The following is a 56,191-nucleotide window of genomic DNA, read 5'->3' as shown; positions in this document are numbered from 1 at the left end:
GCGACATGTTGCTTCGCCAAATGTTCTTCCGCCCGACGGAGTCGGTAGGTGAGTGTTGACCGCGGCACGTCGAGATGCTCGGCGAGCTTGCCGACGTCAACCTCGCGGGGCGACTCGTAATAGCCGTGTTCGACGGCGGCCTGGAGAGCAGCCTCTTGGGCTGGAGGCAATCCACTCGGTGTTCCGTCGCTTCCCCTAGCTGATGTTGTGTCCGCTGTGCGGAGCATCTCCATCTGGGCGCACTCCCCGACGGCGACTTTGAGAGCGTCGAAGAACGCCGCCACGTCGCCATCGCCGGAGTGGATGAGTCGCCACGTGTAGTGGCGGCCCTCGTGACGAGTCTCGAACAGCACGCCGTCGCCGAGGTGGTCGCGAGCGATGTGGGGGACTGAGGCGCAGGTCGGAGTGCGCTCCCAATCTGAGTAGAGGATGAGCGCGTCGTCCGTGCGGTCGAGGACGCGGGTGGTCTGTGTGGCGCCGCAATCCTCAGTCGCCAGACAGTCGGCGTAGTAGTCGCCGGTGAGAAAGGCGTCCTCGATAGCGTCGAGCGCCTCAGGAGTTCCGGTAGCATGGTCGACCCGCCAGAGACGTTCGGCAGTGGCGTGCAGCGAGAGCGAGCGGACGCGGGCGTCGGAGTGGTCGGCGAGAGCGTCAGCCACCCGGTTACAGCCCGGCTCGTATTCGAGTGCGAAGATGAGTTCGCGCATATCCTGTGTACGGCCTCCTACGACATAACCCATGGTCCGGGGTGATGTCTACTGGCGGGTATCAGATCACGTCGTCCGGGTCGTGGACCTCCTGCATTCGCTGCGCTTCGGCCGCGTATTGTTCCTGGAGGTCTGGGTCATCGACCATGCCAAGATTGTCGAGTTCAGCATCGACTGCTGCCGTCGTATCTCGGACATCGGTAAATGAGGTTAGCGCCCGCTCCTTCCGATAGTACTGTTCGCCATCGGGCGTTGCGTAGGTGAGGATGATCAGGTTCTGTTCGTCATCGGAGTACGTCCGTTCGACAAGCCAAACACGAACGTCATCTTCAGACTGATTTGACATACTTGGACGTCCCCCGATATCCACTAAGGGATTGGTGTTACGACTTGCCGAGACTCGCTGTCTCGAAGGGTGATTCTCCGGTCGGAATGAGCAGCTCCTGTCGGTCTCCGACCCGCTCAGCGAGCTTCCGTTTCAGATACTGTCTCGCCGTTGACGGCGTGAAGACGCCCTTGTCGAGCATGTCGCCAACGACGTCTTTCAGTGCCCGGAACTGTCCCTTCAGATGGCCGTCGCCGACCGGCTTGCCGTCGTACCAACGCACCGTCGCGAGCGCGCCGTTCCCGACGGTCTCTCCCTGTTCGACCGTCTCCGAGTCGTACTGGAGCCCGAACCACAGCGTCCGATAGGCGGTCACCTCGAACGTCGTCGACACCACGTAAAACGCCTCATGGTGGAGGTAGTCGAGATGGTCAGCGATAATCTCCTCGAGCGTGAGCCCGGTGGCGCGAGGCTTCGGCTCGACGACCGTCGACGGTCGGTCTTCGCCGGCGAGGTAGCCGTCGACGGCATCTGCCTCGAGGCCATCGGCTAACTCCGCCAGCAGCTGTTTCGCCCACTTGGAGTCGGTGTCTTCGCCACCGAACGGCGACTCAGCCGAGATTCGGTGCTTGAGCTTGAGATTCGCTGCACCCCAATGAGAGTAGTGGAGCGTGTACTGTCCGTCTGTGCGTTCGTACGCAACGAGTGCGCGGTGGCCCATTGAACAATCTCCTTGCAGGACGACCCACGACTGGATCGCCCCGCACCCCTCCCGGGGGACGAACAACGCTACTCGTCGATCGGGTCGGGGGAACTGAGGTCCGCGTGGAGGACTTCGCCGTCGCGAACGACGTACCGTTTCGCCAGCACGGGAAACCGGCACTTGGTAAATCCGGCTGTCTGGATGTCGAATTCTTCGTTCGGTTCGAGATACTCCGCGAGCGACCGGAGGAACTCGTGAGTGACGATGCCACCGTCGTAGTCAGGAAGACCGTTCTCACGGGCCTCGTACACTTCGAAGCTGTCGTAGCCCCAGATAACGAGTTCGCCGTCGTCGTCCACTTCCCAGTTGAGCGTCCCGAAGCAGTGGTTCTCACAGAGCTCGCGGACTGCCTGTGGATCCGATACGAGCGCGCCGGTCGATGTCGTTGCGGCTTGCAATGTTGCCATGGATTGTTCTCGGGAGCGGTCTCGCGCCCCCGCACCCTTTCAGGGGGCGAGCAACTGCTCACGCTGTGACGGCCACATGACGTTGCGCTGCCGATGCGTCGAGCTGTCAGGATTCTCTGTTGATGTCACCGTCCCTCGTCGTATTCGGTTGGGTGAGAAAATCTACCTGCTCGAGGAGCGTCGTCGCGGTGCTAATTCGCTCTCGATCAGCGGGCTCCAATTGGTCGCTGTCGATACTGGTGAGGCTACTGAGCGCGCGGTGGAGTCGATAGCCGGGGGTGTCTCGTGGATCCATGTGTGCGCCTCCGCCAATTCTCGGCGCCGAAAAACACCGGCGGGCAGTCAGCAGGTGTGGTATCGTCGGGTGGTCGCGAGCTGGCTTCTGTTAACCAACAACTCCGAGCCGACACCAGAATTGTTGGTTAATTTGACGTCGTCTTTACTGATCGGCTTCGGGTTCGGGCCCGTAGCGTGGCGTGCCGCACCGCTGACAGCCCCACATTGGCTGCCCGGTCCACTCGTCATCGGGGACAGCCTCGAATTCGCGGAATCGATGCTTAGTCTCCCGATCACACTCTCGACACTCGAGGTGAGTTCTGTTTGGGCGCTCGCGTCGTGGCTGTTCGGTATCGGTCTTGTCAACGGATTTCTGGAGCGCAATCGCTGGCACCAGCCAGAGGTCGTTGTCTGCGTCCTCACGTAGGCTTGCAAGACGAGCTTCGGTGCGAACCTCGCTCCCGGTTTCGTCGTAGAGGAACGTCGTGTGCTCGCCGTCGTGACAGGACTGCGTCGTCTCTGTCCACGCCGTCCGCTCACGAGCAGCCGCGAGCAGCTGATTACCACATTCAGACGTGACCCGTGTCGCCGAGGGGAGCGAGGGCCACTGATCGACAAGCCGTGGGGCCGGTTCCTCGTCGAGATCATAGATTAGCTTGCAGTCATCGACTACTGGGTCATCGTCTGCCTTCGCGAGGAGGGTGGCCGCAGCAGATCCCTTCCCGACGGCGCCGTAGAACGTCGACGCCTCAACGACTATGTGGATGATATGGAGGAGAGTCTGTTCGGCAGTCGATGTGTCCTGATCGTCGGCTGCTTCGAGATGGTTCGTGAGACAGAACCGGCACTTCGACTGGCCAGCGGGGATCGACGCTCCACAGGAATCGCACTCGGTCTCACCTTCTGTCGGGTCGTCTGGATAGCCCGCGTCGACGCCACCAGAGCGTTGCCGCCGGGGCTCGCCACTACTACTGGCGAGTTGATCGTCGGGAACGTGGGTCGCTTCGCCGAGCGGTCGGAGGGCTTCGTAGTCGGCGTACTGGTCGGTCATAGAGTGATCTGGCCGTATCATGCTTCGTCTTCGGGTTTAAATAATGGCTCTCACATCAATCAGCCTACAGACATACAATCGAAAATCAGCAGTGTGGGCGTTAGACAGCCAGTTCGTCCAGTGTGTCGCGGTGGGTCCGCACGGTGACCACCGAGACGTTCGCAACGTCAGCGACGTCCGACTGGGTGAGCCATTGCCCGTCTTCGCGTCCGGCTTTGTACAGACAGGCTGCAGCGAACCCGGACGGCCGAACCCCGGTGGTTGCCCCAGTCGATTCGGATGCTTCCGCCAACTGCCGAGCCCGCTGCCGGATTTGATCGGAGACGTCGAGCTCCGAGGCCAACCGCGGAACGAACGCACTGGGCGTCACGGGTTGGGCTGGCAGGCCAAGTTCCGTATTCAGCGTCGTGTATGCGTTCGTCACCCGCGATTGCTCGACGCGCGCCGACTCGGTGATGTCGTCGAGCGTTCGTGGTCGCCCGTTACACCGACACGCTCCGTAGACACTCGCGGCGGCCATCGCCTCAATCGACCGGCCCTGCAGGAGTTCCTCGTTCTGAGCGCTGCGGAAGAGCTGGCAGGCCTGGTCACGGATCGTCTCGGATAGTTCGAGCGTACTACTGATCCGGCGGACTTCACTAAGCCCGTGTGCGAGGTTGCGTTCGGCTTTCGACTGAAACCGCCCACGCGTCTGTTCACGGCGCATCCGAGCGAGCCGCCGTCGCTTCTGTCCTGAGAGTTCGTTCCCGTTCGCATCGGTCCCGTGGCCGATCTCCGTCGACAACCCACGATCGTGCCGCGCCGCTGTCAACGGAGCACCCGTGCGCTCCCGTTCGTCTTCGTCGAACCCTCGCCACTCTGGCCCGTGGTCGATCCGCTGCTCGTCGACGACGAGTCCACAGTCCTCGCAGACGGTTTCAACCGCGTTGGTTGTAACTTGCCCGTTACACTCGGGACACTGCGTAGCATTCGAGTCGGTCTGGACGTCTTCGTCGAACGTCGTTTCGTAGATCTCTCTGGTTGCCATGGATACTCACGAGGGGACTCACGCGGATCGCGTCTCTCGGAGTGCCCCTCACCCATCAGGGGCACATACACACCACACGGAACAGCGCTGACACTGGAGGGCTGCGGTGGCGAAAGCCCGGCCGCGAAACGGCGCGTGAGCGCCGTGAGCAGCCCGGACCGTGGAGGTGGTGGGAGGTGGCGGTGACCGCGTACACACCAGCAAAAAAGGGGTGCGCCGACCGGCTATTCCCACCACCGACCGCGCTCAGGGAACATAATGGTGCTCCACCCAGTGACAGCCAGTGAGACGCGCCCCTCGTACCAGTTCCGGGCTACCTTGTGAATACGCACCTGCTCGCCCTCTTCAATCCACGGCGCATCTGATTTCTCCCAGATCGTCACCTTCGTTTTTCCACTGTCGTCTGCGATCAGCCCGACTTGAGCGATGGCCGGCGAGTCCGCATCCCAGAGTACTTCGACTCGACCCTCGATGCTCACCTCTTTGCGATTGACGTCCTCGAGCTTCCCAATGGGGATCACCGTCCCAGGCGCCGTCTGCAACTCCTCGAACACCCCGACGACTGCACTCGTTAGGTCTTTCCCACCGACGACGGCTTCACCCAACCGCCGGCCAATCGCTGCTCGCGACCAGCCATCCAGTTTTTCCGCCAACCGCATCGACTGCTTGTTCACCGCCGCCAACTGCTCCTGCGTGAGCTCTGCACGAGGATCGTCTCGCTCCGGGTCAGCCATCGGATTCACGCTCGCTGCCCGCTTCTGGAACTTCACACGCCGCTCAGCGCTTCGCTTCGCTGCGATGTCTCGCGTCCGCTTCGCACGCCCCTCCTGCTGACTGAGTTCTGCCTGGGCACTGATGTGTTCCAACTCGGCCTCTCGTGCCTTGATGCGCTCTTCCTGTTCGAGGGTCTTCCCGAACAGGTGATCCGGGCCTTCCTCGACGCGCGCGTCTGGGTGGTTGGAATCGACTTTGGCCTGGACTTCCATGTCGACCGTCGCCCGGAACTCCGGGGTCTCGTCGACGACTTCGAAGCCATCCTCGTCGACCTCGCCTTCATCGTGTTTCTCGAAAGCCTGTTCATCGACCGAAACTACATCCGTGGTGACGTTGTTACTAGACATTGGAATCTACCCTGATTCCTGAAGGCGCTCAGCGCCCGACACCGCGATGCTACAACATCGCGGATTTCCTCGACGACAACGACCGACAGACTCGTCTGCGCGCTCTCGCTCGCGCCTTCGCGAGCGCCCCTTGGGGCGCGAGCGAGAGCGCGCCATAGGGAGGCCACTCAACCAGCACCGCGCGCCGACCCGCCCGGAGCGAGCGGCCAGCGGGATATGCCCGCTCGTGTCCGGCCCGATGTGCGGGTCCGTGTCCAGGGCGACTGTCGCCGAGAACGCGCGCCGCGGTGTGGCGCGCGACAGCGCAGGCGGCACCAAGCGCTGGAACGCGAAAGCCCGCAAGGGGCGCAACCGACGGGGATACCCGCTGGCGCCGAGGGCACATGCATTTTAGCCCGGAACGGGCGCGGGCGGTGCGGAGAGCGCCCGCACGCCCGGAATGGTCGGTCGCGAGCGACGCGGAGGGCGGAACGCGGCGAGCGGTGCGGGCCATAACGGACACACCTGTCCACCCAGCCGCGACACTCAGCGACCCAACTACTGCCCTGGCGGACTCAGAAAGGGCGAGGCCGTCTCGGTCACCGGGAAAGCAGGCTCTCCCGAGCTAACGGGCGGCGCGCCGCCCGTGAACGGCCGAGGGCCTTCATCGTGTTGCTCACCCAGCAACCTCAGCTGAGTCAGTCATACTCGTTGCGAGATAGCGAAGTTATTTAAATATCGGTTCGTATCTACGCAACAGATGCTTACCGAAGGCGAGGTTCGCGCGCTCACCGTCCTTCACGGTGAGCAGACAGTCTCCGAATTTGCGACCCAGCTGGACCGCAGTCTCAGCTACACGTCTGAACTTGTCGATCGTCTCGAAGCGACCGGACTCGTCGAGACGCGTCGACAAGGGAAAACAAAGCAGATCCGGCCATCGGACGCGAAAGCACTCGAACTCCTCGCAGACATCACCCAAGAGTATTCGCACATCGACTGGCCTGAACTGTTGTCGGGTGCGACGCTCCGCGTTCTCTACTATCTTGAAACACCGCGGGTCGTAATGGAGCTCGCACGCCGGGCCAACATTCACAGGAGTACCGTCCATCGCGCCCTCGATCCACTTCAGCATCGAGGGATCATCTACGAAACTGACGAGGATGCATATGTGCTGAACGAGGGATTCGAACAACTGAGTACGCTTGCTCGGGAACTCGTTCACCACGACCATCGCCAGACCGTCGAACAACACACCGACACCTACACGATTCTCTGGGAGTCACTCGACGAGTTCCTCGTCCAGACCGCAGATGAGATTACCGCCGAGGACTTCCTTTCGACGGGGCCAGAGCGTTTCCAGACCTACGACCTGCCCCTTCTGGCCCGCGACCGTCGGTACTATTTCCATTCAGAGACGATGAATGATCTCTCGCCGGCGATGCTGTGCTGTCATATGCTCGTAATCGATTCGGGCGCACGTACCCAGTCATACTGTCTGCTCCTGCTCAGCCACGTTGACGTCGACCGTGACGAACTGCGTGACCAGGCCACAAAGTACGGCGTCGACGATCTCGTCGAGGACTTGCTCACGTATCTCGACACGAGTGGCGAGGAGCGGGCATCTCGACTTCCCGAGTGGGAAGAGTTCCAAGAATTGGCTGCGGACTACGGGGTGTCAGCATGAGGGCGCGATTCGACAGTTCGTACATTCGGTCGGAACTCGAGCGCATCGGCGAGCAGCTAGACGACCCACTCACTGTCTTCTTGATCGGCGGTGGGGCAATGGCGTTCCAGGATCTCAAGACCACTACCAAGGATATCGATCTCATCGTCGCATCCGGTGATGACCTCGGGCAGCTCCAAGCAGTACTGCTCGAACTTGGTTACGATATCGTTCGGGAACCGGACGAAGAATACGAAGCGCTCGGTGCTCAGCGAATCCTCGAGAACGATGATGGGTGTCGAATCGACATCTTTCACCAGCAGGTAATCGATAAACTGGTTCTTTCTGACGGGATTCGGAAGCGTAGCGAGCGGTACCTCAACCCCAGCAACTTGGTGGTCGAACTCGTGAGCCCAGAGGACATCTTCCTATTCAAGGCGGTCGCCGGACGGGTGGACGATATCGAAGATATGTTTTCGCTGCTGCAGACTGACCTCGATTTCGACGTCGTCGAAGCAGAACTCGCCGCGCAGATCGACCTCTTGGATCAAGAGCTATTCGTAACATACGTGAACGAGGCGTTGGCCGATCTCACCGAGCAACACAACGTGAGGACACCCCTGCATGAGCCGGTCGCGGAGATTACAGAGCGCGTATACGAGGAACTCGAAGTGCTTCACGCCCTCGACGAACCGAAATCTATGCCTGCCCTCCAGCAGGAACTCGATTACACCACGGTTGAATTACAGGATATCGTGAGTCGTCTCGAGGAGAAAGACGCAGTCAAGGAAACCGCTGATCGCATCGAGCGTCTTTCGACGACGATCTGACGGCGAGGGATACCGGAATCTATGGCGTAATGCCAAGCGGTGCGGCTTATTGGATACTTTCCCTATCCATGGATAGGGAGACTCCCCATTAGTCGCGGTCAAGCGCGACGTCGACTTCGTCAACGAGGTCCTCCATGGAAACGGTGTAAGCGTCGGCAATATGTCTCACTCAACGAGATGCTCATCGAGGTCGTGCGTCCAGTACGTCGCGGGCCCGCCAGGACTACATCGCGCACACAGCTGCAGCGGCCCCTCGAGATGGCCGAGTTCCACACGGAAGCGCGTGAGCGCCGCGAGGGCGTCGACGACGAGCCCACAGCCATCGCAGGCGTAGCGATCGCGCTCGTTGGGGTCCGGCTCCATCTGGATCGCGCAGTCGACGCAGATGGGGTGGGTGACCCGCTCATCTTCCCCCCATGTGTGGGCCTCGCCAGTCTCGGTGCTGGGCGGAGCGTCGCAGAACGCACACCCTGTAAGCGTCTGCTGCATTACTCCGCCTCCGCGTCGGCGTCGCGGCCGGCCGTCCAGCCACGGTGGAAGACGGCCAATTGCGTCGTCGAGTCGAAGGTAGTAACACTCGGCTCGTGAACGAGAACGCGATCCTCGGGAACGGGTGTGACGACGTCCGCGTCGATGAGGTCGTCGACTAGGCTGCGGGCCGTTGCGTCGTCGACGTCCGCGGTCGCGACGCTCGCGGCGTCACGGTCCTGTGCGAGGAGTTCGGTTTCGAGCTGTTCGTGGTCGGCACTCGTGTCGTCGTGAGGATCGGGACCAACCATGGTGAATCACGCCGCGCACGCTCTCGCGCGCTGCACGCCTCCCGGCGCCGATAAACAGCCCAGTCGGAGGGCGTCAGTCCGACCCTGGGTCGCGGTACTCGAAAACGGCAACGTCGCGGAGGGATAGGGCGGTGGGCGTGGGTTGAGGGCATAAATTCTGGCAACGTCATTAACCAACACTTCGACAGAACTGGTCCCGAGTGTTGGTTAAGAGTGTGGCCTATGGAGTCCGGAGTTCCTGAACCGGCTTCACGGTGAACGTGTCCGGCTCGCTGGCTGCTGCTTCTCGTGTGCGTTCCGCTTGTGAGGCTGCCGACCGGGTGAGCTGGGTGACGAGTTCGTCGCGAACGATCTCCCGAGGAACGGTTGTCTCGTGCCAGCCCAGCCGGGCGTCGAAGTGCCGCTTTTGGAACTGCTCGCTGACGTCGTCGACGGCGACGTACTGCGTGCGGTTTGTCCCCCGGACCTGGTGAGTGACGACAACTGCCCCCACGTGCTCGTGCGTCAGCTCGATTAGGGCACACTCCACGAGCGCGACGAGCGACGCGTGATCGCGGTCGTTCGGGATCGCCACCTCGAGGTCTGCCCACGGAGCCTCCCCGTCGGAGTTGGTTGCTGCTTGCTGTACCGTCTGCGTTTGGGTCGTACGTTCCGAAGCCATCGTCTATCGGGGGCACGTGATGTACCCCGCCGCCCCCTGGCGGGGGTGACAGACGTGCCGCTGCGGTCGCAACGCTACTTGGACCGACCGCCGAATAACCGACCCAACAGTGAGGATGACTCTGACTCACTACTGTTCTCACTCGTAGTAGCGGCGTGCTCGCCCTGGCACTCCTCCTCCTGGCCACGGGTGGCAAGTTCGTCAGTGAGTCGCTTGACCTCCGCTTCGAGAGCGTCGATGCGCTCGGTTTTCTCCGTGAGTGTCGCCTCGAGTTCGTCGACGCGGTCGCTCAAGATCTGGTTCTTCTCGGCGAGATATGCGCGACTCCGCTCCGAGTCAGCAGCGCCGACGTCTGGCGACGATGTGGCGGAGATATCATCTGCGGTATCGTCGCCGGCGTCCGGGTCGTAGAACTCCGAAGTAGTCGCAATTGCTCGCTCGATGGTCTTCTCCCCATACGTCGACCCATCAGCGTAGTGGACCTCGTCCCACTTCTCCCGAAGCAATCCTGACTGGCGGAACAGCTGCTCCATTTGGGTCCGGTCACCACCGGTCCAGAACGCCAGCAGACAGCACAGCGCCATGTCGGCCTCGGACTGGCTGTCGTAGCCGGCTGTGTTCCCGTTCCAGAGCCGCTCGAACTTCTCGCCGTTCGATGCATTCCGCGCTTTCTCGAGGAGGTCCTCGTCTTCGAGGTCGACGTCAACGGCGGCTCCACCGGGCGTCGGTGACTCGTCGTCAGTGCTACCACGCTGTTCGGACTCTGCTGCCGTGTCACGCTCTGTCTCCTGAACGTACTCACGGTGAATCGCTCTGAGCGCGTCCTGTCGACGTGCAACGCACGTTGGTGTCCGCTCGACGTGATCGCCAGTGACGGTGAAAAAGCGTGCCGTGTCGTACAGTTCGATGCTCCCGCGACGGTTCCGCCCGTCGGGAAGTTCGCCCCTGATGAGGACGTGATAGCCGGTGCCGGACGGTGACACCTCCGTATAGGAGTCGAGGCGCTCGATGATGTCTAGTGCCGCGTCGTCGACGTCGCCGGTTTCAGGATCGCGGCAGTCGTCCAGATCGACGCCGACGATGGGATCGTCGTCGGTAAACACGAACCCGACACCATCGGCGTGTGCCGTCTCGGTGTACTCGAGTGCTGCCTCAAAATTCGCCCAGGTCTCCGGCTCTGTTGATGACGCAAACCCCCCAGCCCCCGGCGTTACCGGAATCTTCGTCGGCTTGCCGTCTCGCTCCTCTTCGCGCCAGCACACCCATTGGTCCCGTTCGCGTAGCGTCTCCGGGATCGCCTCCGGTTCGTCGATGATATTCTTACTCATGTTCTCACAGTACCTTGCATGGCTTTCACTAATTCTGAGCCAGCACAGAACTCACTCAGTTCTACTCCTCGATCCAATCCCTTGGTCCCAACGGGGACCCCCCGTTCTATCCTAGTTGGTTTTCGCTCGGTGATACCCCTGACCAGCTTCGCCGTCTGGTGGTTTTTCCCCTGACCGCTGATACGGGCGGGAGTACCCTTTCTTAATTTCCCCTGACCAGCAGCGCCGTCCTGCGATTTCGTATGTTCACTTGATGTTAGATACTGTTGCCCCTCCCAGATGCCCTGACCGGCGGTTCCGTCTTGCGTTTTTCTCGGTCCATAACCGAGCATTAACTCTTGATTCTTACCCTCTCGTGCTGTTAGTGGTCGTTTCCCCTGACCGGCAACGCCTTCGGGCGGTTTTTTGATGACCCGTCTCGAATTCAAGTACCTCATAGATTTCTCTTCATTCAATCAACTGTTGCCCTGCTGCCGTGAGCGAAATACCTGTATAGCAGTTCACGCGGGTTCCATTTTGACGAATCCGACTCGTATCATACGTTACGAACTCCCCGAGAGAACGGGAGAACCACGCTTTCGATTGAACTTCTTTGTCGTGTCTGATTGCCCATATCCGATACGCATTATAGAGATCATCCTTCGGGAGTTCCGCGTCCTCTTCTTCGGTAACGTACACGTCAACGAATGACTCGAAATCGTCCGCGTCGTGATCGAGTTCACTCCCGTTAGTTTGGGAGATTTGCTCTGAGGAATCTTCCCTCGGCATATCCTCTCCCGGAGCAGATTCGGCCCGATAGTCAGTCTCCGCCCGGTCACTATTTTCGTCGTCGTTTTTGGAGTCCCCCTCTGATTCATTGTGGGCGGTTGAGTGATCAAATAGGGTTGTGAGAGGTTTCGTTGTCCCGTCCGTGTAGACGACTGATGACTTCTCATCGGCAAGAATCACGATTACGTAGCTGTCGCAGCTGTACTCTGGGGTGGAGAACTCGTCTTCCGGAACGAACGGCTTTTTGATCCGAATCCAGTCGTCCTCGAACGCCGATTTCGTCTCGTAGATGTGTTGCTCACCGTGCTCATAAACGACGTACTCGTCGGCAGCGTGGTCGTAGCTGTAGATGGCCGGAACACGATCTTTCGAGAGTTTTTCAAGCGACTCGAGGCGGATATGTTCCGTCCCGCTGGCATCACGAAGGACGATCTCGGCGCCATCACGCTGCCAGATGTTCTGGGTCCCGTTCTCGTCGTCGGTCGCCGGTCGCACGGCCGTCACTCCACCTTCTTCGGTCGCTCCACCGCTGAACGTGAGATTCGAGTCAGTCGTGTAGAACCGTGTCTCACCATTCTGGAGGGTACGGACGGGTGGCGTGAGAATGCCGTCAACACGCTCGGCCCACTCAGTTTCGTCGTTTCCTGGTCGAACGACAAACAGCGGGATATCACCTGCTGCTTGGGCCTTCCGGAGATTCGTGAGCACTTTCGCGGGATTCTCGGGTGTCGTCGTTTCGACTTCGATGGCGAATCGGTCGGAAACGTCGGGGTGGCTCGCCCTCGCGTCAGGTTTCTCGCTGCCATCCTGTGCGAGGATCGAGACGGTGAAACCGAGTGCAGTGAGTTCTTCTTCGATCTGAAGGAGTGCTGCGTCGTGGGCACTTCCACCAGCGGCCTGCACGCCACCAGTATCGGGTGTCGCGACCTCTTCTCCGGCGTCAGTGAGCCGGATGCGGAGCTCGTCGGCGTCGATATCGACGGTCGTATCGAGGTATCGTGATCGTTCTCGAATATCTGCGAGTGCATCATACGATGGCGGTTCGGCGTCGGTGTCGTCAAAGAGCCGTCTGAGTTCGTCGTCAACTGCTTCAACGGCCACCCAGCCGTTCTCCTCACGGCAGCCCTCTCGAAGCTGGAGACTCCGGACCACCTTCGCAATCGCACCGTCCAAGTCGTCACTCTCGATATCGAGCACCTCGTGTCCGTTGGTCGGTGTGCTCGTTGTTGAAGTGTCTGGCTCAGCCGGCACACCGTGTTCGTCACTGATGTCCTCGTGCATCGAGGAGAGTGTCTCAGTGAACTGCTCCTCTTCACGCTCAGTGAGCGGGGATTCGCTCTCGGGGTGGCCCGGTGGGATCGGGAGTGGTTCGAGACTGAACGGATACGGCCCCGTTTCACCGAACGTCGGGCTTGGCAGGCTGGCGATCCACTCCCCTCGTGGCAACGAACGAATCCGATTGGCGAAATCCGCGGGGTCCATCTCTTCGTGGGCCATCGCTCGCGCCAGTTCCCGGTCGACGTTGATTTTCCCGATGAGTGAACTGCCGATGTTGTTCAGAGCATTCAGGTAGATCTTCCGCCCACCTTCAGCCTCCATCTGTTCGGGGAACTGCATCGACAGACCAACAGAGAGCCGGAATCCCCGGCCTTTCTCGAGGAGATCATTCATGATGTCGGAGACCACGACCGATGCTGCCTCGTCGACGAGCAAGTTCACGACGTAGTCGTCCGAGTGCTGGGGGAGGGCCTGTTTGCGGTCCTTGAGAGCTGCATCGAGATTGGTCAGGATCACACCGGTCATGATCCGGGCGGCGTCGTCGCGGAGGTCGCCGAGGTCGAAGAGGATGACCGTATCCTCGTCGAGGACATCCCGAAAGTCGAACTGGTTCTCGGTATTATTGAAGATCTGCCGCAGGTGCGTATCCTGTGAGATGTAGGCGAGACGGTTTCCGACACCGCCCATCACGTTCGCGAAGGTGTTCGAATCTAACTGGAGCTGCCGTCGAATCGTCCGGGTGACTTCCTCGTCGCTCGACCGTGGGGCGTCGCCGATGTTCTCGTTCGGTGGCCCGGCCTCCCAGAGCTGGTCGACGACGTGTTCGAGCTGTCGGTGGGCGAAGTAGTCCGTCGACGCTCGGTAGAGCCCGTTCTCACGCCCGTATTCCTCGTCGAACAGTGTCTTGATGAGTGTCTTGATGAGAGTTGGGGCCACAGTCGCCCGCTCGTAGCGGTCGGTTCCCATCACGAGCTTCAAAATCTCTTCGTAGTGGTCGGCCTTCCGTTGGACGGCGTCTTCGCGGCGCCGTCCGCTCTCCATCGACGGTTCGAGATCGAAAAACGAGAACCCGGGGAGGACGTCCGGGATCGGGAAGTGGACGACGTTCTCTTGGAGGTCGGTCATTCCGAACCGACGCGCGTGAGCCCGCATATAATTCTGGGCCATGTCGTCGTTCTTCGGGATGATGAGGATCGTCGGCCCCTCGGTGTTGGCGTACAGCGACAGCATATCGTTGATGAGGGCTTTCGACTTCCCAGAGCCGGTTGTTCCGAACCGGCCGTAATGAGTGGGCAGCAGTCCGGGTGGAATGTGTGTCGGCTCGTCTTCGGCCTCGCCGGTGTCGTCGAGGGCATACCCGATTGCCATCCCGTCGCGGAATTCACTCATGAGGTCCTGGTGGGGGCGTGGCAATGGATTCCGACTCTGCTGTTCCGCACGCGTCCCACGTGCCCCCTCGACAGTCAGCTGTTCCGAGGAGGGCACGAGTACGAAATTCGCGAGTTCTCGGCCACTCAGGACGAACTCGGGTCGGGTCGTCCCACGGCCGGTCGTGATCTCACGATCCAAGAGCCGCTGCAGCGCCGCTCGTGCGTTCCGTTCTTTCGTGGCTGCCCGGAAGCCGCTGTCGCGTACCCGTTCGGCCGCAACCTCGTAGTACGGTCCGTCAAGCGGGTCGAATACCGGGACAAGTGATTGCATCCGATCATCGAGATCATCGCGACCGTCGTCCCCGGACGGAATCCCGATCGCTCGGATGTTCGCGGTGAACGACCGCTTCGGATTTTTCGCCTCGATTGCCGCGACACGTTTTGCAACGGCGTCGCTCAGCTGGTTTCTGTCCCGGCTCTCCGACTGATCGTCGAGTTCGAAAAGGGAGCCAATAATCTCCTGAGCGAGTGTGTCTCGGCCGTCGATGACGTCCTCCTTGCGAAGGTCGGCATCGGACTGCCAGCTCTCGCGTCGCTGGAAGACGGCCTGGAACGCTACTGGTGCTGTCGCCTCCATCAGGTGGTCGACAAGCGACGCGAGCGCACCACCTGGCTGATCGACGGCTGGGAGTTCTGCTTCGTCGTCGGCAGTGAATGGCGAGAGTGAGGTCATCCAGTCCTGTTTCCGAGTGGCCGACCCCTGCCACCGCACGCCGAGTGGGGAGACGGTCTTGGTCGCTGGCCGGGCGAGTATCGTCCCCTCTGTTGTCACCGTTGGTTTGGCAAGCGTCGTGAGTGGCTCATCCTCGGGAATCGCATCTGGTGGGGCGAGTTCGAGGGCGGTGTCTCCGATCTCGATGATGTGGTCGGCAGACAGGTCGCCGACCGTCCCTCCTTCCGCGACTGATTGGGCGTCTGCTTGCCTCGCTTGACTGTCTTCGTCAGTCCCACGTTCGTATTGCTCGTCAGGACCGAACTCGTACGTGAGATCGCCCGACTCATAGTGATCGACGAATGTCTCTCGGTCGAATTCCACAGGCTGCACGAGTCGGGATGCGACGTCGACTTTGGTACGCTCGATGTCGAACGTCTCGGGATAGATCGACCGGAGACGTTTCTCAAGCGTATCCAGATGGTCGTCAGCACCGTAGTAGAATTCGACGGGGTCGTCTGCACCCTCGCTGAGCGCGAGGAATTCGAATCGTAGCGGTGTTTTGCTGTGTAGCGGATTGAGTTTGTCAGCTAGCCCTGTCGAGTTCGTTAAGGTCAGTTTGTGGAGACTCTCCAGTGCCTGCGGCAGCCGCTCCGGATTGAGGCGTTCGGAGGTAGGCGTCACGCGGAGGTACTCACGCATCGTCGTCACCTCCCGCTGCGCCACCATCAGTCTCTGCTGGCGTCTGCTCAGGTGGGCGTTGTCCATTGTCGGTCGCTCGGCTTTCAATATCGTCTTGGAACGCCTGCACGTCCGCGTCCACGGCGTTCTCACCAGTCCCGGGGAGTGAGGCTCGCCGTTGCTCGGTTGGCTCGAAGTCGATGACCTGCTTCTCCTTGGGCATCGCTTTGACCTGGATCCCACGCCACTCGCCGTCGACGCCAACCAGTGCTTCGGAGAAGCCGGCGTCCTCGTTGCCGGGGACGGCGTCCTGGACGAACCGCATCTGTGCGTAGTTCAGCCCGAACTCGTCGGCCCACTCCTTGTCCATCCCGTCGAGGCGGTGGAACTGCTTGACGGCACACTGATCGAGGATCGCCTCGCTTTCGGCGTGCTCGAAGAACTCGTCGACGGTCTGGGTGACCAGCCGGATCGAGAGGTCGTGGTGGCGGTGGTGCCGGAACACCGTCTCGAGGAACGCCAGACTTGCGGCGTCCTGCATGATGTAGCGCGCCTCGTCGATGTAGAACACGACCTCCTTCTCCGAGACCTTCGCCCGTTCGTACACCAGCGAGATGAGTAGCTGCATCGTCAGTGCCGTGCTGCTGTCGACGCTGCCCTCCTGCTGGGCCAGATCGAGGTAGATGACCTTCTCGTCCCGGATGTCGAAATCCGATTCTTGGCCGAGGTTGGCGTGGCGACCGTCGTCCTCGAAGGGGCGCAGCTGATCGAGGAGCCACGTCGCGTCCTCTTTGATCTTCCCTGCCTCTTCGTCGGATCGAACGACGAACTCCTCAGGGTCGTCGACCATGTCCTCGAAGACGTCCATCATATCACGGATGGTCGGACTCGGATTGCTGTGCGTCGAGATGTCGTCGGTGATGCCGTTGCGCTGGTAGGCACGTTTGAGGGCGAGTTCGAGCGTAGTGCGCCGGTCTCCCAGTGAGATGCCCCGGAGGGCAAAGAAGTTCGTCAGGAAGCTCATCGCGTCGTCGAGTTTCTCGTTGAACGGGCTCGCGTCCTCGCCCATCGCCCGCTGGACGTGTTCGGGCGTCTCCCGAATCTCCAAGGGGTTCAGCCCGAGCGTCCCGCCGACTGTGATCCGCTTGGCGTCGAGCGCCTCCGAGACACCGGCCCAGTTGTTCAGCGGCTCGAGGATGATGCCGATACGGTCCTTACTCTGCTCGATGGAGCGGATGAAGTTCTGCTTCGAACTGAACGACTTCCCCGACCCCGTGTCGCCCACGGTGAACATCGCGTACCCGTTGTCCCGCGCGAACGGGTCGATGACCACGGGACTCTGGTTATCTTTGTGAATCCCGAACTCGACGCCGCCCTCCTCGAGAATCGTCGCGTTGTGCGGCGAGGACAGCAACGCGCCGACGGCGCCGCCGAGCGCAATCGATGTCCGCCCGAATTCGTTGTCACCAATGGGCGCGGCGGATTGGAGGGCGAGATCCTGCCGACAGATAGCCGTCTTCGGCGTGAGGTTCGCCGGGTCGTCGCGGAGCGCGCTCTTGACCGTCTGGACGGCATCTCTGAGTTCGTCTTTCTCGTCGGCCCGCACGGTGATGAACATCCCTTGGTCGAAGACGTTCGCGCCGTTCTCGACGGCCTTGTACGTCGCTGCGGCCTCGTTGGCGCGCTCTTGGAGATAGGCGCTCCGGATACTCTGTTCGAGGTCAGCATCGACCTGGAGGTCGTCAGCGATGTCCTGCAGTTCGTTCCGGGCCCGCTCCTGATTTTTCGGCGTGATGTGGGCCGTCAAATCGAACTGGACATCGGTCATCTCGAAGAGGTCGCTCAGATACCCGTCGTTGGGATAGTCGGCATAGTTAGCGATGTAGAGTGTCGTCGTCCACTGTTCGCCGACCCGTGCGGCTCGCGTTTCCCACTCGACAGCTCCGGGAGCGGTGACGGTCTTGTGCGACTCGGAGATGTCGTCGAGGAGCTTGCGTTCGGCCTCGCCTTCTTCGAGTGTCTCCTCGTCGAGGACATCGGTAAAGTCCACGTCTGGTTCATCATCCGCAGTGAAGCGGTCCCACAGGTACTTACTGCCGACGCCAAGGCCGAGACCCACTGCAAGGGCAAGTACTGCACTCTCTGCTGGTGTCAGATTCTGGAGCCACCCGGCGACGGAGCCAAGCGCGCCACCACCAGTCTGGAGGATCACGTTACGCATCGTGTGGGTCCTCCCGGCGCGAGTGGCCGATGATCGATTGGTCGCGAACGACACGTTCCGCCTCGTCGTAGTCATGTTCGCGGCCGTTCCAAAAGTCCATATTCAGAACGAACAGCTCGACCGTGCTGAGTCGACGTGCGGACCACCCCGACGCCTGCTGGATAAACTCGGAGCGAACGTCGTTCACGCGACTGTCGAGCTTCTCGAACATCTGCGCACGACGTTCGACGTCGGTGAGGTCCTCGCGGCGGGTGACGAACGGGTTGAACAGGAACCCGATGACGGGGAACTGGGTCAGCTTCTCGGCGGGGGTGCCCTCGTCGCGGAAGCGGTCGTACACTTCTATCGGGCTGACTTCAACGCCGATGTAGTACCGGACCTGCTGAATGCCCCGGTCACGCATCTCCTTCGGCCGTGTTTCCCGATATTCTTCGAGGAGTTCCCGGAAGATCGGGTTCTCCGTGACGTCTTCGTCCGTGAGCCGATCCTCGATAGTCTCGGTGATCTGCTCGACCGGGAAGGAACGAGTTGTGGCGTGGAGTTTGAGCTTCGAGTCCAGCTCTTTGTTGGCGAACTCTTCGCCGGCGTCTTGCAGCTGCGCCCAGTCGTCGGACATCGCGAAGTCCATGTTGGCCGGATCGATCTCGATGAACGCCTCCATCGCGCCGTCTTCACGCTGGATGGCACCAGCACCCGGCCACGCCCGCTTGATGTTCGTGAGGTCCTGTGTCCGCTCGTCCGGCTTGAACGGCGTGTAGTTCGCGAGTCCGCCTTCGTTGCGCTCTGACTCGTTGGTACTCGTGTCGGCTTCGGCGGGCGCACTGAACGTGATCTGAGGTCGCTTGAGGTACCTATAGACGTCTTTGGTCCACGTCCAAGCGTTCAGGTGGGTTGGTGAGACGTAGATGACGGCAACGCCAAAGCCAAGCCCGCCAGCGACGAACGGGAGGGCAAGCGACTCGATCCCGGTGAGGCCAGCGATAAACAGCCCAATAATGGGGAAGGCGATGAGCATGCCGACGTCTCCTTCCTCGATATTGAGATACGGGATGCGACTCTCCTCGCCGAACTGATCCATGATGCGCCGTGCGGCCGCGTCTTGATCTGCTGACATTGTTAGTGGATTCCTCGATCAAACTCCATCCCACGGTCGTCACTCGCCGATTCCGCTGTCGCTCCACCAGGGTCATTCTCTGTTCGACGGTACGATGGCGTCCCGCCATCGTCTCCTCCATGCCCACCGCGGGCAGCTGCCTTTTGTGCGACGGCGTGGCCAGCGGCGGCTTTCGGCCCCCACCGAGCGGCGGTCGTCGCGACGCCGGCGCCACCGACATAGGCACCGGCGGCGACACCACCAACGAGTGCTGCGCCTTTCGTCGCACCGCCGACGACTTTGGCCGTCAGCGGCGTCGCGTATTTGAACGTCTTCCACGTGATGTAGAGGGCGACCAGTGGAAGCGACGCCGCGACGAGATATTTGAGGAACGCTGTTCCGGGTGTGAGCGTTCCACCGCCGTAGATCAAATCGTACCCCTTGAGGACCATCGCTGCTGGGAGCGGGAGGACAGCCAACGGGACAAACCGTTTGCAGAACCCCATCGCGATATCGGATACGACCGGAATGTTTCCGTAGGCCAGTGCAAATGCAATCGGCATTCCGTACAGGTAGACATACAGCAGAATCATCCGGATGTAGAACAGCGCCTCCAGCGCCCACATCGAGATTCCACCAATCACGGCGAACAATAGTCCCAGCCCTGGGTTTGTGATAGATACCTCCAAGAATCCAATCATCGCCTCCGTAACCGAGGAAAGCTCCGGCATCAGGGCGATAGTGAATCCGTCAACGAGGTAGAGTGCAAGAGTTCCAACCCAATACCACGTAATGATTAGAAAAGCACCGACCCAGGCCGTCTTCTTCGTTTTTCGGGCTTCGTAGGTACTTCCAATATTGAATATCCGAACCGTGTGACGGCCCTGAACGCTCATCACGAGGAGCAAGAGGGCAACCAGCATGATTTCGCCGCCGATGAGAGCATCGTGAATCGCTGGCCAGGGTGCATTGGTTGGTTCACCGAAGACAAAAGCTCCGTTCGTCTCTGGAGTAGGTGTCCCGAACATTCCCTCAGTCAGAGTTTCATACCCTGATCTGAGACCGTCCATGAACAGCCCAATGAACCACTCAACGACGCCCTTGATACCCTCAAGGACGACATCAATGAGATCGACCATCGTTATACCTCAGTGATCGTGACCTCACAATCAGTCATATCGTCGGAACCAGTGTATTGAACGTTGTAGGTGCTTGAGACCTGATTTCCACCGACCCGTGTCTCAACGATAACAGTAAACTGGCCACTATTCCCGTCTGGGGAGCATCCCATCCCGTCCTCAGTTTCTGTACCGAACGGAAACGAACTACTGAACAGGTCGGCCGTCTCGCCGGGGGAAACTACTACCCGGTCGGTTTCGTGCATTCCACTGCCTCTGGGGTTCTCAATTGGATTGGGAACGTCCCCGGAGAAGATTAGTTCAGTTATCGCTTCCGGACCGCTTCCTGTGTTCTCTACCGTAACGAATGCCTCGCCATTCTTGATCCGGTCCGTCTCGCTCTCACCATAGACTTCGTCCCACGGCTTATCTGGGTTATTCCGATAGAGTCCGACATCCTGTATCTGAATCTCTGGACGGAGTTCAGTCGTGGTCTCAACTACTGTCTCCTCGCCTTTCAACGCGAGTACGCGGTACTCACCGGGCGCATATGCGGTGCCGATCTCGAATGAGACCTGCTGAGCACCTGCGGCTACGTCACGCTTCCCGAATAACTCGCCGTTCGGTTGGATGAGGTTGACTTGGTCGACGTCGGCCTCTTCGGAGAGTTCGACGACGAGTGTTGTCTCCTCGACAGCGATGCGCGTGAGTGGGCCGTTGCCATCTGGAGAGGTCGTTCCATCACCAGGCGTCCCAGAACCGCCATTGTCGTTCAGACAGCCAGCGACGCTTACGAGCGCAGCACCTGCGACTGTTCGGAGGGCGGTTCGCCGACTGATGTGTGGGTGGTTTCTAGTCATGGACTATGGGTTCCGTTGGAAGATGTCTTCTGGACCGAGCATTCGGAGGAGCCGCTTGCCTGCGTAGAACATCACAAGAAACGGGATGAGCTGCCAGCCGACCTCGAAAATAAATGCGAACCAACCGTCGATGGTGCCGAGCGGATGCCAGCGAGCAGTAGCCGTCGCACTCACATATGCGGGGTTGTGCCCGAGCCACGAACCCGGATGGTACCGTGCCGTGTAGATACCCGGCTCGTCGATCGTCACAATCGCCACCCCGGAGGCGTTGGTCTCGACGCGTTGCTCCGCGATGGTGATGTAGCCGTTGCGAGTGTTCCCGCCAATTGGATATCGTCGGTCGGGATCGCTGAGCACGATCGGTGCGCCGGTCTCGTTGTCTCGGAGTTCGATGCGGAGTGTGGCCTGACTTTCGTTCTGCTGGAGCACCTCAACCGTCAGATTACTGCGCCGGAGCTGCCGCTCTGAGCTAGCGTCAGGTGCCACAATCGAGGCGTTCACGCCCCGTACGATCCCCGCCACCTGGAGCGCGTCGCGGTCGACGTTCTCCGCGCGAACCGCAACACCGTACGTCGTCGTGTACGACTGGTTGACGATGTCGATGTTGATGTTCTCACCGAGCGTTCCGTCCGGAGACGGTCGGTCAGTGCCCCAGGTGTCGATAATCTCTGGGCCATCGCGAACTGGTTCAGCACGCGGGCCGATTCGCGACGGGTACGCGTGAATATAGACCGGAATCGCATCCGACTCGACGGTGGCGCTGTCGGTTCGGTTCGACCTGACGAGTGTATCCCAGTTGGTGTTCCGAGCGGTGTAGAACCGCCAGACGCCACGCACTCGTGCGCTTCCATTCTCCGTCAGCGTGTACCCCTGCCACGGTCTGGACTGGAAAATGGCCACACCGGCGTCACCATTGGGATACTCGGCGTAGTAGGGGTACGCCGAGAGGTCGTAGATCTCGACGGCGATCGAATCCGAGACGTTGAGCGATTCGGTTCGGTACGTGACCTCGACATCAGTCTCGTCGCCTCGGTCGATTCGCGTGGTCTTCTTCAACCGGACGCTGATCTCGGCTTCAAGCGTGAGGTTTGCACTCCAGTCGTCCTCGATCTGGTAGTCGAGGGCCGGCGTGTGCGAGCCGTCGCGCTCGACGATGGTTTCGCCGTCCTTCTGCAATCGAACCTCCTCAACCTCGTTGCTCGCGAGCGACCACTCGATCGTCGTGTTCCCCGAAGAGCTCCCGTTCGGGACGCGAACGCGATAGTCGACGAACCCCCGCATCGTGCCGTTCGGCGCGATATAGAGCGGCGTGTCACCCGACTCCAAGTGACCTCGCGTCGACGGCTGCACTGCGAACACCGTGGCGTGGGCGTCCTCGATGAACACCCCGTCTTCGAGCGACGCGTGGCGCGGATGCACAGACGTATCCGACCCACCGGGTTCGAGATCAGCGAAATCGTTTCGCGTCCACGTTGCAGCTGTCGCCGGCGGGCGCGTGAACGTGATGTCCGTCCCGTTTGCGAGTTGGTGCATCGCGGTCCGGCTCTCGCCGTAGCGCTGCTGGTACTCCTCCTGGGTGATGTAGTTGTCCGCGTCGCGAGACCACAGCGTCGCTGATTCATTCTCAGTGAGCCCATTCCCCTCCGTGCCTGGCCGTGGCGGGCTTGCAGTGACGAGACCCGTGACTAAACTCGTCACGAACAGGGCGGCCATTAGCACGGAGAGCTCTCGTTGTGTCATGGGGGCTCGCGACGGGGGTGGTAGTCACCTACCAGGGGGCGAGGTCGACGCACTGCGCCAGCGGGAGGTTCATCATCGACCCAGCGACGGTGTAGAGTGGCCCGAGGGCGACGAGGACGACCGCGGACTTCATCGCCGACCGTTTGTGGCGCTTGAGGCCCTTCTTCTGCTCGGGCGTAATCGTGAACATCTCGATAAGGGAGTCAGCCTGCCACACGACTGCGAGGCCGACAATGCCCAGCGCCGTGGTAAGCTGGAAGAAGCCCTCGATCATGCTGGGAAGGTTGTCTGCGCTACAGACAGCGTTCGTCTGTGCGGCGGCGGGTTCCACAGCGAACAGGCTCAGGACGACGACGATGAACACAGCTTGCCTGGGAAGCCTACTCGATGCCGTGGACTGGCTGTCGGGGCGATTCGAAGCCGTCTCGGAGGGCGTATTGTCCTGTGACATAGCGGGTTACTCCTCTGCGTCGTCGACGAGTGCTTTCAGATCAGCGTAGCGGTTGGTCTCGTCGACGATCTCGTCTTTCGTGTAGCCCTGTTCGCGGGCCCGTTCGAAGAGATCTCGAAGCTCGTCGGGGTCGACGTCGCGAAGCTCCATCTCATCTCGGAGGGCGCGGCGATAGAGGGCGGAACCGTTGATATGGCTGTTCCACGTCAGGTACAGATCATCGATGTCTTCGATGGTGACTGCCCGTGTGATCATATGTGCGGGGTGGGTATGCACCGGTTGAGCCCCGGTCCATGGTGGTGCGATAGCTAGAAGATCGGTATATGCTTTCTGGCCACCAACTGGCGCAAAAATCTAAAGTAAATTATAACCGGAGAGTTCGTTCACCTCGCAAAGGCACCGTTAACCAACAATGGGGTTAGATTCCGTTGACTGTTGGTTAAGACTGAAATCGCGCTCTACTCGAGTTCCACGACCTCTCCACGCCCGTTGTCGAGGATTTCTCGCACCTCGGCCAAGAGTTCCTGACCTTCCTCGTGGAGCCTTGTTCCTTCATCGAGGTCACACTCGTCCGCATCGAGCTGTTTAATGATTTCTTCGACACGGGCCAGCCGGTCGTGGATCTCTTGGTCGTTTGCCACGTTTAGATCACCCCCAACCAAAGCCCAGTGATGGCCAACAACAGCAACAGCAGCACAGCGATTGCGGCCTTGTAGTAGACCGGCGGGAGCCCCTCGGATGCGGCCGCCTCGTCGACTGCTTCGGCGAGTTCCTGTTCGTGTTCGTGCTCCTGCTGGAAGGTTTCGTACGCGGCGTCGAGTTGCTGGGCCAACGGCTTGACCTCGCCCGCGAAGAACTCCTCGCGGGAATTCACGATATACTCGCCGGCGGCCGTCGGCGTGATCGTTGCCACATCTGCGACCTGATCTGCGATTAACCGGTCATCGGTGTGCCCAATCGCGGTGACCACCGGGGTATTCGCGGTGAAGATCGCCTCCGCGACCCGCTCGGTGTTGAACGCTTGGAGGTTCGAATCGCTCCCACCGCCCCGACCGACGATGATGGCGTCGACGTCCTCCGAGCGGTCGAGATGGTGAATGCCGTTCGCGATGGATGTGGGCGCCTCCGACCCTTGGACGGTGGCGTCCTTCACCAAGATGTCGACGGTGGGGTCCTGCTCGTGGATCGCGTTCTGGATGTCATAGCGGGCATCGCCGCGGAGGGAGGTTACGACCCCAACCCGCTCTGGGAACGCCGGCGGGCGCTGTTTCTGGCCGTCGTCGAACCAGCCACGCTCTTCGAGTTCGCTTCGCAGTCGCTCAACGGCAGCCGCCTGGTCGCCGTCGCCGCCGACGATGATTTCCCACGGCTTGAGATCGATTTTCCCGCCCTCTGTCCAGTAGTCGATATCGCCCTCGAGGATGACTTCGGTCCCGTCCTCGAGGTCGGCGTCCATCTCCCGGTAGCGGTTCGCCCAAATCATACAGGGAAGCTCGGCCTCGCCGTCGGTGAGCGTGAAGTAGAGCGCCGTACTGTTCTTGTGGAGGTCAGTGACCTCCCCGATACAGCGGACGCCGTTGAGGGCGGGCGTGTCTTGGACGACCGACGCAATCCGGTCGTTCAGCTGTGACACGCTGAGGACCTCTTTCGCGTCGGGTTCGACCGCCTGCCGTTCGGTATCCGGTGCGTCCGCCATCTTCGTTTCCTAACTTCTGAACAGGAACCTCAAAAAGCTACGTTCGAGTGTTGGGGTTGGCTACGCTAAGTATGCCTACAGGTCGCGGGGCTGGACCGCCTTCAGATTGTTGACCCCCAAAACATCGGTCAGTAACAAACACTCAGATACGCTTACATCGATTCTTAAAACGACAACTCACCCCGATGACTTGGAGGGACGGACTCGTTTGAGACAGTCTGTGATGAAGGTCCCGAGGGTTTGCCCGACCCCGCTATTGAACGTCACGAAATAGCCCAAATTCTCGTCGACGACTAGCTGGATGACAAAGGCGTTCTCGAAGTAATGGACCGTTGCACGGGCATCCCCTAACGGGGTCTCGGTAGCCTCGACAGTTGCCAGCCGTTCGTGAACCTCGCGAGCATACTGAACGAGGTCATCAAACTGATCTTCATCATATTGTGCCTGCAAACCGTCCCGGAGATACGCTACCGTATACTCGTCACCAGAATACTCAACGACACTCCGAACGTCATCTCCCGCCCGCTCCCGGCAATAGGTGGTCAGTCGTTGCGCCGCTTCAGGGGGCATACCTTATGCTTGCAGGTGAGTCAATAAAAAGGACAATACGAGGTGGATGAAGATTCGTCTTAAAAAGACAGACTCGGGGTGGCTCAGGACTCGCCAGTAGGTTGATCGGGCGTCGCACGATCGTACACTGATTCTTGTTCAGTAAATTCGAAGCGTGCGCCACCCTCTTGGCTTTCGTGGAGGGCGACATCCCAGCCGTGCGCATCTGCAATCTGTTCGACAATCGCGAGTCCGAAACCAGTCCCATTCGCTGCCGTTGAATAACCGGATTCAAATACGGAAGACCGTTCGTCTTGGGGAATTCCCGGGCCGTCATCTGCGAGATAGAAGCCGTTTTCGAGTGTACCGACCGTAACCGTTACGTCCGCCCCGCCGTGCTCGACCGCATTGCGGAACAGGTTCTCGAACAGCTCCCGAAGTCGCGCAGGGTCTGCCTCGACAGCCGGAAGAGAATCGGCAATCGTCAGTGATGCATTTTTAGTCTCGACAGAGGACCAGGCCTGCTTGACGATCGAATCGAGGTGAACGGATTCCGTCTCGCCGATAGTGCGGCCCTCCCGGGACAGCGTCAACATATCCTCAATCAGGTCGGCCATCTTCGTGAGCGCCCGTTTGGTGGCCTCGAGATGTTCGTTCTCCCCATCTAACTCATCAGCGGCCAGCCGAACACGACCGTCGGCGACGTTGAGCGGGTTACGAAGATCGTGCGAGACGACGCTGGCGAACTCGTCGAGGCGATCGCGCTCGGCACGGAGTTCCTCTTCGACAGCCACGCGTTCGAGCGCTGTTTCAACGTGTGAGAGCAGCAAATCGATGATCTGGCGGTCCTGATCATCGAACGCACCAGGTCCCGTATCGAATGCCTGCAGCACCCCATACTCACCAACAGGCGCAGACAGCAAAGAGCGATATTCAGCATCGTGGGTTGGCGTTTCTTCGTTTGTCGTCGTATCGGCATTCGGGATTGACAGAGGGACCGAATGCGCCGACGGGGGATCGCTCTCGGAGGTATCCGCAGCCGCAGAGCGCGTGTGCGTCATATCATCGATAATCTCGATGCTTCCTTTCGAGTAGCTGTATCCAGCATATCCGGCATCGATCGGCATCGGTGAGCAGGTCTCTGAAAGATCGCCGTTCAGACTGGCTTGCGGCACGAAATACTCGTTTTCGACAGCGGAAATCCGGACATCGTCACAGGCGAGCAACTCACCTGCACCCGACACCGCCAGATCGTAGACCTCGTCAGTCGTATGGGCTGCAGCCAGTTTCTGAGCCACGGAATGGAGCTGTGTGAGTCGGGTGGATTGTTGTTGAACCTGTTGTTCAGCCTGTTTCCGCGCGGTGATGTCGTGCAACAGGATCGTATAACCAGTCTCATCCCCAGGTACGTCTTTAATCGGCGAGATCGTCACCTCGAACACGCGCTCATCAGCCCCAGCTGAGACGGTGAGCTCCTGTCGATCGGGGGGATCGGGGTCGCTCAACATCGCGTCAAGTTCCGGGATATACTCGGTCGCGGGAGTCCCGATGATCTCGTCACGGGGATCGCCAAACAAGAGACCAGCACTAGCGTTCAGATCGACAATCCGATGAGCGGGGTCGACGACGACTACCACCTCGTTCATCGCATCGAACGTGGTATCACGCGCCACCGGCGTCACGTCCATCCATTTAAATCGGATGAGACTTATGCCGCCTGCAAAGGCCGTCACGATGTTCGAGAGCGCCGCGATGTTGAGTCCTGGTAGTGGATTATTTTCGGTCACATAGAGGATCCCTGCTATCCCAGGGACCAGCGCAAAAATGAAGAGGACGCTAATCTGCCATCTGAACACGCCACGGGTATGAACGAACGTACTGGCTAGCAGCCCCAACGTCGCCAGTAACAGGCCGTTGGCGTAGATCATATATAGGCCGAATGCCGGGCCGTATGTGGTATCGAGAATGACGAGTGAATCGATCGTTGTAAGCTGAAACTCTTGATACACGAGATGGTGGGCGTCGTTCGTCACCAACAGGATCAGAAATCCGACAGCAAACACCCCAAGAGAACCGAACACCCGAGGCGTGAACCACCGGTCACGACCAGTGTACCAGAGGACATACCCGAACCAAATAAGCGGGAGTAAGACCACTCCAACAAACTCAAATCGAAGCCAGAAGAGCTTCCCTGACAGCGTTGTCGCAGAGAGCTGTAACGCATATGTAAAGACCCACTCAGCCCCCACCAACATCAGCAGCGACCCGAGGATCGTTCCGTGGGATTGCTGTCCCCGGCCTATCCACCAGAGATAGACCGAGAAAGATGTAAGCAGGCCTCCCGAAAGTAGCAGCGGGAGTGTGTAGGGAGTTTGTTGCCAGACCATTACGATGATTATTCCGTTCCCCTATACATCGGAGAGGGGGGATTAAAATACTATCCGGTAGTCACTTCCAAATCCACTGCTTAGCCATTTCATTATCCCGTTGAGATGCGTTTTACACAATCTCACAGCGGAGCCGAACCTGTTATAACGTCGGTGAGTCGAGAGCAAAATCCAGCTAAGTGACAATCACGGAGAGCGGTGGGGGTGGAGCGCGATTCGAAATAGCGACTGTCCAGCGGTAGTGGTGCTGTCGCTGTCGTTCCTGAACGTTTCTACCATCGTCCAGAGGAGAGGTTGGTTCTTTCGGAAAAGCACGTACGGGCCTCTCGGGAGATAGTACGCCTACAGGTCGCGGGGCTGAACCGTCTTCCGGTCGTTGGCCTCGGCACGCTCTGCGGCGTCGTCGAGCAGTTCGGCGACCTCTTCATTGAGGGCGTCGTAGAAATCTGCCGAGACGTTCTGATCCGAGAGTGCGTCCTTCACGGCCGCTTTGACGATTAGGTCAGACATTCCATCGCGAACTTCTCTTGTCCACCATATAAATGTTCGAAGTTTCCACGCGGGGTTCTTGCCCAGTCATACTGTATCCGCCTCTGAGTACCAGAGAGAACATATGCCACCCCTCAAAAATAGGGAACAGACGGATGCACGATCTAACTGGGTTCCAGCGGGACATCTTGTACGTGATCGCCGGGCTCGAGGAACCACACGGGCTCGCAGTAAAGGCCGAACTTGACGACTACTACGAACAAGAGATCAATCATGGGCGGCTCTATCCAAACCTCGACGACCTCGTCGGCAAAGGCCTCCTGAAGAAAGGTGAACTCGACAAACGGACGAATGTGTACACGGTCACACAACGCGGAGTGCGGGAGATCGAGGCGCGACGTGAGTGGGAAAGCCAGTATTTAGAGGACGTGAACGCACCCACACCGTCGTAGTACCAGGCAAATAGAACTCAATATAAAAACGGGACTGCTTTATCCACTTCCGACGAATACACAGTGAGATGGCTCGGCTCGTCTTCTATCACCACCCACAGGCCGAGAATTTCTCACTCAAATATAGCTCGGCATCGGTAGCAGAAATCCGGTCTCAACGAGAGCAATCCGACGAATCGACAAAACTCATCGGATACCCCTTCGAGACACCGGTCTATGTGCTCTACGAAGGCGATTCAGAGATCGAATCAGCCCAAGATATTGACTTCGATCAGGAATGGCTGAGTGACCGTATTCGTGACCTCCCCCGCCCTGGGCAAGTTGTCGCCTTCCGGTTAGTAGAATTGCTCGAAGCTGCTGTCGATGTTCGAGATGAGGATGAGTTTCGGCTCTACAAGGAGTTCGAACCGCAAAAGATCCAACAGGCACTCGATCACGTGTCCTGGGGAGCCCCACTTCCGACCGTCGCTGGAGAGGTGATGTCAAATTTGATCCTCCGCCATTCCCTCCCGAATGCGAATCATCGAACTGGCATCGCGATGCTGCAGTTCTGTATTGAGAGTGTGGACCCAGATTTTGAGATGCCACGAACGCACGTCGACGACGATTCCTGGCGAGAGTGGGTCGATCCCTATATCGTCGATTCCAAGCGGCTCATCACGGTCCGCCGGAACAACCTCCGTTTCAAGCAACTCGAAGAGCTGGACGTCGACCTCGTCGAACGGAAAGACGGGATCCAAATCCGATTAGCCGAGTTCGAGCTGGATATGCACTGGCGAGAAGCCCTCACAGAGTATGCTGGGCAGCACGAATCTCACTGTACGGACTTCGCGCAGGCAGTTCTCGAACGAGCAGGACGGGACGATCTACTTGACCGTCAAGGACCAACGAAACAAGAGTTCATCACGTATCTGGAGAACGGACTGGTCGAACGAGACTTCAGAGAAATGTTTTGATCAGTCGCGAAGCTCGGCGACCGACTGACCAACCTCACGGACGTGTTCACTTCGCTCGAGGTCGAGTTCCTCGGCGAGGTAGTCAACCGTCTCTTCGAGGCTCATATCGGAATAAAGTCCGTCTAACGGTATAAACCTAGTGCTGACGCAGCAGTGTCGCCCATCAGAGGAAGCGTTTGTGTATACCGAACTATACACCCTTCGGGAAAACTGTGGAACCGGTGACCGCATTGCGATACCCACCGAAATTACGCAGGTCGCCATCTGCTGTCCAGCAACCGAATTCAATTGAAAGAAGCTCCGAAGCGATCGGGAGCGTTTCAGTCTGCAGGTTGTGCGTCAGTCGCTGGTGTCCCGCTTGGAAGCTCGGGGATGGACAGGTCCACGCGGCGGAGCAGCTGTGCGTTGATGGCGACGATGACCGTGCTCAACGACATCAGGAGCGCACCCACAGCGGGGGAGAGCAGAATCCCGATCGGTGCCAAGACGCCTGCTGCAAGCGGAAGTGCGAAGACGTTGTATCCGGCGGCCCACACGATGTTCTCCTGCATCTTCCGGTAGCTCGCCTTACTGAGTTTCACGAGTCGCACTACATCCATCGGGTTGTTCTGCACGAGAATGACATCCGCCGACTGGACGGCGACGTCGGTGCCGCTCCCGATGGCGATCCCGACGTCGGCTCGCGTCAGCGCCGGCGCATCGTTTACACCGTCACCAACCATCCCCACGAGCTTCCCCTGGTCTTGGAGTTCCTGGACTTTCTCGTCTTTGTCTTCGGGGAGGACCTCGGCGAACACCGTGTCGATGCCCAGTTCGTCAGCGACAGCGTTGGCGACGTCCTGGGAGTCGCCAGTCAGCATCGCCACTTCGATTCCCAGATCGTGGAGGGCGTCGACGACGCGGAAACTCTCTTCACGGATTACGTCGGCCATCGCGAACGCGGCGATCAACTCACTGTCACGAACGAGATACACCACCGTTTGAGCGTTCTGTCCCGCCTCGTCAGCGAAGCGCTGGAGATGGGCGGGGATCTCGCTATCGAGCTGGGTCAACAGGTTCGGCCCACCGACGTACACCTCGTTTCCATCGACGTTTGCGCGAACCCCTCGCCCTTTGATCGCCTCGAAGGCGGTCGCGTCGGGAGTAGTTAGGTCTCGCTCGTCGGCGGCCTCGCGAATCGCTCGCGCGATCATGTGTTCGGAGTCACTCTCGACGGCTGCCGCCAGCCCGAGCGCGTCGTCCTCGTCGACGCCGTTGACGGTCGCCATATCCACGACGCCGTGTTCGCCCTCGGTAAGCGTCCCTGTCTTGTCGAAGATGATCGCGTCCAGATTCCGTGCGTCTTCCATCGCGATGCGGTCGCGAACGAGCATCCCGTTGCGAGCGGCGAGCGACGTGTTGATCGCGACGACCAACGGGATGGCGAGTCCGAGGGCGTGTGGGCAGGCGATGACGAGCACCGTCACGACTCGCTCGATGACGGTCGCGTCGAACGAGACCGCGACGGTCCACGCAATCGCCGTCACGACTGCCGCCCCGAGCGCGACGTAGAACAGCCAGCCTGCCGCCCGGTCGGCCAGTACCTGCGTCTTGGACTTGCTCTGCTGGGCTTCCTCGACGAGACGCATGATGCCCGCCAGCGTCGTCTCCTCGCCCGTCGCGCCAACACGGACGCGGAGACTACCATCGCCGTTGATGGTGCCGCCGATGACCTCGTCGCCAGGCTCCTTCGAGACGGGCTTGGACTCGCCAGTGATCATCGACTCGTTGACGTCCGAATCACCTTCCTCGACGGTGCCGTCAGCAGGGACACTTGCGCCCGGCCGGACGAGCACGAGATCGCCTTCCGAGAGCTCCCTGACGGGAACCTCCTCGGTTTCTCCGTCGTCGGTAATACGCTCGGCGGTGTCTGGCATCAGTTTCGCCAGTTCGTCGACCGCGCTGGAGGCCCGCCGGACCGACCGCATCTCGACCCAGTGGCCCAGCAGCATGATGTCGATCAGCGTGACGAGTTCCCAGAAAAACGCAGACTGCGTCGGGAAGACCACGCTCGCGAGACTGTAGACGAACGCGACGGTGATCGCCATCGAGATCAACGTCATCATCCCCGGCGACCGGTCTTTCAGCTCCGGCACCGCCATCTGGAGGAACGGCATCCCACCGTACGCGAAGACGATGACCGCGAAGACGGGGTTGATCCACTCGCTGCCCGGGAACGCGGGGACGGAGAACCCGAGCCACTCCTGCAGCATTTCGCTGTATAGCAGGACTGGGATCGACAGGAGCGTCGAGACGAAGAAGCGCCGGCGGAACATCTGCTCGTGGCCCTCGTGCATCCCGCCATGCCCCTCACCGTGGCCCTCATGGGAACCGTGGTCGTGTCCTTCGCCCTCGTGTCCAGCGTGCTCGTGCTGCTCGTCGAGCACCGTCTCACTCTCCGCAGCAGGGTGTGCCTCTTCTTCCAGTAGCTCCTGTTCTACCCGCTGCTCGTCCGACTCGGCGTCCGATTCATCCTGCTCGCCGTGTTCGTGCTGGTGACTGCTGTCGTCCTGCTGGTGTTCCCCTCCAGGGGGATTCTCATTTGTATCTTTGTGGTCGTCCATAGCCCATATTCTCTGTAGAGGTGGATCCGCTGGCCCCCTGAATCTTCCCCACTGAAACTGTACAGCAGGACCAGCGTAGCGAAGCTTCAAAGACAACGGTTGGCCGTTGTCTCGGAGTGGTCCGCGCGATTCTCAGGCGTAAGCGGTGTACCCGGCGTCTTCGACGGCCTCCACGAGAGCTGTGACATTTGCCTCACCATCGACGCTCGCCTGTTCGCTCTCCCTGTCGACGGTCACGTCAGTCACGCCGGATACCTCTTCGAGGGCCTCTTCGACCGTCTGCTCACAGTGACCGCACGTCATGCCTTCCACGATGATCGTCGTCGTCATACAGGGATACACACGGCCTCCTCTCTTTAGCGGATTTCCCCTTCGATCATACTGATATCGTGGGGCTCAAACTTTAGATTCAAAGTGATACCTGCGGCCGTAACGAACTAGACATCGGATGCGCCAGGTGTCAATAGCGAGGTGGCTCAAGTATCGTTGTGACGCTCTCTGTACGTCTTCGCCGCTAAAAAGACATAGAGTGCGCCGATAGCCCGAATGCCCAAGCGGAATCGCTCGTTCCATTCTATCGACTCTGGACGCTCGTACAGGAACGCGGTGGCAAATCTCTGATACAGGTCGGGAAATAAGAGGACTATCGCACCGAACACGCCGGTAAGATTCATCAGCAATGCGTATGCTCGCCCGTTAAAGAGTGAAAGCGCAGCTATCAGAACACCCTCCGACCGGACTGCTGGACGTATCCACCCTCTCACTGTTCCCTCGTCTGGATTCGAAATGGCGAGTTTCTCGAAGAGCTCGACGATTTCGTCCGGGAACAGCGCTGAGATAGCGCCGAGGACACCGACGAGTGTTCGAATCATACGATATGGTACGACCGATATGGATATAACTCCCACTGCGACGCTACACTATCGAGAACGAGGGGAGTCCGAACAGTAGCGGCTTCGAACCGGGCACGACGCGCAGAGGCCGCTTGTCGAATGGGCGTCCTGAATCCTTATGGATTCGGGGCATACAGGGCGTAGAGGATAGACAGCATCCCGGCTGCGGTGACGAGTGCTGCGACGAATCCTGCTTCGAAGATCGACACCTGGAGGAGTTCGAAGAGGACGCCTTCAAGGAGGCCGCCAAGCCCGACCAATGCGAAGCCGGCGGCGACGTACAGGAGTAACTGCGTGTGATGTCGTTGGTACCCGCGATAGGCCTGATATGCGATGACCAGTGCTAACGCGGTCGTGAACAGTTTGCCGATGACGAATAGCGTGTGGTCCATGATTCAGTCTCCCCGCATTTCCTCGAAGATGGTCGTAATCCGGTCGGCGGGGTCAGGCTGGATGTCGATCTGGACATCGAAGCCCTCTGCCTGGAGGAGGACTTCAATACGTTCGAGACGAGCCTCGTACTCGCTGTAGTGCCGTCCTCCGGGGTCGACGTGCGTATACTCTTCGAGGAGGCCCTGCTCGACGAGGCGGGTGACACGGCGCGAGACGGTCGGGCGTGACATGTCACATTCATCGCTGAGTTCCTTCGCAGACAGTCGGTCGGTCTTCGTCGCCACGAGGATGTCGCGAGCGTACTCGTCGTCGAGTGTAGCGAAGATTTCCGACGGGTCGGACTCCTCGGTCACACGTCTCTACTCGCGACAGGAGCGTAATATAGCCCGCCGATTTTCTGACTCAGAACGCCGGCTCGCCGTTATATCGTCTCTGCCTCCGTACTGATAGTTGAAGGTGCAATAACTATGTCCACACTCGACTCCGGCATGAATCAGCTCGAGAGCAGAGTCGGCGGTCTGACCGTCGGCGGGAAAGTTCACAGTCTCAGTGCGTGGTTCGTGCTCGCGCTCCGTCTCATGATGGGCTACGCGTTCGCGTACTCCGGGTTCACGAAGATCACCGGCGAGTTCGCCGCGGGCGGTTACCTGTCGAACGTCGCGGCGACGAACGGGAATCCGCTCGCGGGCCTGTTCGCGTGGATGGGTAGTACGCCGTGGTTCGTCGAGTTCGCGAACATCGCCGTCCCGTGGGGCGAGCTGTTCATCGGCCTCGGCCTGCTCGTCGGCGCGTTCGTTCGCCTCGCGGCGTTCTTCGGCGCGCTCATGATGCTCATGTTCTACTTCGGCAACTGGGACATGGGCCACGGGTTCATCAACGGGGACTTCGCGTACATGCTCGTGTTCCTCGCGGTCGCCGCGTTCGCTGCGGGCCGCATCCTGGGTCTCGACCAGTACATCGAACAGTACGAGATCGGCGGCGAAGCGCTCGTCGAGCGCTACCCCGCCCTCGAATACATCCTCGGCTAACCACGCCGAACTCTCTTCAGGAGTACAATAATGCAAAATCCAATTCAAGCACGCGGGATTCGTTCTCTGGGACTCATCGTCATCGGAGCACTGACGCTAGCCGTCATCATTGGAATGACTCTGACGCACGCTGCTGTTCCAGATACAGTGATGTGGGACTGGCATGACGGGATGTGGAATGATGGTCACATGGCCGGGTGGGGAATATGGAGCTGGGGGATGATGTTGATCGGTTTGCTGTGGATGGCACTTCTGATCGCCCTTCCCGTCTACATCGTCTACTGGCTGACAACGCGGTCGCCATCGGACGGCCCCACCGAGGATAGCGCACTCGCTGTCCTCCAGGAACGGTACGCTCGCGGCGAAATCGACGACGAGGAGTTCGAACGCCGGCGCGCCCGACTCACGCCTGACGGCGGCCGTTACTGACTGTTCTTCCCCTATTCGTCGACTTCCGTCTTCACGACGGTCGCTGGGCGGGTCGTCAATCGAAGGACGCGGTCGGTCACGCTTCCGAGCAAGGCCCGGTATTCTTCCGGCCGGTGTTTCGTTCCAAGTACAAGTAGATCCATATCTTCGACATCAGCATACCGTACAATCGTCTCAGCCGGTCGGCCGTGCTCAATTGCTTTGACAACATTGACACCGACCTCCTTCGCTTTATATTGGATGTCTGCGATTGTTTCCGTTCCAAGTTCTTCGAGGCCATGTTCTGGGCCCTCGGCTTCATCAACGTACTCGTCACCGCTGTATGCTGTTACGACGTCCTCATCGACTACATACAGAACATGAAGATCGGCATTATGGGCCTCTGCTAGCGCGATAGCATGGGATTCAGCTTCCTCAGAAGCAACTGTCCCGTCAGTCGAGAGCAAAACCGTATCGTACATTTCTCTTTACTTATTGAGACTAGATTATAAAAGCCAGCGCTCTTGGATAGTGGCGTAGCTGGTAACACTTTTTGTAACTTCACAAAGTTTGGAGATTGTCGTCTCTCAGGGTTGAAGAGTGGAGGATTTCTATGACGACCAGCTGATGCTAAGCTATTTCCTGTTATGAGTCGTACTGATTAGCATGGGTACCAGACCAACTGACCTCCGGATGGACATTGGTCGTATTGCTGATGAGTCGGTCGCCCGTGTCACGCCTGACGCCACGGTTGCCGAGATCGCTCACACGATGATCTCCCAATCGCGGTGTGCCAGGTACGTGGTCGTCGAAGAATCCGATCAGATCTCTGGTATCATCACCGACCGAGACCTGATTGCTAACCTGCTCACCGAGGAAAGCGAGTTAAGTGTGCTCACAGCCGAGACTAGTGGAGACGACGTACGAGCTGCTGACGTGATGACGCGTGACCCACTTACTGTGCCAGCAGATGCTGAGATTCCAAAAGTCCTGAGACAAATGAACGAAGCGGGTGCTCGACACGTCCCGGTTGTTGAAGACGGGAGCGTTATCGGGATGATCACTCTGGACGATTTAATTACGCATGTTGCTGGTGAGAGTGCACACGTTTCAGCTCAGATGGATAACGTAGCGGGCATCATCCGAACAGAGTCTACGCACGATTGAAACGCTAATTTGGACTCAAAGTTATTCGTGTTGCTTGTGCTTCCAGAAATAGAGTCAGTTGAGAGAGATTATCGCGTGAGGAGCCGTCTAAGGACGTAGTGGAGGATGCCGCCGTGTTCGATATAGGTCACGGCGGCCGGCGTGCCGACCTGTGCTGTGACCGGGAACTCGACAGTCGACCCGTCCGCACGCTCGGCGATAACGGTCAGTTCGTCCATCACGTCGAGCCCGTCATCGAGGCCGTGGATCGTGAAGATCTCCGACCCATCCAGACCGAGAGATTCCCACGAGTCGCCATCATCGAACTGCAGGGGGAGCACACCCATGCCGACGAGGTTGTCGCGGTAGATGCGCTCGTAACTCTCGGCGATGGTTGCGCGAACACCGAGTAGGTCCGTTCCTTTCGCCGCCCAGTCCCGGCTGGAGCCGGTACCGAACTCTTCGCCCGCCATCACGACGAGCGGGACTCCCTCCTCGCGGTAGCGCTGGCTGGCTTCGAACACGGTCGTCTGCTCGTCGGTTGGGTGGTGGATCGTATAGCCACCCTCGACATCGTCGAGCATCTCGTTCTCGATGCGGACATTGGCGAACGTTCCCCGCATCATCACCTCGTGGTTGCCCCGGCGCGCGCCGTAGGTGTTGAACTCGTGCGGCTCAACGCCGTTATCGAGCAGCCACTGGCCGGCAGGGAGGTCAGATCCGAAGGGGCCAGCAGGGCTGATGTGGTCGGTCGTAACGGTATCGCCGAGTGTCAGCAGGCAGCGTGTATCCTCAATATCGGCGACGCCGGGTTTCTCGAGGGGGAAGTCTTGGAAGAACGGCGGCTCTCGGATGTATGTCGAGTCGTCGTCCCACTCGTAGACGTCACCTGTGGGCGCGTCGAGAGCAGCCCACCGCTCGTCACCCTCGAACACAGAGGCATACTTCTCCTCGAACATCCCAGGAGAGACGTTCTCGTGGATTGCTGCCTGCACGTCCGCTGCGTCGGGCCAGATGTCCGCCAGATACACCGATCCCCCCTCCTCGTCGGTGCCTAGCGGCTCGTTCTCGAGGTCGACGTCCATCCGCCCTGCGAGGCCGTAGGCGACGACGAGCGGCGGGCTCGCGAGGTAGTTCGCGCGGATCTTCGGGTGAATACGCGCCTCGAAGTTCCGATTTCCGGAGAGGACGCTCGTCGTCCAGAGGTCGTGGTCGTCGATCGCTTGCTCGATGGGATCGGGAAGTGGTCCGGCGTTCCCGATACAAGTGGTACAGCCGTAGCCGACGACCGCGTACCCGAGCTCTTCGAGATACGGAAGCAGGCCCGATTCCTCGAGGTACTGCGTGACGACGCGACTGCCGGGTGCGAGACTCGTCTTGACGTACGGCGGGACATCTAAACCTTTCTCGACGGCGTTCTGGGCAAGCAGACCAGCAGCGATCATCACCGACGGGTTCGAAGTGTTCGTACAGCTCGTGATGGCGCTGACGAGGACGTCTCCGTGTCCAATTTCCACTGTCTCACCGTCGAGGTCGACCTCAATGCGTTTGGTTAACGGGTGCAGTTCCGATTCGGGTTCGACCTGAACACCGCCGTCGGTCTCCGCACCAGCTGCATCACCTTCGCCGAGCCACCGCTGTAGGGCGTCTTCGTCGACATCATCGAGGTCGTCTTCGAACTCCCCGTGGAGAAGTCCCCGGAAGCTCTGTTTCACGTCCCCCATCGGAATCCGGTCCTGTGGCCGCTTATGTCCGGCGAGACTCGGCTCAACAGTCGAAAGATCGAACTCGACCACCTCGGTGTATTCCGGTTCCTGTTCTCCGAATAGCCCTTGCGCTTCGAGGTACTCGCGAACAAGGTCGATGTGGGCGGGGTCACGCCCGGTGAGTTCGAGATACTCGAGCGTCTGCTCGTCGACCGGGAACATACTGATCGTCGAGCCCTGTTCGGGCGCCATATTGGCGATCGTGGCCCGGTCGGGGACTGTGAGATTCTCCACACCAGGACCGAAGAATTCGACGAACCGGTCGACGACGCCGACCTCGCGGAGCCGTTCGGTGATGTGGAGCACGAGATCCGTCGCCGTCGCGCCCTCGGGTAATTCGCCTTCGAGGCGGACGCCGACGACCTCGGGAAGTTTCATCGTGACCGGCTGACCGAGCATTGCCGCTTCCGCTTCAATGCCGCCGACGCCCCAGCCGACCACACCGATGCCACCGATCATTGGGGTGTGGCTGTCCGTGCCGACGAGTGTGTCCGGCAGGAGCCATTTCTCACCGTCTCGCTCGCGGGCGTGGACGACCCGGCCCAGATGCTCGAGATTCACCTGGTGGACGATGCCGGTCCCCGGCGGGACGACGTTGAAGTTCTCGAAGGCGTTCTGCGCCCACTTGATCGCGCGATACCGTTCGGCGTTGCGCTCGTACTCCAGTTCGACGTTCTTCTCGTAGGCGTCCTCGGAGTCGAAGTAGTCGACTTGGACGCTGTGGTCGATTACGAGATCAATAGGGATCTCTGGTTCGACCAGGGTCGGGTCCCGATCTTTGCGGTCGACTTCGGATCGAAGGGCCGCCAGGTCGACAACTGCGGGCACGCCAGTGAGATCCTGTAGGACGACTCGTGATGGAGAGAACGGAACCTCTGCGTCCGGTACGTCTGGCTTCCAGCCAGCAGCATTCTTGACATCCGCTGCAGTAACAGTTTCGCCGTCGGCGTTCCGGAGCACCGACTCAAGCAGAATACGGATGCTCACAGGGAGCGTGTCGAGGTCACAGAGCCCCTGCTCTTCGAGTGCTCGAAGATCGGCCATCTTGTACGTCGTCCCGTCGACGTCGAGCTCGCGGACGGCATCGAACGGAAGTGTATCAGTCATAGTATCTACACCTGGGATTGGCAGTCGTATCAATCCCTCTCCGAATCCGATTCGACGAGAATCGGGATTTGTTACGCAGAGGCATCGTATCCAGCGTCTTCGACCACAGTCACAAGCTCATCCCGTTCAGCGGACCCCTCGACCGTCGCGGATTCTGAGTCACGATCCGCAGTAGCAGACGTAACCCCCTCAACTTCTTCGAGTGCCTCTTCGACGGTCTGCTCGCAATGTTCACAGGTCATTCCTTCGACGGTGATTGTCTGAGTCATATCCATTCGTAGATAGGGGCGAGTATTCTATGTGGTTTTCTGCTTAGAATCCAATGTTGTCGCAGCCCTGGATCACCGATTTCGAAGGTGTGTTGTGGGCAACAATAATGTATCCTGCGAGACGAAGCGGTCGTATGCGCAATTTGGATGAAACCGACTTAGAAATCCTCTCGTTACTCGCTGATGACGCCCGCCGCCCGTTCAGCGATATTGGCGAGGAGGTCGACTTGTCGGGGCCAGCCGTGTCTGACCGGGTAAAGCGATTACAGGAAGCTGGCATCATTAACAACTTCACGATTGACGTCAACCGGGCTCATCTCCGAGCTGGTGTACCGGTATTTATTCAGGCCGAAATCGGCTCAGCGTCGTTGGAGGCCGCCCGCGAGCGGGCTCGAGAGTCAGATGGCGTTGAACACGTCTTCACGACCTCCGAAGGAGATCTTTGGTTCTATGCCCGTGTTGAAGCCCAGAACGTACGTCAGTGGGTAGATGGACTCTTTAACGAGATCGATGTAGCAGATTACACCGTCACGCTAATTGACGAGCTTGAATGGACGCCGTCCGTTGATGGCGTCGAATTTGCACTCACCTGTGCTGAATGTAACAATACCGTTGATAATCAAGGTGAAACGACGAGAATCGACGGAGAGATCTATCACTTCTGTTGTCCGTCCTGTCTCACACGGTTCGACGATCGGTATCAGCGACTCGAAGAGGGAGCGTAACGCTGTCTTTGGAATCCAAATTTTCCTGCAGTCGAAACCCCGCCTCTCGAAGCAGTAAATCGCCTAAACCTAGACCCCGTATAGTAGAACAAGCATGACAAGCCAAACAATCCATCTTGATATCACGGGAATGTCCTGCGCCAACTGTTCGGCGACGATCCAGGACACTCTCGAATCGCTCGACGGGGTATCGGAGGCGGATGCGAACTTCGCCACCGACGAGGGTTCCGTCACCTACGACCCTGAAGAGGTATCGCTCAAAGAAATCTACGACGCGATCGACGAGGCCGGGTACGGCGCAGTCTCTGAGACGGTAACGATTGCCATCTCCGATATGACCTGTGCCAACTGCGCCGAGACCAACCAAACCGCTCTTGAAAATATTCCGGGCGTCGTTAATGCGGAGGTCAATTACGCAACCGACGAAGCACAGGTCACCTACAATCCTGCGGAAGTATCTATTGGTGCGCTGTACGATGCTATCGAGGAGGCTGGCTACTCGCCCGTCCGCGAAGATGGTGCCGACGAAGAGTCGGGCCAGGACGCACGAGATGCCGCCCGTCAAGCCGAAACTCGGAAGCAACTCAGGTTGACCCTCTTTGGGGCAGTGTTATCGGCACCGTTGCTCTTCTTCCTCATCGACAATTATCTGCTCGGTGGCGCGATCGTCCCTGAAGCCGTCTTCGGTGTGGAACTTGGCTGGGTTGAGTTCCTCCTCGCCACGCCGGTACAGGCGATCCTCGGCTGGCCGTTCTATAAGAACTCGTACAAGGCGATCGTGAAGAACGGCCGCGCCAATATGGACGTGCTGATTGCGATCGGTTCAACAACGGCCTATCTATACTCTGTGGCAGTCCTTGCTGAACTCATTGCAGGTGGACTTTATTTCGACACGGCAGCCCTCATCCTCGTGTTCATCACGTTGGGTAACTATCTCGAAGCTCGGTCGAAGGGCCAAGCGGGTGAGGCCCTCCGAAAGCTCCTCGAAATGGAAGCCGAAACGGCGACCATTGTCCGCGAGGACGGCAGTGAAGAAGAAGTTCCGCTTGAAGAGGTCACAACTGGTGACCGGATGAAAATTCGTCCAGGTGAGAAGATTCCCACAGACGGTGTCGTTGTCGACGGTCAGTCTGCCGTCGACGAGTCAATGGTCACTGGCGAATCTGTGCCTGTCGAGAAAGAGGAGGGCGATGAGGTCGTCGGCTCGACGATTAACGAGAACGGCGTCCTTGTCGTGGAGGCGACGAAGGTTGGAGAAGACACGGCCCTCCAACAGATCGTCCAGACAGTCAAGGAGGCCCAGTCGCGCCAGCCCGACATCCAGAATCTCGCCGACCGCATCTCCGCGTACTTCGTGCCTGCGGTCATCGCGAACGCCCTTCTCTGGGGTGTCGTCTGGTTCCTGTTCCCCGAGGCTCTCGCTGGCTTCGTCGACTGGCTCCCGCTGTGGGGTCAGGTTGCTGGCGGCCCGGCCCCGGTCGGTGGGACCGTTTCAGTCTTCGAGTTCGCGATAATTGTCTTCGCGTCCTCGATCCTCATCGCCTGTCCCTGTGCGCTGGGGCTGGCGACGCCCGCAGCGACGATGGTCGGGACGACGATTGGTGCCCAGAACGGCGTCCTGTTCAAGGGCGGTGACATCCTCGAACGAGCGAAAGACGTCGATACAGTCGTCTTCGACAAGACGGGCACACTCACCGAAGGGGAAATGGAACTCACCGACGTGGTCGTCTTTGATAGCGATGGAAATGTGGTGACTGACGGTGGCGAGCCGACCCCAGATGGTGGACAGCTCAGCACCCGTGAGCGCCTCTCAGAGGATGATGTGCTTCGACTGGCGGCGATAGCTGAAAGCGGCAGCGAACACCCGCTCGCCCGTGCAATCGTCGAAGGGGCCGAAGAACGCGGCCTGGACGTGACTGAGCCTGACGACTTCGAGAACGTTCCGGGCCACGGGATCAAAGCAGTCATTGGTGACAGCGAGGTGCTGGTCGGCAACCGCAAGCTGCTGCGGGACAACGGGATCGACCCCTCTCCCGCTGAGGAGACGATGGAACGCCTCGAGAACGAGGGGAAGACGGCGATGCTGGTCGCCTACGAGGGGGAGCTCGTGGGTGTGGTCGCCGACGCCGACACAGTGAAGGAAAGCTCCAAGCAGGCTGTCACAGCACTCCAGGAGCGGGGAGTTGACGTGATGATGATTACGGGCGACAACGAGCGAACTGCCCGTGCGGTCGCTAAACAGGTGGGTATCGACCCGAAGAACGTCCGCGCAGGAGTCCTTCCTGAGGACAAGTCCAACGCGGTCGACAGTATTCAAGACGAGGGCCGGCAGGCGATGATGGTCGGTGACGGCGTCAACGACGCTCCGGCACTCGCGGTCGCACACGTCGGGACAGCAATCGGCTCCGGCACCGACGTCGCCATCGAAGCTGCAGACGTCACGCTGATGCGAGACGACCCGCTCGACGTGGTAAAGGCGATCCGAATCTCAGACGCGACACTCCAGAAGATCAAACAGAACCTCGTGTGGGCGCTCGGTTACAACACGGCGATGATTCCGTTAGCGTCGCTCGGCCTCCTCCAGCCCGTGCTCGCTGCAGCAGCAATGGCGTTCTCGTCGGTGTCGGTGCTGACGAACAGTCTCCTGTTCCGGCGGTACACCCCCGATCACGACTACAAGCTCTTCGGATTTCTTCGCTAACCGTCACCTCTAGATCAATGTCGAATATTTCCCGGCACACGGTTCGAAGGTACCTCGTCGAGACAGCCAGTAGCGAACCGACATACCTCCGGGCTCGCGAGATTGCCAGCGACCTCGACGGATCTCCCAAGGCAGTCGCGCAGTACCTCAGCCAGCTCCAGGACGAACTCACAATCGTTTCACTCGAACAGTGGGGGCGCTCGAAAAGCACGACGTGGCGATTGGAGGTGAACGGGTCGTGAGTACTGTCACCCGCCGCGTCGAGACTGTCCTTCCGGAGACCGGCTCACGCGAGTGGTGGGCGCTGTACCTGCTGGCCCCGCTCGTCCTTCTCGGTGGGGGCATCCTCGTGTTTCCGACGTTGGTCTACGACCGGTTCATCTGGCAGTATCTCTGGGGACCAGTCGTCGCCGATGCGGCCGGTCAGCCAGTCACGCACGAGGGGATTCGTGCTGTCCAGGGCTACAACGCGGTGAACACGGTAATCTACCTCGCGGCAGTCGTATACAGCCTCCCCGGACTACGTGCGTATCTCGACCAACTCGACGTCACGTTCGACGCACGACTGGCCTACGGGTTCGCTCCGATCATCATCGCAGGTGGGGCGATGCGCGCCCTCGAGGATCTCGGGCTGCTCGGGGACTACGCGGTGTGGTTCATCACGCCATCGATTTACATCGTCGTCACCGCTGTCACCATCCTCGCGCTCGGTGTCGGTGCACTCTTGCGTGACCAAAATATCGGATCTATCCCGCTAACAGTCGGGCTCGTCGGGTCGGTGTGGGCTGTCGGGGCCGTCTGGTGGGCTGTTTGGCACGGCCTCTCGACATCGACCCCACTCCGCCTATGGGTTCCTGTCGCGACGACGGGGATAGCGCTCGGCGTAACCGCACTCTACTACTGGGGCACGAGTTTCGCCAATATCACCCACCTTCGACACCCGCTAATTCTGCTGGCCGTTTTCGGCCAGTTGTGGGACGCTGCGCAGAATCTCATCGGTGTGACGTTCCTCGGCTACTCCCCAAAGCTGGTCGTGACGAATCTCGTGTACCAGGCGACTGGATTCTCCGGATCGACGTTCGTGCTGAAACTCGTCGTGACTGTCGGCATCGTGTGGTATCTCGCCGATGCGAAAGAGGAGATGAATCACACGTGGTGGTGGCTTATGACGTTCTTCATCGGAGCGATCGGACTCCCGATGGGCGTTCGTGGGTCACTTCGGATGCTGTTGGGAGCTTAACGATGGCCTCAAAGATTGGCAAAAACCGATGACTCGAACGTCCAAAATTGCGGTAATAGGTGGAGGGATGGCCGGGCTTGCAGCAGCTGCTGGATTCGACGAGTCGTCCGCCCGAGAGTGTTGGTGTAGTGTGTCATTGTGATCGTTGAGTCAGTAAGTCGAATATCTATCGTGTCAGACGAGGATCCGAACAGGGATCGTTAGCAGCCGTACCCCTGTCCGTTCATCCCCGTCGCGGTGTGATTGTCGTCCGCCATATCTTGGGCCATCTCGTCGACGGTCACGCCCATGTGCGCTTCCATCTCGTCAACGGCATTCGGGCCCATGTAGTCGGTCATGTGACCTTCCATCCAGGCCGCCCAGTCTGCTGCACTACCATCGGCTGGCGTCCCTTCAGCTGCCGTCTCGTTCCCCTGGATCGGTTCGTCACCGTGTGCGCTAACTACCGGGGCGGCAAACGCGAGTCCGACAATCGCGAGCACCACGAGCAGCCATCGTCCGAGGTTTCGGTTGGTCATTGTTTTTCGCCTCAAGTAGTCATACGGTGGGTTCGGAGTTATCTTCGTGGGAGAGAACTCAAACAGGAGAGCGTTCAAGAACGTCTATAACGCCATCTAAACGTTTTCTACTGACGGGATCGTTCATACCTGCCGAATTCGAAAGGATCAGAGGAATGGTGAGAGCAAAGGGGATCCGTCGAGACTGTTCACCTCATTGCGGCGATCCAGACAATAACCACGGTTCAGGCGGCGAGGGAGGCTCGGGTATTGCTGACCACGAACGAGATGGATCAGTTCCCTCGGAACTGGTGATACTGCCTCGTGAGTGCCTGACGATGGTAGAGGATTCCAATTGTCATGAGGAACAGAACGGTCGCAATTTCGTAGCCATACGCACCAAGCAATAACATCGTTGAAGAACCACTCAGTCCGCCTGCAAGTAGTACGGCAAACAACGGGCTAACGCAGGCAGGGCACGCCACAATCCCGACTATTCCTCCGACTGCCGACTGCGAGAAATCAAGCAATGCATCATAGACGAGATACGCCAGCGCGAACAGGCCAACCGCTTGGTAAGGAATGAGCGAGACCGTGATCAGGTCACCTGTATAGACGAAGACCGGACTCCATCCCAAAGATCGACCCCACGTTATTCCGAAGCCGCTTGGTCCAGTGAGCTGCCCGAAATGAGAGGTGCTCGGTCCAAGTAATCCTGAAAAATAAAACATCACGATGAGATATAGAGCAACGACAAGTGCGGCACCAATACGATACACTCGACGTTTCGTTACAGGTCGAGTGTGCCAGATCACCCAGACTGAGGCGGTGAACCAAATAAATGGAAGGACGAAATGGGTCCACCGGCTCCCCATATCTCCTGTGAAATATGCGTACACCAACCCGGCGATCAACTGTGCGGCGAGGAGGAGATTGAGCCACGTGCTTGACTTGAGAACCCGGCTAATGCGATCAGTTTCGAGTGTTGCTTGTGACATGATGGGTAGTGTTAGTATGAATTTCTACGTCTGTTAGTTCTGCAGGTCATCACTCGGATACACGCGGTAGGTTCGACCCTGTCGTTCCCGATACAGCAGCCCGCGCTCCTCGAGTGAACTCACGGTCTGGCTCACTTTACTCTTTGAGAACTCAGATCGATCCCGAAGTTCGATCTGCGTGATTCCAGGCGAGTTCAGGACGGGTTCAAGGACGCGTCGTTCATCATCCGGTAAGAGATCGAGAACGCGCGCTTGCGGATCCGATTCAGGATTGATAGGCGTCGCCGGCGAGGCGTCATCGTCGATCGATGTAGGCGTTGCCTCCGATACCTGATCGGGGTCGATGTGATCCGCTGAGTCGGTTGTCGAATCGATGAGATTCCCTCGAACCACGTAATAGATGCCACCGATACTGCCTGCGACCAGAAGGGTTCCAACCACGTACCAGAGAGGATCTGGACCGTGAATCGCCCCCATAGACGAGTCCATCATCGGCCCCATCGACTGCTCGATAGCGCGACGCTGTTGATAGGCCCGCCAACTGAGTAGTCCGCCAGCCAAGAGGACGAACCCAAGGAGCACACCAACGACGGTATCCGCTGGACGTTGGTTCATATGACATCCCCTTGTTTCGATATCTGACTGCTCATACAATCAATTTTGGCGCGACAGGTGTGACAATTGCGGATTGAAGGTGCGATGATGAAGTGCTTCACAGCGGATGAACCACAGTACATCTATCAGTGATCGTGATCGTGGTTTGTTATCTGCGGGCTTTGATCAGCAAATTCCGTGGGCTCTTCCTCGAATGCCCGCTTACAGGTCTTCGAGCAAAAATAGTACGTCATCCCATCATTGGACGCACTCGGCCCCTCATCGTCGGTCCGCATGCCACACACCGGATCACGATACTGACCTGGTGCGCCGATTCCACGTCGGTAGACATACAGGAGGAACCCGGAGAGCGCGAAGGCGATAATATTGAGGTAGAACGTGTAGTTGAGCTCGAAGTACGTCTGTTCGGTCGCCGTCTCGCCACCGGCCAGATCTGGTACGATGCCGAGGGCGTCGAACAGCAACTCCATGAGGAAGCCAGTGAACGCCATCGTCACGAAGAAGACGCCAAGGATGTACAGCATGATCTTCCAGCCGTAGTACTTCCGGTAGACGTTCAGCACGGGCACGGTGATGAGGTCGGCGTAGACGAACGCGATGATCCCGGCGAAGCTGACGCCACCGCCCCACAGCGCGACGGCGAACGGGACGTTGCCCATACTGCCGACGAAACTGAGGACGGCGATGATGACGCCCATGACGGCGTTCTCGGCAGTCACGAGCAGGCCGTCGCCCTGAATGAACAGCGTGTTCCACACCCACTGCGGGACGAAGACGATGACGAACCCAGAAATAAGGAAGCCGGCGACGATGTCTTTCCAGATCATCGACCACTCCTTGCGGTACTGATTCCCGACCTTGTACCAGCCACCCCACGACAGCAACTCGTCACGCCACCCGCCGCTACTCGACGTCTCCTGGCGATAGGTCTCCATACAGCCCTCCGAGCAGAATTTGAGCGTCTCACCGCCGTCGGTCGTGAGCGTGTACTCGTCTTTCCCCTCCATCCCGCAGGTGGGATCTTCCGTGACGCCCGCCTGGCGGTCGCGCTCGTTGAGCTTCTCGCGGACTTCGTTAAACAGGTTTTCGGGAAGCGTAAGGTGGACGATGGCGGCCATGACGGCGATGAGAATCAGGCCGCCGAGCAGTTCCGCGACGAGGAACTCCCAGCCAAGCAGGATGAGAATCATCAGCCCTAGTTCGACGATGAGGTTCGTCGACGCGAACATGAACGCGAGGAAGTTCACCGCGTGCGCCCCCTTCTTGAACAGGCCCTTCCCGATGGCGACGGCGCCGAAACTACAGCCACTGCTTGCTGCTCCGAACACAGTCGCCTTGGTAAGTCCAGTTAGATCGCCCTCACCCAGCACCTGTGCCATCCGCTCCTTCGAGACGTAGACCTGGACCAGACTCGTAATCGTGAGGCCCATGATGATCGCCCACGCCGCCGTCCAGAGAAATCCGACACCGATACGGAGGGATTCAAGAACTCCGTCGATTATCGTCGCCTGCATAGGTGTATCATTGTAGGGATCATCTATTGCGGTTTTGATTAGAATATGCTGCCTATGAGGGTATCAGTACTATGGTATCGTAACCGTCGGCCATAGATGATCTATCGTGAAGAGGGGAAAACATTGCAAACCTCCACAAGCTCCACGGAATCCGACTTCAGATTCAAAAGGGGAATCTGATTAAATCACGCCGACGTATTAGAGGCTAATGGGACCAGTAGAGACCGATGATATCCCAAATGAGGGGAACACCACCTGGAAGAACAGCCTTCGCCGGCCTGCTCGGTTGTCCAGTACGGTAACTGTCACATCCACTTCCTAATTTACGATGGCTGTCGATCTGGCAATCCATGATGCACTCGTTCTCACAGCCGACGAGCGGAACCGCCTGTACGAGCGCGGCACAGTATGCATCACCGATGGCTGTATCGAAGAAGTCCGACCATCACGTGCAGGAGACGGAGAATTAGAAGCGTCCACCGTTATCGACGGGAACGGGAAACTGGTGATGCCGGGGTTGGTGAACGCCCACACGCACTTGGAGATGACACCGCTCATCGGTGCGTTTAGCGAACTCGAGCTGACGGAGATGCTTGGGAGTGGGACGGCCTTGTTTAACAGATTAGGGAACGGCGAATTCGAGTACCTCGTCGAGGCAGGCGTCGAGCTCGCAGCGCTCAATTTCCTCTTGGGCGGTGTCACGACCGTGAACTCGATGGACGCACGGCCTGCCGCAGGTGCAGAGGCGTTCGGGGAAGCAGGGCTCCGCGGATTTTTCGGCCCGGCGATCTCGGACCTCTTCTGGGACCAACCAGTCGATCAGCAGTTCTCCCGTGCTCGCGAGTTCGTCGAAACGTACCACGACACGTACGAGGGCCGAATCAGGGCGACGATCTGCCCGCACGACGACTGGTCGTGTACCAGGCAGCTGTGGGAACGGACCGCGTCCCTCGCCGCAGAGTACCCGGACCTGCTCGTCCACACGCACTTGCTCGAACTCGAGGAGAGTAACACGATGGCACGAGCGAACGGTGGCGAGGACTCGGTGGGATTGCTCGACGACGTTGGACTCCTGGACGACCGACTGGTCGCTGCTCACTTCCGCCTCGCCGACGAAGAGGACATCCAGCGAACCGCCGAGGCGGACGCGGCTGTTGCGCACTGCCCGTCCGTCTTCTGTTACTGGAATCCGAACGGGGAGACGCAGTGGACGCCCGTTCCCGAGCTTCGAGCCGCCGGCGTCGACGTCGGAGTAGGGATTGACGACCACTACTGGCACGACTCGTACAGCATGTTCGGTGAAGCGCGGCAAGCTCGGCTGGCGGCAAATCTCAAGCGTTCAGCTGGGCAGTTCGACTCGATGGAACTGATACGAATGCTCACTATCGAGGGCGCACGCGCGCTGGGGATGGGCGACGAGATCGGCAGTATTGAAGCGGGAAAGCGCGCGGATATTATCCTCCTCGACGTCGACAAACCGAAGTTCACGCCACGGACCAATATTCCTGCACAGGTCGTGAACAACGCGGTGCCGGCCGACGTCGAGACAGTGATCGTTGACGGCGACGTCGTCCTCCGGAATGGTGTGCCCGAGACAATGGACTCGGACGACGTGCGACAGCGAGTAAATCAGGCTGTCGAACGCTTCATGGACGAGACAGGCTGGGAGTTAGACATTGGTGGTAGTGAACCGCCGACCAGCATCGAGACTGTACGGGACCTCCCAAAGCGTGGCCCTGCGCGACTCCTGACTCGCCTCGCGATGCAATCCGCGCGTGATCGGTTCTCCTTCTAAGACCCTGCCAGCGTAGGGGTGGTTCCCCCTCAGGAATTTCTGTGGGCGCGAACGAACGCACGTCGCAGGACGGTCAGAAGAACGTACGTCTCGTACTTCTGGGTCTGGCAGTGCTCGCAGGGCTGCATATCCTCGACGATCTCCTCAATAGCGTCGTCGTACTCGTCGGTGAGCGTAGTGAGCGCGTCCGTGATCTGGGGCTGGGCAGCGTCGATCATCTCCTCGACGGCGGCGTCGGCCGAATCTGGTAGTGAGTACGAGAGGACGATCGTGTTCGCGTGGTAGTACTTCGTCGTCCCACCACGCCCCTCCTCGAAGCGAACGACGTCGACGAGGCCCGCATCCCGGAGCTCGTTGATGTGATGGCGGACCGTGTTCTCCGTCCGGTCGATGCCGCGATCGTCGAGGCGTTCGTGGACCTCGGTCGCAGTTAGGGCTTCCTCGGACAGAATGTCGAGGACCATCGCCCGCATCGGCTCGTCGATGGCGTCCGAAATCCGAGTGTCTCGCACCGCGATGTCGTCGAGACGGTGGTCGGTATCGGAATCACTCATACGAGAACTGAGCGCGAGCACGCGGGAAAAGGTAGCGGGGCAGGAGTCGGGTAGGTGTCTGTCGAGGTATCCAGTACAGGATGGACCCGCGATAGCGAAAGCCCTAGACGACCCGTTTGACTGTTCCAACGACCCGTCTCCGAATTCAAACATATCATCTAAAAAATACTTATTGGGGTATGGGCACTACCTCAAACTGTAATGAGCGACACAACCCAATTCCGCGTCCTCGACTTCGATTGCCCGACCTGCGCGAGCACCGTCGAACGCGCCCTGTCGAACGTCGACGGCGTCCAGCACGTCGAAGTCCACTACGCGACCGGCCGCGTCGAAATCGAGTACGACGACAACGTCGCGGACCCCGACGTCTTCGCAGAGACCATCGAAAACCAGGGGTACACGCCCCAGCCCGCCTAACACCATGAACAAACAATCGATCACGCAGTACTACCGGAAACACCGGAAGGCCATCGTCACGGCAACGAGCGGCCTGCTCTACGGCGGTGGCTGGAGTCTGGGCTACCTCACGAGTTTTAATACGGCCAGCGCCGCCATCCTCGTCCTGGCGACGCTCGTGGGTGGCTACGACATCGCCAAAACCGCCTACCACGAGGTCACCAACCGGACGCTCGGCATCAAGACGCTGGTGACGCTAGCCGCCATCGGGGCCATCATCATCGGGGAGTACTGGGAGGCCGCCGCCGTCGTCTTCCTGTTCAGCCTCGGCAGCTACCTCGAGGGACGGACGATGCGGAAGACCCGGACTGCCCTCCAGGAGCTGCTGGAGATGACGCCCGACACGGCGACCGTCCGTCGCGACGGGGAACTCCAAGAAGTCCCCGCCCGCGAGGTCGAAGAGGGCGAAGTCGTCGTCGTAAAGCCGGGCGGGAAGATTCCGGTTGACGGCACCGTCGTCGACGGCGAGAGCGCCGTCAACCAAGCACCAGTCACCGGCGAGAGCGCGCCCGTCCACAAGGCCGACGGCGACGAGGTCTACGCCGGGACGGTCAATCAAGAAGGCGCACTGGAGATCCGAACGACGGGTGCGGGCTCGGATACGACGCTCGAACGGATCATCCGCCGTGTCGAGGAGGCCCAAGAGGCTCAGTCGCCGACCGAGAGTCTCATCGACCGGTTCGCGAAGTATTACACGCCGGCCGTCATCGTGCTGGCCATCGGCGCGTATGCAGTCACGCAGAACGCGATCCTGTCGCTGACCCTGTTGGTCATCGGCTGTCCCGGCGCGCTGGTCATCGGGCCACCGGTCAGCATCGTCTCGGCCATCGGCAACGCCGCTCGGTCTGGCGTGCTGATGAAGGGCGGCGAACACCTCGAACGCGCCGGCAAGATCGACCTTGTCGCCTTCGACAAGACCGGCACCCTCACGAAGGGCGAGACCACCGTCGCCGATGTTGAGGGGTTCGGCGTTGCTGATGACGAGGTCCTCTCACTCGCGGCGACCGCCGAGAAGAAGAGCGAACACCACCTCGCTGACGCCATCGTCGACGCGGCCCGCGAGGATCCGACCGCCGCGACGGACGGCGGAACGACGGTCGCCCAAGCGGACGATACGGACGCGGGGCGCCAGTCGGTCCCCGATCCGGATGACTTCGACGTAGTCGCTGGCAAGGGCGTCATCGCCCACGCCGATGGCCAGGAAGTTGTTGTCGGCAACCGCGCACTGCTGGCCGACCGCGACATTGACGTCCCCAGCCGGGTCGCCGACTACGTCCGCGAGCGTGAGGGGCGCGGCGAGACAGTCGTCCACGTCGTTCGGGACGGGGACATCATCGGCGCGATTGCGATGCGGGACGAGCTCCGGGAGGCCGCTCCTGGGGTCGTCGCGGCGCTCCAAGACGCTGGCATCGAGACGGTGATGCTCACCGGCGACAACGAGCGGACGGCCGCTGCCGTTGCCGAGGAGGTCGGTATCGACGAGTACCGTGCTGAACTCCTCCCCGAGGACAAGCAGTCCGTCATCGAGGGCTACCAGGCCGACGGCCACGTCGTCGCGATGGTCGGCGACGGCATCAACGACGCGCCATCGCTGGCGACCGCCGACGTCGGCATCGCGATGGGTGCTGCGGGGACGGACACCGCCATCGAGACGGCTGACATGGCGTTGATGGCCGACGACCTCGAACGAATCCCGTACGCGGTCAAACTCAGCAAGGCGACGCGCTGGAACGTCCTCGAGAACGTCGGGCTGGCAGTGTTGACCGTGACCGTCCTCCTCGCGGGCGTGCTCACCAGCTACGTCACCCTCGCGTCGGGAATGCTGGTCCACGAGGCCAGCGTCCTCCTCGTCATCCTCAACGGGATGCGACTGCTCCGCTACTGACCACGAGACACGATCACAACCACAACTCATGACATCGAATTCGACTGCGACTGACACGACCCAGACGAGAACCAATTGGCAGGTCGACTACGACGTCGACCCGATCGAAATCCGCGACCCCGTCGCGGAGGCCCTCGGCGTCCTCGAACCGGGCGAGCCGTTCGTCGTCACCTACCGGGACGCGGTGAAAGAAGCGGGCCACTCCTGTCCGACAGCCTCGGGCGCCTACCGGATCGTCCAGCTCGGGCTCGACGCCCTGTATCCCGACGACTATCCAGCCCGGAGCAAAATCGAGGTCCAGACGGCCGGCCCGCAGGACGATGCCGCGTACGGCGTGATGAGCCGCATCATCTCGTACGTGACTGGCGCGACCGGCGATGACGGATTCAGCGGGCTCGCCGGCGGCTATGGCGGCCGCCGCGACCTCCTCGTCTTCGACGCGTTCGACCCGGACACGGCGGACCCGACGTTCCGGTTCCGGCGAACCGACACGGACGAGACCGTCGAAGTGGCCTACCACGTCAGCGACGTTCCTGGCGGTGGACCCGCGATCGGGAACCTCCAGGGGATTCTCGACGGATCGGCAAGCGACCAGCAACGGGAGGCCTTTGCTGACGCCTGGCACCGCCGGGTACAGGTCGTCCTCAGCGACGACTCGCTGTTCACCGTCGACGCGGTGTGAACGCAACGGTCTACCCCTCACACTCGAAATATGTTACTACGGTATACTATCGATCTCCTCGAGCGCCTCAGTAGCGACATCACCGAGTTCTCCGGCCTCGATATGTGAATACCGCTCTCTCACCATCTCCTCTGAATTGTCGAGATACCGGGCGGCAACCGTGTATCCGAATGCTCGAACGAGAACTTCACCCATTCCACGCCGGCCGCCGTGTGGAGCAAGGTAATCGTGTTTCGGATGGTCGATGTCTATCTCTGCAGCTTCTGAGAGCCGTTGGAGAATCGATCGTGTGCCGTCCGTCGTAATCGAGGGCGGCCGAATATCCTCATCGAGCGCCAGGAGGAGGTCGCGAGCGTACTCCTCACGGCGTTCGGCGATTGCCTCCGTATGTTCCCCTCGGTCGGCGAGCTCATCCTGGACGAGCCCTGCGAGCGTCCGCTGGTCGAACGTGGGAAACACCGGCCAGCGCCCCGTCGGTGGGTCCATCAGCTGGCGGTAGCTCCGCAGCGGCGAGATCACCGGGTCGGGGAGACTCGCGGCGTCCCATTGCTGTTTCTTCCGGTAGACGTCCATACTCCCCTCGTCAAGCGAGAGGTCCTCCCAGCGGACGCCACGTCGCCGCGGGTCGTTCGGATCCCGGAGAAGTTCCCCAACACGGACGGCCGTGTACGCGAGAACGAACACCAGAGCCCGGTCACGAGCCGCCTTCAGCGCCGCATAGTGCGCTCGCTGCTTGTCGAGGGGGTCAGTACCCTCCGGGAGTGTCGTGTACGCCTCGACGGCGTCGCGGGCCCGTTCGTCGACGTGCCGGGTGAGCGCGTGGCGCTGTTCGGACGTCCAGGCCTGCTGGTCGCCGGGCTTGCGGCCGTCGTCCTCCGGCAGCGGCGCCATCGCACTGGCCCGCTGCGCGTAATGCGCCTCGAGATATCCCTCGTTGACGCACCAGCCACACCAGGCAGAGATATAGCGGTAATAGGTTTGTACTGTGTTCTGCTTGAGTCCCCGATCTCCACCGAGATGTCGGGCGTACTCCCGGAACACGCGTTCGTCGAGATCGTCGAAGGTCGGCTCGCGGTCGATGTCGTCGGGGACGATCCCGGTCCAGTCGTCGGCGCCGCGGTCGCCGGCGGCCCACTCGGCGAACCGTTCGAGCTCGCGTGCAGCGTTACGTCGATAGTTCCCACCGTCGCCGCCGCGGCCTTTCCCCTTGTCCTGGAGGTAGCGCTCGAAGCTGTCTTCGAGTGGCGTCGAAAGCGCTCGATCAGGCATCCACCGGCCCTCCACCGTCCTGCGGGCCCGGTCTCGGTGCCTCTACCCTGGGGGAAGCGCCGTCGTGAGGCGGTTGCAGCATTCGTGCTTACCGGACGGCGGCGAGGTACTTCAAAGTGGTCGTGATTACCGGCGTAATCAGGACCACCGGTGACAGAAGTCTCATACCCATTTTTCCTATGATAGAAGGGTTCTATCCCCCGAAATTCGGATTTGGTCAACGGTATAAATCATATACCGCTATACCAAAACCGCGACCGCCGTTCGGACCCGGTTCCGAGAATAATCGCGAGACTGCAAGCAGATGGCTTGCTACACAATCTGCATAATGTACAATGCGCACGAAATCTAAATGGTGAGGGAAATCGGCCAAATCCAATATTAGTCGTTCGTAGCTTGCTCGCTCAGCATCTCCACAACTTCCTGGACACGTTCCTCATCGGCTTCGATACCACGCTCCCGGAGGATCTGGAGGGCGACCTCATCACCGTGGTCCGCAATTACCCGGAGACACGCATCTTGAAACTCTCTTCCCTCAAATTCGGGAACATCAAACATAGAGCACGCAGCAGTTACCGATGATCGCATCCGGGTGACGCCATCCCACGTGTCCTCCCGGACATAGAAGCCGTGCATATCGGTCTCATCAAAGGAGAAGGCCGGTCCACCGGTGGATTCGTCCACATCCTCCTCATCCTGCTCAGGAGTGGATTCAGTCTCCGACTCTGTGTCCTCAGTAGTTATCTCCTCATCCGGTTGTGGTTCATCCCGGGTGTCAGTACGCTCGTCGGCGTCGTCCGAGCCTACTCCTTCCTCCGTTTGTTTGAGCTGTTCAGCGACGTCCCCGAAACGGTCGTCCTCATTAGGCATGGCTGTGTTCCTCCACGAGGTCCGCTAAGTGGTCGAAATTCGGGATCTGGTCGCAATCTTCGTCGAACTCCGAGACCGGCATTCCTTGCTTGAACGCGCGAGAAATCGCGGTCCGTTCGCGAATCCCTGGCTTCGGAATACTATCGATGGTGCGTCCCGAATCATCGAGGGCATCGAAGATCTCCGAGTCCACACGAGCGTACTCTGGGACGAATGAACCGAACTCTCGGTTGAGATTTTCAACGAGAGTCCGATGCTCGTTGTGTTGCCCCATCGTTTCGCGAATCATATTCGGAGTGACTGCGAGGATATCTAACCCGATATTCTGCCGGATTGGGGAGATCTGGCGTTCAATCATTTTGTTGAGACCGTTGATCGAGCCAGCACGCGGAATTAGCGGGATAATGACGCGCTGGACGGCGATGAGGGCGTTATCGGAAAGTTTCCCACGGCCGCCGGCAGCATCAATTATCACGTAGTCGTATCCGTTTTGAATGAGCGGGTCGACAACGTTCCGCCGAAGCTTCACGTCTGCGAACCGTTCGTCCTTCAGCCTCGTCTCGACGTTCTCAAGCTCGTTGCTCGACGGGAGGAGGTGAACGCCGAAGTCCGTCTCAATAAGCAGGTCTTCGGGGTCTTCACCATCGATAAGGGCGTCACCGAGGTTCGCATCGCGGTCGTACGCATCGTCGTACCCAAGCTGGGTCGTCATGTGCCCGTCCTTATCCAGATCCAATAGTACCGTCTCATGGCCACGAGCAGCGAGTCGATCAGCGATGTTGAGCGCGATCGTGGATTTTCCTACACCCCCCTTGAGCAACGAGACAGCTGCTCCAGGAAGTCCTTCAAACTCGTCAGCACTCATGAGTCAGCACCCCCGCAATGGGTGGATTTTGTACATTTTGTAGACAATCTACATTGTGTAGATTTTGGAGGTTGCGCTCGTTTCGTTGATAATGTGAGTTTTGCCTTGCTCATACGCGGCTAATGAAGTTCACCCACCTTAATTCTGCGTCAGACAAATTGGGCGCGCTATCTA

At 59.6% G+C, this 56,191-nt stretch carries 56 protein-coding genes (1 of these 56 cut by a window edge); 15 read left to right on the top strand and 41 right to left on the bottom strand.

The window, feature by feature from the left end; all coding sequences use genetic code 11:
- The 8 genes from NMP98_RS19120 to NMP98_RS19085 all read right to left on the bottom strand — a co-directional run.
- Nucleotides 1-707, bottom strand: the 5' portion of a protein-coding gene (locus NMP98_RS19120; protein WP_123115081.1) for a helix-turn-helix domain-containing protein. It extends 40 nt beyond the left edge of the window; 707 of the gene's 747 nt are visible here — the first part of the coding sequence; the start codon lies at nt 705-707; its stop codon lies off the left edge, out of view.
- A 61-nt stretch (nt 708-768) separates the two neighbouring features.
- A complete protein-coding gene (locus NMP98_RS19115) occupies nt 769-1,053 on the bottom strand; it encodes a DUF7967 family protein (protein ID WP_123115082.1) in 285 nt (94 codons plus the stop codon).
- Nucleotides 1,054-1,090: 37 nt separating this feature from the next.
- Nucleotides 1,091-1,753, bottom strand: a complete 663-nt coding sequence (locus NMP98_RS19110) for a DUF6735 family protein (RefSeq protein ID WP_254861355.1) — start codon at nt 1,751-1,753, stop codon at nt 1,091-1,093.
- A 68-nt stretch (nt 1,754-1,821) separates the two neighbouring features.
- On the bottom strand, nt 1,822-2,202 hold the full coding sequence (locus NMP98_RS19105) for a hypothetical protein (RefSeq protein WP_006183452.1): 381 nt from the start codon (nt 2,200-2,202) through the stop codon (nt 1,822-1,824).
- Between the two features lie 106 nt (nt 2,203-2,308).
- A complete protein-coding gene (locus NMP98_RS19100) occupies nt 2,309-2,497 on the bottom strand; it encodes a DUF8012 family protein (protein ID WP_096396460.1) in 189 nt (62 codons plus the stop codon).
- A 144-nt stretch (nt 2,498-2,641) separates the two neighbouring features.
- Nucleotides 2,642-3,529: a biosurfactant protein 1 gene (locus NMP98_RS19095; RefSeq protein WP_096396480.1), complete on the bottom strand. Its 888-nt coding sequence runs from the start codon at nt 3,527-3,529 to the stop codon at nt 2,642-2,644.
- A gap of 100 nt (nt 3,530-3,629) precedes the next feature.
- Nucleotides 3,630-4,556 carry a transcription initiation factor IIB gene (locus NMP98_RS19090; protein WP_049983730.1) on the bottom strand — a complete coding sequence of 309 codons (927 nt, stop codon included), beginning with the start codon at nt 4,554-4,556 and terminating at the stop codon, nt 3,630-3,632.
- A 224-nt stretch (nt 4,557-4,780) separates the two neighbouring features.
- Nucleotides 4,781-5,677, bottom strand: coding sequence for a DNA-binding protein (locus NMP98_RS19085; RefSeq protein ID WP_049983729.1), 897 nt, complete (start codon nt 5,675-5,677; stop codon nt 4,781-4,783).
- A 739-nt stretch (nt 5,678-6,416) separates the two neighbouring features.
- Here NMP98_RS19085 and NMP98_RS19080 point away from each other — a divergent pair.
- Nucleotides 6,417-7,340: a winged helix-turn-helix domain-containing protein gene (locus NMP98_RS19080; RefSeq protein ID WP_049983728.1), complete on the top strand. Its 924-nt coding sequence runs from the start codon at nt 6,417-6,419 to the stop codon at nt 7,338-7,340.
- Nucleotides 7,337-8,149: a DUF6036 family nucleotidyltransferase gene (locus tag NMP98_RS19075; protein ID WP_049983727.1), complete on the top strand. Its 813-nt coding sequence runs from the start codon at nt 7,337-7,339 to the stop codon at nt 8,147-8,149. Before NMP98_RS19080 ends, NMP98_RS19075 begins: the two co-directional genes overlap by 4 nt.
- Nucleotides 8,150-8,314: 165 nt before the next feature.
- Here NMP98_RS19075 and NMP98_RS19070 read toward each other — a convergent pair whose 3' ends face one another.
- The 17 genes from NMP98_RS19070 to NMP98_RS18990 all read right to left on the bottom strand — a co-directional run bounded on the left by NMP98_RS19070 (nt 8,315) and on the right by NMP98_RS18990 (nt 28,351).
- Entirely contained in the window at nt 8,315-8,638 is a 324-nt protein-coding gene (locus NMP98_RS19070; RefSeq protein WP_049983726.1) for a DUF7558 family protein, read from the bottom strand.
- Entirely contained in the window at nt 8,638-8,928 is a 291-nt protein-coding gene (locus NMP98_RS19065; protein ID WP_049983725.1) for a DUF8069 family protein, read from the bottom strand. Before NMP98_RS19065 ends, NMP98_RS19070 begins: the two co-directional genes overlap by 1 nt.
- Nucleotides 8,929-9,148: 220 nt before the next feature.
- Nucleotides 9,149-9,589, bottom strand: coding sequence for a DUF8030 family protein (locus NMP98_RS19060; RefSeq protein WP_123115086.1), 441 nt, complete (start codon nt 9,587-9,589; stop codon nt 9,149-9,151).
- A 74-nt stretch (nt 9,590-9,663) separates the two neighbouring features.
- Nucleotides 9,664-10,917 (bottom strand): phage NrS-1 polymerase family protein, encoded by a 1,254-nt coding sequence (locus NMP98_RS19055; RefSeq protein WP_254861404.1) that lies wholly within the window; start codon nt 10,915-10,917, stop codon nt 9,664-9,666.
- Between the two features lie 447 nt (nt 10,918-11,364).
- Nucleotides 11,365-15,774 (bottom strand): conjugal transfer protein, encoded by a 4,410-nt coding sequence (locus NMP98_RS19050; RefSeq protein WP_254861403.1) that lies wholly within the window; start codon nt 15,772-15,774, stop codon nt 11,365-11,367.
- A complete protein-coding gene (locus NMP98_RS19045; protein ID WP_096396458.1) occupies nt 15,740-17,947 on the bottom strand; it encodes a VirB4 family type IV secretion system protein in 2,208 nt (735 codons plus the stop codon). Before NMP98_RS19045 ends, NMP98_RS19050 begins: the two co-directional genes overlap by 35 nt.
- Nucleotides 17,940-19,061 carry a TraC-like domain-containing protein gene (locus NMP98_RS19040; RefSeq protein ID WP_096396457.1) on the bottom strand — a complete coding sequence of 374 codons (1,122 nt, stop codon included), beginning with the start codon at nt 19,059-19,061 and terminating at the stop codon, nt 17,940-17,942. Before NMP98_RS19040 ends, NMP98_RS19045 begins: the two co-directional genes overlap by 8 nt.
- A 2-nt stretch (nt 19,062-19,063) precedes the next feature.
- Complete coding sequence (locus NMP98_RS19035; protein ID WP_096396456.1) at nt 19,064-20,179, bottom strand: TrbL/VirB6 family protein; 1,116 nt, start codon at nt 20,177-20,179, stop codon at nt 19,064-19,066.
- A 2-nt stretch (nt 20,180-20,181) separates the two neighbouring features.
- Entirely contained in the window at nt 20,182-21,018 is an 837-nt protein-coding gene (locus NMP98_RS19030) for a hypothetical protein (RefSeq protein WP_096396455.1), read from the bottom strand.
- 3 nt (nt 21,019-21,021) lie between these two features.
- Nucleotides 21,022-22,758, bottom strand: a complete 1,737-nt coding sequence (locus tag NMP98_RS19025) for a DUF8186 domain-containing protein (protein ID WP_096396454.1) — start codon at nt 22,756-22,758, stop codon at nt 21,022-21,024.
- A 28-nt stretch (nt 22,759-22,786) separates the two neighbouring features.
- A complete protein-coding gene (locus NMP98_RS19020) occupies nt 22,787-23,209 on the bottom strand; it encodes a DUF7985 family protein (RefSeq protein ID WP_096396453.1) in 423 nt (140 codons plus the stop codon).
- 6 nt (nt 23,210-23,215) lie between these two features.
- On the bottom strand, nt 23,216-23,464 hold the full coding sequence (locus NMP98_RS19015) for a hypothetical protein (RefSeq protein WP_049987855.1): 249 nt from the start codon (nt 23,462-23,464) through the stop codon (nt 23,216-23,218).
- Nucleotides 23,465-23,667: 203 nt separating this feature from the next.
- Entirely contained in the window at nt 23,668-23,850 is a 183-nt protein-coding gene (gene xseB / locus NMP98_RS19010) for an exodeoxyribonuclease VII small subunit (protein ID WP_096396452.1), read from the bottom strand.
- 2 nt (nt 23,851-23,852) lie between these two features.
- Complete coding sequence (xseA, locus tag NMP98_RS19005) at nt 23,853-24,905, bottom strand: exodeoxyribonuclease VII large subunit (protein WP_254861402.1); 1,053 nt, start codon at nt 24,903-24,905, stop codon at nt 23,853-23,855.
- 177 nt (nt 24,906-25,082) lie between these two features.
- Nucleotides 25,083-25,475, bottom strand: coding sequence for a DUF7522 family protein (locus NMP98_RS19000; protein ID WP_254861401.1), 393 nt, complete (start codon nt 25,473-25,475; stop codon nt 25,083-25,085).
- A gap of 83 nt (nt 25,476-25,558) precedes the next feature.
- Entirely contained in the window at nt 25,559-27,841 is a 2,283-nt protein-coding gene (locus NMP98_RS18995; RefSeq protein WP_254861400.1) for a histidine kinase N-terminal 7TM domain-containing protein, read from the bottom strand.
- 342 nt (nt 27,842-28,183) lie between these two features.
- Entirely contained in the window at nt 28,184-28,351 is a 168-nt protein-coding gene (locus tag NMP98_RS18990; RefSeq protein WP_254861399.1) for a DUF1931 domain-containing protein, read from the bottom strand.
- Between the two features lie 134 nt (nt 28,352-28,485).
- Here NMP98_RS18990 and NMP98_RS18985 point away from each other — a divergent pair, with 134 nt between their 5' ends.
- Together NMP98_RS18985 and NMP98_RS18980 are read left to right on the top strand one after the other, a co-directional pair.
- Nucleotides 28,486-28,782 (top strand): PadR family transcriptional regulator, encoded by a 297-nt coding sequence (locus NMP98_RS18985; protein ID WP_254861398.1) that lies wholly within the window; start codon nt 28,486-28,488, stop codon nt 28,780-28,782.
- A 68-nt stretch (nt 28,783-28,850) separates the two neighbouring features.
- Nucleotides 28,851-29,738 (top strand): DUF8172 family protein, encoded by an 888-nt coding sequence (locus NMP98_RS18980; protein ID WP_254861397.1) that lies wholly within the window; start codon nt 28,851-28,853, stop codon nt 29,736-29,738.
- Between the two features lie 320 nt (nt 29,739-30,058).
- Here NMP98_RS18980 and NMP98_RS18975 read toward each other — a convergent pair whose 3' ends face one another.
- The 5 genes from NMP98_RS18975 to NMP98_RS18955 form a co-directional block, all read right to left on the bottom strand.
- A complete protein-coding gene (locus NMP98_RS18975; protein WP_254861396.1) occupies nt 30,059-32,341 on the bottom strand; it encodes a heavy metal translocating P-type ATPase in 2,283 nt (760 codons plus the stop codon).
- A 132-nt stretch (nt 32,342-32,473) separates the two neighbouring features.
- Complete coding sequence (locus NMP98_RS18970) at nt 32,474-32,671, bottom strand: heavy-metal-associated domain-containing protein (protein WP_004594582.1); 198 nt, start codon at nt 32,669-32,671, stop codon at nt 32,474-32,476.
- Nucleotides 32,672-32,817: 146 nt separating this feature from the next.
- Nucleotides 32,818-33,213, bottom strand: coding sequence for a hypothetical protein (locus NMP98_RS18965; RefSeq protein WP_004594583.1), 396 nt, complete (start codon nt 33,211-33,213; stop codon nt 32,818-32,820).
- Nucleotides 33,214-33,350: 137 nt separating this feature from the next.
- Entirely contained in the window at nt 33,351-33,626 is a 276-nt protein-coding gene (locus NMP98_RS18960; RefSeq protein ID WP_004594584.1) for a DUF7521 family protein, read from the bottom strand.
- 3 nt (nt 33,627-33,629) lie between these two features.
- Nucleotides 33,630-33,980, bottom strand: a complete 351-nt coding sequence (locus tag NMP98_RS18955; RefSeq protein WP_096396448.1) for an ArsR/SmtB family transcription factor — start codon at nt 33,978-33,980, stop codon at nt 33,630-33,632.
- A gap of 114 nt (nt 33,981-34,094) precedes the next feature.
- Between NMP98_RS18955 and NMP98_RS18950 the strand changes: the two genes are divergently transcribed.
- Together NMP98_RS18950 and NMP98_RS18945 are read left to right on the top strand one after the other, a co-directional pair.
- Complete coding sequence (locus NMP98_RS18950; protein WP_096396447.1) at nt 34,095-34,655, top strand: DoxX family protein; 561 nt, start codon at nt 34,095-34,097, stop codon at nt 34,653-34,655.
- 243 nt (nt 34,656-34,898) lie between these two features.
- The gene (locus NMP98_RS18945) at nt 34,899-35,084 is read left to right on the top strand and encodes an SHOCT domain-containing protein (RefSeq protein ID WP_254861395.1); all 186 of its coding nucleotides are present in this window, start codon (nt 34,899-34,901) and stop codon (nt 35,082-35,084) included.
- Nucleotides 35,085-35,095: 11 nt separating this feature from the next.
- On the opposite strand, the gene NMP98_RS18940 is transcribed toward NMP98_RS18945, so the two are convergent.
- On the bottom strand, nt 35,096-35,545 hold the full coding sequence (locus NMP98_RS18940) for a universal stress protein (protein ID WP_095638030.1): 450 nt from the start codon (nt 35,543-35,545) through the stop codon (nt 35,096-35,098).
- Between the two features lie 184 nt (nt 35,546-35,729).
- On the opposite strand from NMP98_RS18940, the gene NMP98_RS18935 reads away from it, so the two are divergent.
- Nucleotides 35,730-36,230, top strand: coding sequence for a CBS domain-containing protein (locus NMP98_RS18935; protein ID WP_004594590.1), 501 nt, complete (start codon nt 35,730-35,732; stop codon nt 36,228-36,230).
- Between the two features lie 68 nt (nt 36,231-36,298).
- Here NMP98_RS18935 and acnA read toward each other — a convergent pair whose 3' ends face one another.
- Complete coding sequence (acnA, locus tag NMP98_RS18930; RefSeq protein ID WP_254861394.1) at nt 36,299-39,082, bottom strand: aconitate hydratase AcnA; 2,784 nt, start codon at nt 39,080-39,082, stop codon at nt 36,299-36,301.
- Between the two features lie 71 nt (nt 39,083-39,153).
- On the bottom strand, nt 39,154-39,351 hold the full coding sequence (locus tag NMP98_RS18925) for a heavy-metal-associated domain-containing protein (protein WP_049938510.1): 198 nt from the start codon (nt 39,349-39,351) through the stop codon (nt 39,154-39,156).
- Between the two features lie 134 nt (nt 39,352-39,485).
- Here NMP98_RS18925 and NMP98_RS18920 point away from each other — a divergent pair, with 134 nt between their 5' ends.
- The 4 genes from NMP98_RS18920 (at nt 39,486) to NMP98_RS18905 (ending at nt 44,017) form a co-directional block, all read left to right on the top strand.
- The gene (locus tag NMP98_RS18920; RefSeq protein WP_049986206.1) at nt 39,486-40,076 is read left to right on the top strand and encodes an AsnC family transcriptional regulator; all 591 of its coding nucleotides are present in this window, start codon (nt 39,486-39,488) and stop codon (nt 40,074-40,076) included.
- Between the two features lie 94 nt (nt 40,077-40,170).
- Entirely contained in the window at nt 40,171-42,777 is a 2,607-nt protein-coding gene (locus NMP98_RS18915; protein ID WP_004594598.1) for a heavy metal translocating P-type ATPase, read from the top strand.
- Between the two features lie 17 nt (nt 42,778-42,794).
- Nucleotides 42,795-43,019 (top strand): DUF7123 family protein, encoded by a 225-nt coding sequence (locus NMP98_RS18910; RefSeq protein ID WP_004594599.1) that lies wholly within the window; start codon nt 42,795-42,797, stop codon nt 43,017-43,019.
- Nucleotides 43,016-44,017: a DUF63 family protein gene (locus tag NMP98_RS18905; protein ID WP_050050397.1), complete on the top strand. Its 1,002-nt coding sequence runs from the start codon at nt 43,016-43,018 to the stop codon at nt 44,015-44,017. Before NMP98_RS18910 ends, NMP98_RS18905 begins: the two co-directional genes overlap by 4 nt.
- Nucleotides 44,018-44,217: 200 nt before the next feature.
- On the opposite strand, the gene NMP98_RS18900 is transcribed toward NMP98_RS18905, so the two are convergent.
- The 4 genes from NMP98_RS18900 to NMP98_RS18885 form a co-directional block, all read right to left on the bottom strand.
- Complete coding sequence (locus NMP98_RS18900) at nt 44,218-44,535, bottom strand: hypothetical protein (protein ID WP_004048656.1); 318 nt, start codon at nt 44,533-44,535, stop codon at nt 44,218-44,220.
- Nucleotides 44,536-44,807: 272 nt separating this feature from the next.
- Nucleotides 44,808-45,512, bottom strand: a complete 705-nt coding sequence (locus NMP98_RS18895; protein ID WP_123624180.1) for a DUF7546 family protein — start codon at nt 45,510-45,512, stop codon at nt 44,808-44,810.
- A 33-nt stretch (nt 45,513-45,545) separates the two neighbouring features.
- A complete protein-coding gene (locus tag NMP98_RS18890; protein ID WP_004048657.1) occupies nt 45,546-46,127 on the bottom strand; it encodes a helix-turn-helix transcriptional regulator in 582 nt (193 codons plus the stop codon).
- 125 nt (nt 46,128-46,252) lie between these two features.
- Nucleotides 46,253-47,641 carry a permease gene (locus NMP98_RS18885; protein WP_049986199.1) on the bottom strand — a complete coding sequence of 463 codons (1,389 nt, stop codon included), beginning with the start codon at nt 47,639-47,641 and terminating at the stop codon, nt 46,253-46,255.
- Between the two features lie 328 nt (nt 47,642-47,969).
- On the opposite strand from NMP98_RS18885, the gene NMP98_RS18880 reads away from it, so the two are divergent.
- The gene (locus tag NMP98_RS18880) at nt 47,970-49,436 is read left to right on the top strand and encodes an amidohydrolase family protein (protein WP_096396446.1); all 1,467 of its coding nucleotides are present in this window, start codon (nt 47,970-47,972) and stop codon (nt 49,434-49,436) included.
- Nucleotides 49,437-49,465: 29 nt separating this feature from the next.
- On the opposite strand, the gene NMP98_RS18875 is transcribed toward NMP98_RS18880, so the two are convergent.
- Nucleotides 49,466-49,990 (bottom strand): ArsR/SmtB family transcription factor, encoded by a 525-nt coding sequence (locus tag NMP98_RS18875; protein ID WP_004048660.1) that lies wholly within the window; start codon nt 49,988-49,990, stop codon nt 49,466-49,468.
- A 201-nt stretch (nt 49,991-50,191) separates the two neighbouring features.
- On the opposite strand from NMP98_RS18875, the gene NMP98_RS18870 reads away from it, so the two are divergent.
- Genes NMP98_RS18870 through NMP98_RS18860 form a run of 3 tightly spaced genes read left to right on the top strand, consistent with a single transcriptional unit; the run spans nt 50,192 to nt 53,013 of the window.
- The gene (locus NMP98_RS18870; protein ID WP_049986810.1) at nt 50,192-50,407 is read left to right on the top strand and encodes a heavy-metal-associated domain-containing protein; all 216 of its coding nucleotides are present in this window, start codon (nt 50,192-50,194) and stop codon (nt 50,405-50,407) included.
- 4 nt (nt 50,408-50,411) lie between these two features.
- Entirely contained in the window at nt 50,412-52,331 is a 1,920-nt protein-coding gene (locus NMP98_RS18865; RefSeq protein WP_096396445.1) for a heavy metal translocating P-type ATPase, read from the top strand.
- A 28-nt stretch (nt 52,332-52,359) separates the two neighbouring features.
- The gene (locus NMP98_RS18860) at nt 52,360-53,013 is read left to right on the top strand and encodes a hypothetical protein (RefSeq protein ID WP_096396444.1); all 654 of its coding nucleotides are present in this window, start codon (nt 52,360-52,362) and stop codon (nt 53,011-53,013) included.
- 36 nt (nt 53,014-53,049) lie between these two features.
- On the opposite strand, the gene NMP98_RS18855 is transcribed toward NMP98_RS18860, so the two are convergent.
- The 3 genes from NMP98_RS18855 to NMP98_RS18845 all read right to left on the bottom strand — a co-directional run bounded on the left by NMP98_RS18855 (nt 53,050) and on the right by NMP98_RS18845 (nt 56,017).
- Nucleotides 53,050-54,282 carry a site-specific integrase gene (locus tag NMP98_RS18855; protein ID WP_254861393.1) on the bottom strand — a complete coding sequence of 411 codons (1,233 nt, stop codon included), beginning with the start codon at nt 54,280-54,282 and terminating at the stop codon, nt 53,050-53,052.
- Between the two features lie 381 nt (nt 54,283-54,663).
- Nucleotides 54,664-55,152 (bottom strand): DUF7970 domain-containing protein, encoded by a 489-nt coding sequence (locus tag NMP98_RS18850; protein WP_254861392.1) that lies wholly within the window; start codon nt 55,150-55,152, stop codon nt 54,664-54,666.
- Nucleotides 55,145-56,017, bottom strand: a complete 873-nt coding sequence (locus NMP98_RS18845) for a ParA family protein (protein WP_254861391.1) — start codon at nt 56,015-56,017, stop codon at nt 55,145-55,147. Before NMP98_RS18845 ends, NMP98_RS18850 begins: the two co-directional genes overlap by 8 nt.
- Between the last annotated feature and the right edge of the window lie 174 nt (nt 56,018-56,191).

Source organism: Natronomonas gomsonensis (genome assembly GCF_024300825.1).
GTDB lineage: Archaea > Halobacteriota > Halobacteria > Halobacteriales > Haloarculaceae > Natronomonas > Natronomonas gomsonensis.
The sequence above is the reverse complement of the archived record's forward strand: the minus strand, read 5'-3'. Positions and strand labels throughout refer to the sequence as shown.

Excerpts from the sequence above, each read along its gene's own strand:
- NMP98_RS18960 (WP_004594584.1), bottom strand. The coding sequence starts at position 33,626 with ATGGACCACACGCTATTCGTCATCGGCAAACTGTTCACGACCGCGTTA.
- xseA (WP_254861402.1), bottom strand. The coding sequence starts at position 24,905 with ATGGCGGACGCACCGGATACCGAACGGCAGGCGGTCGAACCCGACGCG.
- NMP98_RS18875 (WP_004048660.1), bottom strand. The coding sequence starts at position 49,990 with ATGAGTGATTCCGATACCGACCACCGTCTCGACGACATCGCGGTGCGA.
- NMP98_RS18885 (WP_049986199.1), bottom strand. The coding sequence starts at position 47,641 with ATGCAGGCGACGATAATCGACGGAGTTCTTGAATCCCTCCGTATCGGT.
- NMP98_RS19080 (WP_049983728.1), top strand. The coding sequence starts at position 6,417 with ATGCTTACCGAAGGCGAGGTTCGCGCGCTCACCGTCCTTCACGGTGAG.
- NMP98_RS18945 (WP_254861395.1), top strand. The coding sequence starts at position 34,899 with ATGGCACTTCTGATCGCCCTTCCCGTCTACATCGTCTACTGGCTGACA.
- NMP98_RS18940 (WP_095638030.1), bottom strand. The coding sequence starts at position 35,545 with ATGTACGATACGGTTTTGCTCTCGACTGACGGGACAGTTGCTTCTGAG.
- NMP98_RS19075 (WP_049983727.1), top strand. The coding sequence starts at position 7,337 with ATGAGGGCGCGATTCGACAGTTCGTACATTCGGTCGGAACTCGAGCGC.
- NMP98_RS18910 (WP_004594599.1), top strand. The coding sequence starts at position 42,795 with ATGTCGAATATTTCCCGGCACACGGTTCGAAGGTACCTCGTCGAGACA.
- NMP98_RS19070 (WP_049983726.1), bottom strand. The coding sequence starts at position 8,638 with ATGCAGCAGACGCTTACAGGGTGTGCGTTCTGCGACGCTCCGCCCAGC.
- NMP98_RS18870 (WP_049986810.1), top strand. The coding sequence starts at position 50,192 with ATGAGCGACACAACCCAATTCCGCGTCCTCGACTTCGATTGCCCGACC.
- NMP98_RS19100 (WP_096396460.1), bottom strand. The coding sequence starts at position 2,497 with ATGGATCCACGAGACACCCCCGGCTATCGACTCCACCGCGCGCTCAGT.
- NMP98_RS18880 (WP_096396446.1), top strand. The coding sequence starts at position 47,970 with ATGGCTGTCGATCTGGCAATCCATGATGCACTCGTTCTCACAGCCGAC.
- NMP98_RS18850 (WP_254861392.1), bottom strand. The coding sequence starts at position 55,152 with ATGCCTAATGAGGACGACCGTTTCGGGGACGTCGCTGAACAGCTCAAA.
- acnA (WP_254861394.1), bottom strand. The coding sequence starts at position 39,082 with ATGACTGATACACTTCCGTTCGATGCCGTCCGCGAGCTCGACGTCGAC.
- NMP98_RS19110 (WP_254861355.1), bottom strand. The coding sequence starts at position 1,753 with ATGGGCCACCGCGCACTCGTTGCGTACGAACGCACAGACGGACAGTAC.
- NMP98_RS19105 (WP_006183452.1), bottom strand. The coding sequence starts at position 2,202 with ATGGCAACATTGCAAGCCGCAACGACATCGACCGGCGCGCTCGTATCG.
- NMP98_RS19085 (WP_049983729.1), bottom strand. The coding sequence starts at position 5,677 with ATGTCTAGTAACAACGTCACCACGGATGTAGTTTCGGTCGATGAACAG.
- NMP98_RS19050 (WP_254861403.1), bottom strand. The coding sequence starts at position 15,774 with ATGGTGGCGCAGCGGGAGGTGACGACGATGCGTGAGTACCTCCGCGTG.
- NMP98_RS18995 (WP_254861400.1), bottom strand. The coding sequence starts at position 27,841 with ATGGTCTGGCAACAAACTCCCTACACACTCCCGCTGCTACTTTCGGGA.
- NMP98_RS19095 (WP_096396480.1), bottom strand. The coding sequence starts at position 3,529 with ATGACCGACCAGTACGCCGACTACGAAGCCCTCCGACCGCTCGGCGAA.
- NMP98_RS18890 (WP_004048657.1), bottom strand. The coding sequence starts at position 46,127 with ATGAACCAACGTCCAGCGGATACCGTCGTTGGTGTGCTCCTTGGGTTC.
- NMP98_RS19035 (WP_096396456.1), bottom strand. The coding sequence starts at position 20,179 with ATGGTCGATCTCATTGATGTCGTCCTTGAGGGTATCAAGGGCGTCGTT.
- NMP98_RS18900 (WP_004048656.1), bottom strand. The coding sequence starts at position 44,535 with ATGACCAACCGAAACCTCGGACGATGGCTGCTCGTGGTGCTCGCGATT.
- NMP98_RS18950 (WP_096396447.1), top strand. The coding sequence starts at position 34,095 with ATGTCCACACTCGACTCCGGCATGAATCAGCTCGAGAGCAGAGTCGGC.
- NMP98_RS19030 (WP_096396455.1), bottom strand. The coding sequence starts at position 21,018 with ATGACTAGAAACCACCCACACATCAGTCGGCGAACCGCCCTCCGAACA.
- NMP98_RS18980 (WP_254861397.1), top strand. The coding sequence starts at position 28,851 with ATGGCTCGGCTCGTCTTCTATCACCACCCACAGGCCGAGAATTTCTCA.
- NMP98_RS19065 (WP_049983725.1), bottom strand. The coding sequence starts at position 8,928 with ATGGTTGGTCCCGATCCTCACGACGACACGAGTGCCGACCACGAACAG.
- NMP98_RS18920 (WP_049986206.1), top strand. The coding sequence starts at position 39,486 with ATGCGCAATTTGGATGAAACCGACTTAGAAATCCTCTCGTTACTCGCT.
- NMP98_RS19040 (WP_096396457.1), bottom strand. The coding sequence starts at position 19,061 with ATGTCAGCAGATCAAGACGCGGCCGCACGGCGCATCATGGATCAGTTC.
- NMP98_RS19045 (WP_096396458.1), bottom strand. The coding sequence starts at position 17,947 with ATGCGTAACGTGATCCTCCAGACTGGTGGTGGCGCGCTTGGCTCCGTC.
- NMP98_RS18935 (WP_004594590.1), top strand. The coding sequence starts at position 35,730 with ATGGGTACCAGACCAACTGACCTCCGGATGGACATTGGTCGTATTGCT.
- NMP98_RS18985 (WP_254861398.1), top strand. The coding sequence starts at position 28,486 with ATGCACGATCTAACTGGGTTCCAGCGGGACATCTTGTACGTGATCGCC.
- NMP98_RS19090 (WP_049983730.1), bottom strand. The coding sequence starts at position 4,556 with ATGGCAACCAGAGAGATCTACGAAACGACGTTCGACGAAGACGTCCAG.
- NMP98_RS18860 (WP_096396444.1), top strand. The coding sequence starts at position 52,360 with ATGACATCGAATTCGACTGCGACTGACACGACCCAGACGAGAACCAAT.
- NMP98_RS18845 (WP_254861391.1), bottom strand. The coding sequence starts at position 56,017 with ATGAGTGCTGACGAGTTTGAAGGACTTCCTGGAGCAGCTGTCTCGTTG.
- NMP98_RS18970 (WP_004594582.1), bottom strand. The coding sequence starts at position 32,671 with ATGACGACGACGATCATCGTGGAAGGCATGACGTGCGGTCACTGTGAG.
- NMP98_RS19020 (WP_096396453.1), bottom strand. The coding sequence starts at position 23,209 with ATGTCACAGGACAATACGCCCTCCGAGACGGCTTCGAATCGCCCCGAC.
- NMP98_RS19000 (WP_254861401.1), bottom strand. The coding sequence starts at position 25,475 with ATGCCCCCTGAAGCGGCGCAACGACTGACCACCTATTGCCGGGAGCGG.
- NMP98_RS19115 (WP_123115082.1), bottom strand. The coding sequence starts at position 1,053 with ATGTCAAATCAGTCTGAAGATGACGTTCGTGTTTGGCTTGTCGAACGG.
- NMP98_RS18855 (WP_254861393.1), bottom strand. The coding sequence starts at position 54,282 with ATGCCTGATCGAGCGCTTTCGACGCCACTCGAAGACAGCTTCGAGCGC.
- NMP98_RS18990 (WP_254861399.1), bottom strand. The coding sequence starts at position 28,351 with ATGTCTGACCTAATCGTCAAAGCGGCCGTGAAGGACGCACTCTCGGAT.
- NMP98_RS19055 (WP_254861404.1), bottom strand. The coding sequence starts at position 10,917 with ATGAGTAAGAATATCATCGACGAACCGGAGGCGATCCCGGAGACGCTA.
- NMP98_RS18895 (WP_123624180.1), bottom strand. The coding sequence starts at position 45,512 with ATGTCACAAGCAACACTCGAAACTGATCGCATTAGCCGGGTTCTCAAG.
- NMP98_RS18965 (WP_004594583.1), bottom strand. The coding sequence starts at position 33,213 with ATGATTCGAACACTCGTCGGTGTCCTCGGCGCTATCTCAGCGCTGTTC.
- NMP98_RS18925 (WP_049938510.1), bottom strand. The coding sequence starts at position 39,351 with ATGACTCAGACAATCACCGTCGAAGGAATGACCTGTGAACATTGCGAG.
- NMP98_RS19025 (WP_096396454.1), bottom strand. The coding sequence starts at position 22,758 with ATGACACAACGAGAGCTCTCCGTGCTAATGGCCGCCCTGTTCGTGACG.
- NMP98_RS19060 (WP_123115086.1), bottom strand. The coding sequence starts at position 9,589 with ATGGCTTCGGAACGTACGACCCAAACGCAGACGGTACAGCAAGCAGCA.
- NMP98_RS18975 (WP_254861396.1), bottom strand. The coding sequence starts at position 32,341 with ATGGACGACCACAAAGATACAAATGAGAATCCCCCTGGAGGGGAACAC.
- NMP98_RS18915 (WP_004594598.1), top strand. The coding sequence starts at position 40,171 with ATGACAAGCCAAACAATCCATCTTGATATCACGGGAATGTCCTGCGCC.
- NMP98_RS19015 (WP_049987855.1), bottom strand. The coding sequence starts at position 23,464 with ATGATCACACGGGCAGTCACCATCGAAGACATCGATGATCTGTACCTG.
- NMP98_RS18865 (WP_096396445.1), top strand. The coding sequence starts at position 50,412 with ATGAACAAACAATCGATCACGCAGTACTACCGGAAACACCGGAAGGCC.